Source organism: Lelliottia sp. RD5 (genome assembly GCF_056032945.1).
Genome location: NZ_JBVYHQ010000002.1, coordinates 573,732 through 629,908 on the forward strand (window position 1 = coordinate 573,732; position 56,177 = coordinate 629,908).

Below are 56,177 nucleotides of genomic sequence, written 5' to 3' on the forward strand. Positions count from 1 at the left end.
CATCAGGGCGGATAAAATACTGGCCGCATGATCGACCAGCGTCACGTATTTACCCGCCCGGCAAAAATCCATTGCCAGTTCGGTACCAATCAGACCCCCACCAACAATCATCACCCGCCGGGCATCGCGAAGCGTGGTTTCGCACGCCTGGTATTCCTGCTGACTATTGAGCGTCAGCATCAGCTCGCGGCCTTCAATCGGTGGCACAAAAGCCGATGCACCCGTTGCCAGCACCAGTTTGTCGTAGTGCCATTGCTTATCCTTGGCCTTCACGCAGTGCGCGGCGGCGTCGATATCGGTTACCCAGGTATACGGGAAAAGACGCAGGTTGAACTGTTCAGCAAATTCCCCGGCCGTCTGGCGGGTGAGGTCGTTGGCGCGCTGGCTCAGGCTGATGACGTGGCTGAGATCCGGTTTGGTGTACTCGTCCATACTGTCAGCGGCAATGAGCGTCAGCGGCACAGTCGCGTCCTGTTTGCGGATATTTTTCACCAGCTGACGGGCGGCAAAGCCCGAGCCGATGATCACGATTCCGTGGCTCATTTTGCCTCCGTTGCCAGGACGTCGAAAACGTCTTTGCCGAGTGAACATTCAGGGCACAGGAAATTATCCGGCACGTCACTCCACGGCGTGCCTGGCGCAACGTCCTGAAGCGGTTCGCCCAATGCAGGGTCGTAGACCCACTGGCAAACGCTGCACTGCATGCACGGGCCCAGTTCTGCTGCCGCAGCGGCGGCGCAGGCGCAATTTTCCTGCTGTTGCGTCGGTTTTACTGTGGCTTCTGGCAGCGGAGCGAGCGCCCACTGACGTGCAATCTCACGGCCGTGCTGGCGGCAAATTTCCAGCGCGTCGACGTCCGGACGCCATTTCGCTTTCAGGCTCATCGACATTTCAAAACCGGCATCTTGTAAGCGCGTGGACAGACGATCAACCGCGCCGCCGCTCCAGCCGTGGGAGCCAAAAGCGCTGGCTCGCTTGTTACGAAAACGCAGGCCCGTCATCTCTTCAACCAGACCGGCGATCTTCGGCATCATCACGTTGTTCATGGTGGACGTTCCCACCAGCACGCCTTTCGAGCGGAAAACGTTGGTCAGAATCTCGTTTTTATCACTGCGCGCCACGTTGAAGATTTTCACCGCCACGTTCGGGTCGACTTCGTTAATGCCCTGAGCAATCGCGTCCGCCATCATGCGGGTATTGTTGGACATGGTGTCGTAGAACAGAGTGATGCGGTCTTCCTGATAATCCGCCGCCCATTTCAGATACAGCTCTACGATTTGCGTTGGGTTTTCACGCCACACCACACCGTGGGAAGTGGCAATCATGTCCACGGGCAAATTGAAGCCGAGAATCTCAGTGATTTTTGGCGTCACCAGACGGCTGAACGGGGTCAGGATATTGGCGTAGTAGCGTTGGCACTGCTCGAACAGCTCGGTCTGATCCACTTCGTCGTTGAACAGGCGCTCATCGCAGTAGTGCTGACCAAAGGCGTCGTTACTGAACAACACTGCGTCGCCCGTCATGTAAGTCATCATGCTGTCAGGCCAGTGAAGCATCGGAGTTTCAACGAAGATGAGCTGTTTGCCGTTGCCAATATCCAGCGAGTCACCGGTTTTGACCGTGTGGAAGTTCCACTCCGGATGGTGATGATGACCGTTGATAGAATCAATGGCGTTGGTGGTGCAGTAAATTGGGGTGTTCGGAATGTATGACATCAGCTCGGTCAGCGCACCGGCATGGTCTTCTTCCGCATGGTTAATGATGATGTAGTCGATAGCGTCCAGATCGATTTCGCTGCGCAGGTTCTGCACGAACTCGCGGCTGAATTTGTGATCGACAGTATCGATCAGGACATTTTTACCTTCACGAATCAGATAGCTGTTGTAGCTGCTGCCGCGGAGGGTTTTATATTCGGTACCATGAAAATCACGCACTTCCCAGTCACGTTGACCCACCCAATGAATATTATTTTTAACCAGAATAGACATAGCAACCTCAAATTAATACGGTGTTTTTAAGTAAGATGATTTGCTTATATCAAGTTGCGTGCCAACTATTTATGATATTGATTTGTATGAATTTTAAAAATAATGACTCATAATGAGTAGTCAAAATGACTATCTTGTTGGCTGTCAATATGACAACATGCATTGTCAAAATGACAGCGAGGTAAAAATGAGTTTTTCCGTAGAGGTGCTGGCGAAAATCGCCATTGAACTGCAAACCGGGATTGGCCATCAGGATCGCTTTCAGCGGCTGATCTCCACGCTGCGCCACGTGCTGGATTGCGATGCGTCGGCACTGCTGCGCTACGAAGGACGACAGTTTATTCCGCTGGCGATCGACGGGCTGGCGCACGATGTACTGGGGCGTCGTTTTACGCTGGAAGGTCATCCGCGCCTGGAGACCATCGCCCGTGCGGGCGACGTGGTGCGATTCCCGGCGGACAGCGATTTACCCGATCCCTACGACGGATTAATCCCTGGGCAAGAGAGCCTGAAGGTGCACGCCTGTATCGGCCTGCCGCTGTTTGCCGGACAGAATCTGATTGGCGCGTTAACGCTCGATGGTCTGGAGCCGGACCAGTTCGATACGTTTAGCGATGAAGAGCTGCGCCTGATTGCCGCGCTGGCGTCTGGCGCGCTCAGTAATGCTCTGCTGATCGAACAGCTGGAAAGCCAGAACATTATGCCGGGCAGTCCGGTCGCGTTTGAGCACGTCGCGCATACGGAAATGATCGGTCTGTCGCCGGGGATGATGCAGCTGAAAAAGGAGATCGAGATCGTTGCGGCGTCCGATCTCAACGTGCTGATCGGCGGTGAAACGGGCACCGGGAAAGAGCTGGTGGCGAAGTCGATTCACGAAGGTTCGCCGCGCGCGGTCAATCCATTGGTATATCTGAACTGCGCCGCGCTGCCCGAAAGCGTGGCGGAAAGTGAGCTGTTCGGGCACGTTAAAGGGGCGTTTACCGGCGCAATCAGCAACCGTAGCGGCAAGTTTGAAATGGCCGATAACGGCACGCTGTTCCTTGACGAAATTGGCGAGCTGTCGCTGGCGCTCCAGGCCAAGCTGCTGCGCGTGTTGCAGTACGGTGATATTCAGCGCGTCGGCGACGATCGCAGTTTGCGCGTCGACGTGCGTGTTCTGGCGGCCACCAACCGTGACCTGCGCGAAGAGGTGCTGGCCGGGAATTTTCGTGCCGATCTGTTCCATCGTTTGAGCGTGTTTCCGCTGTCGGTGCCGCCGCTGCGCGAGCGTGGCGAAGACGTGGTGCTTCTGGCGGGGTTTTTCTGCGAGCAGTGCCGGTTAAAAATGGGCTTATCACGCGTGGTGTTAAGCCCCGGCGCGCGCAGCCATTTGTTACGTTACGGTTGGCCGGGCAACGTGCGTGAGCTGGAGCATGCCATTCATCGTGCGGTGGTCCTGGCACGTGCCGCACGTTTGGGCGATGAGGTGGTGATCCACGCGCGACATTTTGCTATATACGATGAGACCGCGCCTGCCGTGGCGCAGGAAACGCCTGTCATAGCCAATGAAAATCTGCGTGAAGCGACGGACGCGTTTCAGCGCCAGATGATTACCCGCGCGCTGGATCAAAATGGACGTAGCTGGGCGGCTTGCGCGCGCGCACTTGAGATGGACGTCGCCAACCTGCATCGGCTGGCGAAACGCCTTGGGCTAAAGGGTTAAATAATCCCGGCTTGATAGAAATCCTGCAGGTTGATGGCGCCGCAAAGCTTGCCGGTGTCGTCAACGACAGGTGCCGCCGTGATTTTACGTTTCATCAATATCTCTTTGGCTTCGATGGCGCGGCTTTCAGCGTTTAACGTCAGCCCGCCTGCGGTCATCGCATCACTCACGATAGCGTCCAGACTGCCGCCGCCGACCAGCCAGCGGCGAAGGTCACCGTCGGTGAAGACACCCTTAACCAGACCGGTTTCGTCGCAGACGGCGACCAGGCCCAGCCCGGTGCGGCTCAATTCCAGCATCGCGTCCATGACGCTGGTGCTGAGTTTGACCTGCGGGACCGCCTCTTCAGTACGCATTAAATGGTGAACTTTGTTGAGCAGACGCGCACCCAGCGCACCTGCTGGATGAGAGCGCGCAAAATCTTCTTCATTAAAACCGCGCGCCTGCATGACGGCCATCGCCAGCGCGTCGCCCATCATCAGGGTATTAACGGTGCTGGACGTTGGTGCGAGGTGCATCGGGCAGGCTTCGCGTTCAACGGAAATATCCAGCGTCGCTTTCGCGGCCAGCGCCAGCGGTGAGCGGGACTTTCCGGTCATCGCCAGCAGTGCAACGGATTTTTCCTGCAAACGAGGAATGATCAAATCCAGCTCTTTTGCCGAGCCGGAATAGGAGATAAACAGCATCACGTCGCGACTTTCGATCATCCCCAGATCGCCATGCAGGGCTTCTGCCGGATGGACAAAAAAGGCCGGCGTGCCGGTGCTGGCGAGCGTCGCGGCAATTTTCTTGCCGATATGCCCGGATTTACCAATGCCTGCGACGATCACTTTGCCTTCGCATTGAATAATGGTGTTGGCTGCGCGGACAAAATCATCGCCCAGTCTTTCTGGCAGGCGGCTGGCTTCCTGTAGCTCCAGCATTAATGTCTGACGGCCTGTGTTTAGCAGAAAATCACTCATTTTTATCTCCGGTTAAAATCCCTTGCGCCTCTCGTCAGAGAAGCCGACAGAAATGTGGCTGCGCCCATGATAGTGCATTCTCCTGGTGGGGACCCTGCCCAATACCGAAAGATTTTGCTTAGCGCCACAGAACTCCTTCCTTGAGGTGTCGCGGATGCTTTACCATACTTGCCACTTATCGAATTCTTTCAATGGATGTCTCATGGTCAAGCGTCGTTACGCAGCGCTCATTCCCGCGCTGATTATGCTTGCTGCCTGTAGCAGCAAACCGAAAACAGAGGAAGTTCAACAGACGGCTGGCGCGCCCTCCGGCGGTTTTCTGCTGGAGCCGCAGCACAATGTCATGCAGATGGGCGGTGATTTCGCCAATAACCCTGCGGCCGAACAGTTCATCGATAAGATGGTGAGCAAGCACGGTTTTAACAGACAACAATTGCACGAGATTTTGTCCCAGGCTAAACGTCTGGATTACGTGCTGCGCCTGATGGACAGACAAGCGCCAACCGCGCAGGCTCCGACAGGACCGAACGGTGCGTGGCTGCGCTATCGTAAACAGTTCATTACCCCGGACAACGTGCAAAACGGCGTGGCATTCTGGAATCAATATGAAGATGCGCTGAACCGCGCATGGCAGGTCTACGGCGTTCCGCCTGAAATCATCGTCGGTATTATTGGTGTGGAAACCCGCTGGGGCCGCGTGATGGGCAAAACGCGCATTCTCGATGCGCTGGCGACGCTTTCCTTTAACTATCCGCGCCGCGCAGACTATTTCTCGTCCGAGCTGGAAACCTTCTTACTGATGGCGCGCAACGAGCAGGACGATCCGCTGGATCTTAAAGGCTCATTTGCGGGCGCAATGGGTTATGGCCAGTTTATGCCGTCGTCCTATAAAGAATACGCGGTGGACTTTAACGGTGACGGGCATATCAACCTGTGGGATCCGGTGGATGCCATCGGCAGCGTGGCGAACTACTTCAAAGCGCACGGCTGGGTGAAAGGCGAGCCGGTTGCCGTGCAGGCCAACGGACAGGCGCCAGGGCTGGAAAATGGTTTCAAAACCAAATATAGCGTGGCACAACTGGCGTCAGCCGGGTTAACGCCAATGCAGCCGCTGAACAATAACCAGCAGGTGAGCTTACTGCGTCTGGATATTGGTACGGGTTATCAATACTGGTATGGCCTGCCGAATTTCTACGCGATTACCCGCTACAACCACAGCACGCACTACGCAATGGCGGTGTGGCAGTTGGGCCAGGCGGTTGCGCTGGCGCGTGTGCCTGCGGCATCTCCGTTTAGTCAGTAAGTTTTCCCACCGCTGCATGGTTTGCCGGAGCAGGGTCTCATCTCCGGCAGACCATCAGGTCGCTATTTGATACGTCGCGCTTTATCTTTACCGCCACGGTAAGAAGGGCAACGGTAACATTTCGCCACACTCCATTATCATCTTCTGCATTTACATCTGCATCGCAATTTAATAATGTTATGTTATAACATTATTTGTGGTGTCACTATGTCTATCTCGCTTCTCTCTCTTTCCGCGCTGGCGCGACTCCTTATGGCTTTTGGGCTGATATCGATTATTGCGTTGGCGGTGCGCTGGGCGGTGATTCTCCCATGATTGAGCTACAGAATCTGGTGGCCGGATATGACGGCCAGCCGGTTACTCAGGCGCTCAATGGCGTCATTGAGCGCGGCAGTATGACGGCAATTATCGGCGCGAATGGCTGCGGTAAATCGACGCTGCTAAAAACGCTCGCGGCATTTATTCCTCCGGTGAGCGGGGGTTTTCGCTGGCAGGAAAAACGTCCGGTCATCGGCTGGCTGGCCCAGCGCCACTCGCTGGAAGCGCAATTTCCCCTGACCGTCCAGGATGTGGTGAGTATGGGTTGTTGGCCCGGCATCTCTTTATTGTCGGGATTGCAGCGCAAAACGCGTTTGCGTATCGCCAGCGCGCTTGAGCGGGTTGGGTTGCAGGCGCTGGCAACGTCGACGATTGATGAACTCTCCGGGGGGCAATTCCAGCGCATGCTTTTCGCCAGAGTGCTGGTGCAGAACGCGCCGTTGGTGATGCTGGATGAACCTTTTACGGGTGTCGATGAAGCCACCTGTAACGTGCTGATGGAATTGATGCTGGATATGTATTTGCAAGGGCAAACCGTTCTGGCGGTGTTGCATGACAGCGAGCGCGTGGCACGTCATTTCCCTCAGACACTGCGTTTAGATACCGGCACACCTTGTTGGGCAACAGTACGCGCGAGGGTGACATGATCTGGCATCTCTTTTTCCAGTCATTTATTGAATACGGATTTATGCGTCGTGCGCTGGTGGTGTGTCTGGCCCTTTCTGTGAGTACCACGATGCTGGGCGTTTTTTTACTGCTCCGCCGAATGAGTCTGATGGGTGATGCTTTGTCGCACGCTATTTTACCCGGTGTCGCGGTGGGTTATTTGCTCAGCGGTATGTCACTGCTGGCGATGAGTGTGGGCGGATTTATTGCCGGAATTTTCGTTGCGCTGATTGCCGGTTTGGTCAGTCGGCGTACGCCGCTCAAAGAAGACGCCAGCTTTGCGGGGCTTTACCTTGGCTCCCTGGCGCTGGGCGTCACGCTGGTTTCACTTCGCGGTTCCAGTGTCGATCTTCTGCATCTGCTTTTTGGCTCCATTCTGGCGGTTGATAACGCTGCGGCACTGTTTGTGGCGGGCGTCTGCATATTCACCTTATTGATGCTGGCCATTTTCTATCGTGGCCTGGTCACCGAAGCATTCGATACCGCCTGGTTACAGGTCAATTCACGCGCGTTGCCCGGATTGTTACATGGGCTGTTTCTTGCCTTGCTGGTGCTTAACCTCGTCGCCGGATTTCAGGTGCTGGGCACGCTGATGGCGGTGGGCTTAATGATGCTGCCTGCCGTCGCTGCACGCTGCTGGATGCGAACATTGCCAGGACTGTTACTTATGGCGGGCATCAGCGGGATTTTTTGCGCCTGGCTTGGATTGAGCCTGTCATGGGCGGCAAGTTTGCCTGCCGGGCCGTCTATCGTACTAACCGCGAGCGCGTTATTTATTTTTTCCGTTTTATTTGGCTCGCGCAGCAATCTGCGTGCGCTTTTTCAACGCAAGGGGACGTGAAGATGAAACGAACAGGGGTAATGATTGCGCTGGTGCTGGGGTTCATGACGCAGAGCGCGCTGGCTAAAACGCTGAACGTGGTGACGAGTTTTTCCATTCTCGGTGACATCACGCAGGAAGTGGGGGGCAAGCATGTGAGCGTGACGACGCTGGTTGGCCCGGATGGCGATCCGCATACCTTTGAGCCCTCACCAAAAGACAGTGCAGCGCTCAGTAAAGCTGATGTGGTGGTGGTGAACGGTTTAGGGCTGGAAGGTTGGCTCGACCGGCTGGTAAAAGCGTCAGGGTTTAAAGGCACGCTAGTAGTGGCTTCTTCTGGAGTTAAAACCCACACTTTGGAAGAAGAGGGCAAAAGCGTAACTGATCCTCACGCCTGGAACAGCGCTGCGAACGGGGCGTTGTATGCACAAAATATTCTTACAGGTCTGGTGCAAGCCGATCCGCAAGATAAAGCGGCGCTGGAGGCTTCTGGTCAGGCGTATATCGCTCAGCTCACGCAGCTGGATAGTTGGGCGAAAACGCAGTTTAGCCAGATTCCCCAGCAAAAACGTAACGTGCTGACCAGCCATGATGCGTTCGGCTATTTTAGTCGTGCTTATGGGGTGAATTTTATCGCTCCTCAGGGGCTTTCTTCCGAGAGTGAGGCGAACGCTGCACAGGTGGCGGCGATCATTGATCAGATTAAGGCTGACGGCGTGCAGACCTGGTTTATGGAAAACCAGCTCGATCCGCGTCTGGTGAAACAAATTGCCACTGCAACGGGCGCCCAGCCCGGCGGGGAACTTTATCCTGAGGCGCTGTCGGCCAAAGGTGGCGTGGCGGATACTTACGTAAAAGCCTTTCGTCATAACGTCAAAACGATTGCGGATAGCATGAAGTAATTCTTTTTTTAAGCCGATGCCGTCGCATCGGCTTTTTCTGAAGCCTCCTCGTTAAACCTGAACCTCATCTCCCTATCTCACAAGAAAGTGCTACATTGTGCTCCATGTTTTTCAGGAGCCGAAAGCGATGATGACTGACCATGAATTGATGCAGCTGAGCGAAGTGGTAGGGCTGGCGTTGAAGCAGCGTGGCGCTACGCTGACGACGGCGGAATCCTGTACGGGCGGATGGGTGGCAAAAGTGATTACGGATATCGCGGGTAGCTCCGCGTGGTTCGAACGTGGCTTTGTAACCTACAGCAACGAAGCTAAAGCCCAGATGATTGGGGTTCGCGAACCGACGCTTGAACAGCACGGCGCGGTGAGCGAGCCGGTGGTGGTTGAAATGGCCATCGGTGCACTTAAAGCCGCGCAGGCAGATTTTGCGATTTCTGTCAGCGGTATCGCCGGACCCGATGGCGGTAGCGACGTGAAACCCGTTGGTACCGTCTGGTTTGGTTTCGCCACGGCACAAGGCCAGGGAATCACCCGTCGGGAGTGCTTCAGCGGGGATCGCGAAAGCGTGCGCCGTCAGGCAACGGAATACGCGTTAAAAACGCTCTGGCAACAATTTCTACAAAACACTTGATACTGTATGACTATACAGTATAATTGCTTCAACAGAACAGTTTTCACCTCCCGGGAATACGTAAGCGGATTTCCGGCATGACAGGAGTAATAATGGCTATCGACGAAAACAAACAGAAAGCGTTGGCGGCAGCGCTGGGCCAGATCGAAAAGCAATTCGGTAAAGGCTCCATCATGCGCCTGGGTGAAGACCGTTCCATGGATGTGGAAACGATCTCCACGGGTTCGCTTTCTCTGGACATCGCGCTGGGTGCGGGTGGCCTGCCAATGGGTCGTGTCGTAGAAATCTACGGACCGGAATCCTCTGGTAAAACGACGCTGACTTTGCAGGTTATTGCATCAGCACAACGCGAAGGCAAAACCTGTGCGTTTATCGATGCAGAGCACGCGCTGGATCCAGTCTATGCCCGTAAACTCGGTGTAGATATCGATAATCTTCTGTGTTCTCAGCCGGATACCGGTGAGCAGGCATTGGAAATCTGTGATGCGCTGGCACGTTCTGGCGCAGTTGACGTTATCGTTGTCGACTCCGTTGCGGCACTGACACCGAAAGCGGAAATTGAAGGCGAAATCGGCGACTCTCACATGGGCCTCGCGGCACGTATGATGAGCCAGGCAATGCGTAAACTGGCCGGTAACCTTAAGCAGTCTAATACGCTGCTGATCTTCATCAACCAGATCCGTATGAAAATTGGTGTGATGTTTGGTAACCCGGAAACCACTACCGGGGGTAACGCACTGAAGTTCTATGCGTCCGTTCGTCTGGATATCCGTCGTATCGGCGCAGTGAAAGATGGCGATAACGTGATCGGCAGCGAAACCCGCGTGAAAGTTGTGAAGAATAAAATCGCCGCTCCGTTCAAGCAGGCTGAATTCCAGATCCTTTACGGTGAAGGTATCAACTTCTTTGGCGAGTTGGTTGATCTCGGCGTGAAAGAGAAGCTGATTGAAAAAGCAGGCGCCTGGTACAGCTACAACGGTGACAAAATTGGTCAGGGTAAAGCGAATGCTATCTCCTGGTTGAAAGAGAACCCAGCAGCAGCGAAAGAAATTGAGAAGAAAGTGCGCGAACTCCTTCTCAGTAACCAGGATTCTAAACCTGACTTCGTTGTTGATGCCGCAGATGCTGAAGAAACCAACCCAGATTTCTAATGATCTGGTGTAAAAACAAGGGCTGCGATTGCGGCCCTTTTTGCATTTGTCATACAGCAGGTTTTATATGAGTGAATCAAAACCGCGTCGTCCTGCCTACGCCCGTTTATTAGACCGTGCCGTGCGGATTCTTGGTGTACGCGATCACAGTGAACAGGAACTGCGGCGCAAATTAGCCGCTCCCGTTATAGGCAAAAATGGACCGGAAGCGATCGATGCGACTGAGGAAGACTATGATCGCGTGATCGCCTGGTGTTATGAGCACAGCTACCTGGATGACACGCGTTTTGTGACGCGTTTTATCGCCAGCCGGAGCCGTAAAGGTTACGGGCCTGCGCGAATTCGTCAGGAACTTAATCAGAAAGGGATCGCTCGCGAAGCAACAGAACAGGCGATGCGTGAATGCGATATAGACTGGGGTGAACTGGCGCGAGATCAGGCCGTTCGTAAGTACGGTGAACCTCTGCCGCATGAATTTTCAGAAAAAGTAAAAATCCAGCGTTTCTTACTCTACCGTGGCTACCTGATGGAAGATATTCAGGCTATATGGCGTAATTTTACCGATTGAACGCATGCTGCATTTTACTTCCCTCCAAAGAAAACTTATCTTATTCCCACTTTTTCCAGTAGCTGGCCCGTCCAATCGTCAACAGGTACAGGCTGGCTGCGACATTTCGTTAGCTTGATTTCAGGATAATTATGAGCAAGAGCACCGCTGAGATCCGTCAGGCGTTTCTCGATTTTTTCCATAGTAAGGGACACCAGGTAGTTGCCAGCAGCTCCCTGGTACCGAACAATGACCCGACTCTGCTGTTTACCAACGCCGGGATGAACCAGTTCAAGGATGTATTCCTTGGTCTCGATAAGCGTAATTATTCCCGTGCGACAACCTCACAGCGTTGCGTACGTGCGGGCGGTAAACATAACGATCTGGAAAACGTCGGCTACACCGCACGTCACCACACTTTCTTCGAGATGCTGGGTAACTTCAGCTTCGGCGACTATTTCAAACACGACGCTATCCAGTACGCATGGGAATTGCTGACCGGTGAAAACTGGTTCAACCTGCCGAAAGAGCGTCTGTGGGTTACCGTTTACGAAACCGACGACGAAGCTTACGAAATCTGGGAGAAAGAAGTTGGTATCCCGCGTGAGCGTATTATTCGTATCGGGGATAACAAAGGCGCGCCATATGCGTCTGACAACTTCTGGCAGATGGGCGATACCGGTCCTTGCGGTCCGTGCACCGAGATCTTCTACGATCACGGTGACCACATCTGGGGTGGACCTCCAGGGACAGCAGAAGAAGACGGCGATCGTTATATTGAGATCTGGAATATCGTCTTTATGCAGTTCAACCGTCAGATTGACGGCACGATGGAGCCACTGCCAAAACCGTCCGTTGATACGGGTATGGGGCTTGAACGTATTGCTGCCGTTCTGCAACACGTCAACTCCAACTACGATATCGATCTGTTCAGCACACTGATTAAGTCTGTTGCTGAAGTGACCGGTGCCACCGATCTGAGCAATAAATCTCTGCGCGTTATCGCAGACCACATTCGTTCTTGTGCGTTCCTGATTGCTGATGGCGTGATTCCGTCGAATGAAAACCGTGGTTACGTGCTGCGTCGCATCATTCGTCGTGCTGTTCGTCATGGCAACATGTTGGGCGCGAAAGAGACCTTCTTCTACAAACTCGTCGGTCCGCTGGTGGGCGTCATGGGCGATGCAGGCGAAGAGCTGAAACGCCAACAGTCGCAGGTTGAGCAGGTCCTGAAAACAGAAGAAGAGCAGTTTGCTCGTACCCTGGAGCGCGGTCTGGCGCTGCTGGACGAAGAACTGTCTCAGCTGACCGGCGATACGCTGGATGGCGAAACTGCCTTCCGTCTGTACGACACCTACGGCTTCCCGGTTGACCTGACGGCAGACGTTTGCCGCGAGCGCAACATCAAAGTGGACGAAGCCGGTTTTGAAGCCGCCATGGAAGAACAGCGCCGCCGTGCGCGTGAATCCAGCGGTTTTGGCGCGGATTACAATGCGATGATCCGTGTGGACAGCGCATCTGAATTCCAGGGTTACGATCGCCTGGAATTGAACGCCAAAGTCACCGCTCTGTTTGTCGACGGCAAAGCCGTAGACAGCATTAGCGCTGGTCAGGATGCGGTTGTCGTTCTCGATAAAACCCCATTCTATGCGGAATCCGGTGGTCAGGTCGGCGATAAAGGCGAACTGAAAGGCAACGGCTTTAGCTTCTCTGTCAGCGATACTCAGAAATACGGTCAGGCAATTGGCCATATCGGCAAACTTGCTTCCGGTTCTCTGAAAGTCGGTGAGGGCGTTCAGGCAGAAGTCGATGAAGCACGTCGCCAACGTATTCGTCTGAATCACTCGGCAACGCACCTGATGCACGCCGCATTGCGTGATGTTCTGGGCACTCATGTTGCGCAGAAAGGTTCTCTGGTCAACGACAAAATCCTGCGTTTCGACTTCTCGCATTTTGAAGCGATGAAACCGTCTGAAATCCGCGCGGTTGAAGATATGGTCAACGCGCAGATCCGTCGTAACCTGCCTATCGAAACCAACATCATGGATCTCGAAGCAGCCAGAGCTAAAGGCGCGATGGCGCTGTTTGGCGAGAAATATGATGAGCGCGTTCGCGTGCTGAGCATGGGTGATTTCTCTACCGAACTCTGCGGCGGGACTCACGCTTCCCGTACCGGTGATATCGGCCTGTTCCGTATCGTATCCGAATCGGGTACCGCGGCGGGTGTGCGTCGTATCGAAGCGGTAACAGGTGAAGGTGCTATCGCCAGCCTGCACGCTGAAAGCGATCAGTTGCACGATATTGCTCAACTGTTGAAAGGTGACAGCCACAATCTGGGTGAGAAAGTGCGTAGCGCACTGGAACGTAGTCGCCAGCTCGAAAAAGAACTGCAGCAATTGAAAGAGCAGGCTGCGGCCCAGGAGAGTGCAAATCTCTCCAGCAAAGCGGTTGATATTAAAGGTGTCAAACTGCTGGTCAGTGAACTGGCAGGTGTTGAACCTAAGATGCTTCGTACCATGGTTGATGATCTGAAGAACCAGCTCGGTTCGACAATTATCGTTCTGGCGACAGCGGTCGAAGGTAAGGTTTCTCTGATTGCGGGCGTCTCTAAGGATGTGACTGACCGCGTGAAAGCAGGGGAATTGATTGGTATGGTCGCTCATCAGGTGGGTGGCAAAGGTGGCGGTCGTCCGGATATGGCGCAAGCCGGCGGTACGGATGCAGCGGCACTTCCAGCAGCGTTGGCCAGCGTTGAAAGCTGGGTAAGTGCTAAACTGTAATAATTACAAAGCGTAAACAGACGCCATAACCTTGCAGTTATGGCGTATTAGTTACTACGCTATCGACAATGATAAAGTCAGGTTGAGTTTGTGTATATCGGCTAAACTTACGTTTAACAGAATGTGATGCCGTGACTGCTTACACTTTACGTGTTTGTCATCGCTTACTTTTTGGCGTTATATGATGGATAATGCCGGGATACAAGAGACCCGACTCTTTTAATCTTTCAAGGAGCAAAGAATGCTGATTCTGACTCGTCGAGTTGGTGAGACCCTCATGATTGGGGATGAGGTCACCGTGACAGTTCTAGGGGTAAAGGGTAACCAGGTTCGTATTGGTGTGAACGCCCCTAAAGAAGTCTCTGTCCATCGTGAAGAGATCTACCAGCGTATCCAGGCTGAAAAATCCCAGCAGTCCAGTTACTGATATTATCGCGTCTCGCTTTCCGGCGAGACGCAACCCTCTCGCCATTGTTCCTGCATAAAGTTACCGTTCTATTTCATTCGCTCGATTTTTCACACTCTCCAGAATCTTATCTCATCCAAAATCTGTCTCTTCACCTGCAGAAAGCTGCTTTAACGTGTGTAAAATCCGCTTATAAAACACCCTCTTTGTGGTTTTTGCATGCGAATTGCCTGTGATTTGTGCAAACGATAAATGTCTGTGGAAAATTGTTTGACTTATAAGTCCCAGAAAGTAATATATGCGCCACGCAGCGACGAAGAGCTCTTAACAAGTTCTCCGAAGCACTCGCAAGAGGCGTTGTGTGGTGAGGTGGCCGAGAGGCTGAAGGCGCTCCCCTGCTAAGGGAGTATGCGGTCAAAAGCTGCATCCGGGGTTCGAATCCCCGCCTCACCGCCATTTTGCATCCGTAGCTCAGCTGGATAGAGTACTCGGCTACGAACCGAGCGGTCGGAGGTTCGAATCCTCCCGGATGCACCATCTTCTTAGAGATAACAGCGGCACTGTTATTTCACGGTCCGCGAAATTATCGTGAGCACCAGGGAAGATAACGTTGCTTCAGCAACGGCCCGAAGGGTGAGGCGCAGCCGAGTAATCCTCCCGGATGCACCATCTATTACTTCATATTGCTTTCGAAGTGATATGACGTATCAAGCAGCACCATAGTAAATCCCGATGCATCCGTAGCTCAGCTGGATAGAGTACTCGGCTACGAACCGAGCGGTCGGAGGTTCGAATCCTCCCGGATGCACCATTTACTATTTCTGAAGGCAGTACCCTGATGCATCCGTAGCTCAGCTGGATAGAGTACTCGGCTACGAACCGAGCGGTCGGAGGTTCGAATCCTCCCGGATGCACCATCTTCTCCAAATTAACAGTGAATCTGTTAGTTCATGGTCTGCGAGTTTATCGCGAGCACCAGGAAGGATAACGTTACTTCAGCAACGGCCTGAAGGGCGAGGTAGTACCAAGTCATCCTACCGGATGCACATTTATCATTTCTGAAGGCAGTACCCTGATGCATCCGTAGCTCAGCTGGATAGAGTACTCGGCTACGAACCGAGCGGTCGGAGGTTCGAATCCTCCCGGATGCACCATCTTCTCCAAATTAACCTCAACTCTCTTAGTTTATGGTCTGCGAATTTATCGCGAGCACCAGGAAAGATAACGTTGCTTCAGCAATGGCGACGCAGGGTGAGGCAATACCCAGTCATCCTCCCGGATGCACCCTCTCTTTCTTCTTCGATTTACCCCCTGAATTTTTCATCAGCTATCACTCTTACTGTCAGCGACAAAAATCCTTGTTTACGTTAAAGTAATGCTTTGTTAATCGTTGGGCGAGAGCACGATGTACGCACAGTATGACGGTCTGATCTTCGATATGGATGGCACTATCCTGGACACCGAACCCACTCATCGTAAGGCGTGGGATGATGTTCTGAGTCGTTACGGAATGCGTTTCGATTTACAGGCAATGGTGGCGCTCAATGGCTCGCCAACCTGGCGTATCGCTCAGGCGGTGATTGAACTTAATCAAGCCGATCTGGACCCCCACCTGCTCGCTCGCGAAAAAACCGACGCCGTCAAAGCGATGCTTTTAGACACGGTTCGTCCGCTTCCGCTGATTGATGTTGTTAAAGAGTGGCACGGCCGTCGCCCGATGTCAGTAGGGACGGGCAGTGAAAGCGCGGTAGCCGAAGCCTTGCTCAATCATCTTGGACTGCGTCACTATTTTTCGGCAGTGGTCGCCGCCGATCATGTTAAAAATCATAAACCCGCGCCGGATACCTTTCTGCTGTGTGCTGAATTAATGGGTGTCGCGGCGACTCGGTGCGTGGTTTTTGAGGATGCAGATTTTGGTATTCAGGCCGCGCATGCCGCCGGAATGGATGCTGTGGATGTTCGCTTACTGTGAGTGACTTGCTGTCACTTGCTTCGTTATTTGCCAGCAGTTTTTTAAGTGCCACACTCTTACCGGGTAACTCCGAAGTTGTGCTGGTCGCGATGCTGTTGTCAGGCGTGAGTCAGCCCTGGTTGTTGGTCTTAATAGCAACAATGGGTAATAGCCTTGGAGGGCTGACTAACGTTATTCTTGGTCGTTTCTTTCCGCTGCGTAAAAAATCACGCTGGCAGGAAAAGGCAGCAGGCTGGCTTAAACGCTATGGTGCTGCCACGCTTTTATTAAGCTGGATGCCTGTAATAGGGGATTTGCTGTGTCTGCTGGCAGGGTGGATGCGCATCTCATGGGGACCAGTGCTCTTTTTTTTATGCCTTGGTAAGGCGTTGCGCTATGTCCTCGTGGCACTGGCAACACTACAAGGCATGACGTGGTGGCACTAATTGGTGGAATGAATAAACGACCTTCAATCGTCAACCATTACAATTATGCTGGATAACTATTATTGACAGGCGGGAGGTCAATTTGATCCCGGACGTATCACAGGCGCTAGCCTGGCTGGAAAAGCACCCTCAGGCCCTGAAGGGTATACAGCGCGGCCTTGAGCGCGAAACACTGCGCGTAAACGCGGATGGTAGTTTGGCAACAACCGGCCATCCGGCGTCGTTAGGCTCTGCGTTGACACATAAATGGATCACGACCGATTTTGCCGAAGCGCTGCTGGAATTCATCACTCCGGTTGATGGCGATATCGATCATATGCTGACGCTAATGCGTGATGTCCACCGCTACACCGCCCGTCAGTTGGGTGATGAGCGCATGTGGCCACTCAGCATGCCTTGCTACATTGAGCAGGGCCAGGATATTGAGCTGGCGCAATACGGCACGTCGAATATTGGTCGACTGAAAACGCTGTACCGCGAAGGTTTAAAAAACCGCTACGGCGCGTTGATGCAAACCATCTCCGGCGTGCATTACAACTTCTCGTTGCCGATGGCCTTCTGGCAAGCAAAATGCGGTGAAACGGATAAAGAAGCGATCTCAGCGGGCTATTTCCGCCTGATTCGTAACTACTACCGTTTTGGCTGGGTGATCCCGTATCTGTTCGGTGCCTCCCCGGCGATTTGCTCCTCATTCTTGCAGGGCAAACCGACGACGCTACCGTTCGAAAAGACCGACTGCGGCATGTACTATCTGCCGTACGCCACCTCATTACGCCTCAGCGATCTGGGTTATACCAATAAGTCGCAAAGCAATCTCGGTATTACGTTTAACGATTTGCACGAGTATGTGGCAGGATTGAAGCGGGCGATCAAAACGCCGTCGGAAGAGTACGAAACGATCGGGCTCGAAAAAGACGGTAAACGCCTGCAAATTAACAGTAACGTTTTGCAGATTGAAAACGAACTGTATGCGCCGATTCGCCCGAAACGCGTCACGCGCAGCGGCGAAGCACCGTCAGATGCGCTGGAGCGCGGCGGCATCGAGTATATCGAAGTCCGTTCCCTGGACATCAACCCGTTCTCGCCCATTGGCGTTGACGAGCAGCAGATCCGTTTCCTCGATCTGTTTATGGTCTGGTGTGTTCTGGCGGATGCGCCGGAAATGAGTGCTGACGAGTTATTGTGTACGCGCACCAACTGGAATCGCGTAATACTGGAAGGACGCAAACCTGGCCTGACATTAGGCATTGGTTGTGAAACGGCACAGTTCCCGCTGGCAAAAGTGGGCAAAGATCTGTTCCGCGATCTCAAACGCGTCGCGCAGACGATGGACAGCCTTTACGGTGGTGAGGAATATCAAAAAGTGTGCGACCAACTGGTCGAGAGCTTTGATAACCCTGAACTGACGTTCTCGGCACGCATTCTGCGTTCTATGATTGATCAAGGTATCGGTGGCACAGGCCGTACGCTCGCTGCGCAGTACCGTGACATGTTGCAGCAGGAGCCGCTGGAAGTGTTGAGCGAAGAAGATTTCGTGGCGGAACGCGAGGCATCCATTGCACGCCAGCGTGAAGTCGAAGCGGCGGACACGGAATCGTTCGATGCGTTTTTGGCGAAACACGCCTGACAGAAAAGAAAATGGCCACATCGCTGTGGCCAAAATAACATCTCTGAAATCAGGGATGATGATAACAAATGCGCGTCTTTCATAGAGTCAGACGCGCGGTTGAACAAAGAGTTCATTTTATTTTAAAAATAATCACTATCGGAGGTGACGTATGCCGTTATTAGATAGCTTCACAGTCGACCATACCCGTATGGAAGCACCTGCTGTACGTGTGGCAAAAACCATGCATACCCCGAGCGGCGACGCGATCACCGTGTTTGACCTGCGTTTTTGCGTGCCAAATAAAGAAGTGATGCCCGAAAAAGGCATTCACACGCTGGAGCACCTGTTCGCAGGCTTCATGCGCGATCACCTGAACGGTAACGGTGTTGAAATCATCGACATCTCTCCGATGGGCTGCCGTACCGGTTTCTATATGAGCCTGATCGGCACCCCTGAAGAAACGCGCGTGGCGGATGCCTGGAAAGCGGCGATGGCCGACGTGCTGAAAGTCAAAGAGCAGAACCAGATCCCTGAGCTGAACGTCTACCAGTGCGGTACGTATCATATGCACTCGCTGGAAGAAGCGCAGGAGATCGCGCGTCATATTCTCGATCGTGATGTTCGCGTGAACAGTAACGAAGAGCTGGCGCTGCCGAAAGAAACGCTGAAAGAGCTGCACATTTAGTGCGCCATTCCCCTCTCCTCAGGGAGAGGGAAGCCTAACCCATGACCACCACCACAACCTTCTCTTTTACCCATCGCCCTTTGGTTCCTTACGCTCATGATTATCGTCATGGTGACAGCGAGCCGTACCATCAGCACGATTGCGCCCAGCTACTGCATAGCCTGAGCGGAGTTGTTCGCGTTGATACGATTGCAGGATGTTGGGTCGTTCCACCTGGACGAGGCGTCTGGTTGCCAGCGGGTACGCAGCATGCGATTCGCATTACCGGCAACGTGGCGGCGCGCACGCTTTTTATCGATCCGCTTGCCCGCGCCGATCTGCCGGCGTCCTGCCAGATCGTGCAGATCTCGCCGTTACTGCGTGAGCTTATTGTCGCCTCGCTCGATCTCCCCGAATTTTATTCTCCCGGCAGCCGCGATGAGCGCGTCTACGAACTGATTCTGGATGAAATCCGCACCCTGCCTGTCCTACCGTTTCATCTCCCGGAACCGCAAAGCCAGTCATTGCGGCAGCTTTGTCAGCAGATCCGCCAGGACCCCGGATTAGCCTGGAGCAGCGCACAGGCCGCAAGCCTGACCAGCATGAGTGAGCGCACCCTTAACCGCCATTTTCAGCAGCAAACCGGCTTAAGCTACGGGGAGTGGACGAGAAGGGCGCGTCTGGTTGAAGCCCTGCTGCGACTGGCGCAAGGCCAGCCGGTATTACGCGTTGCGCTGGACCTCGGTTACGGCAGCCACAGCGCTTTCACGGCCATGTTTCGCCGGGTGATGGGCATTTCGCCCAGCGATTATTTCAAAGATGCCTAACCAACGGCGTTAAACAGCGCCTGAATTGACGCGCGCGCCACGTCGCTATCAATCCCCACACCCCATCGGCTGGTACCATCCTGGAAAAGACAGCGGATGTACGCCACCGAGCGGCTGTCGCTGCGCTCCCCCAGCGAATGCTCATGATAATCCTTAATCACAAACGGCTTATCCATCCAACGGCTGATGCCATTGGCGGCGGCCGACAGCAAACCGTTTCCCTGGCCCTCAAGCTGCCGCGTCCCACCATCGGTGACCACCGAGGCGGCCAGGCGCAACTGTCCGTCCTGCAGGCTCTCACTGCGATACGTTTCCAGGGTAAAGTATCCAGAGGGCATCAGTCCATAACGGCTGCGGAAAAGCTGCCAGAGCGCGTTTTGCGTCATCTCTTTCCCCTGGCTGTCGGCCTCCTGCTGCACATGCTGGCTAAAATCTTGCTGCAGCGCACGCGGTAATTTCAGACCGTGATTCTGCTCAATCAGCCATGCGCTGCCGCTTTTCCCCGACTGGCTGTTCACGCGGATCACCGCTTCGTAGGAGCAGCCAATATCCTGCGGATCGACCGGCAGATAGGGCATCTCCCAGCGATCGTCCGGCTGACGCGCATCAAAGCCTTTTTTAATCGCATCCTGATGCGAGCCTGAAAATGCCGTATAAGCCAAACGCCCCGCCCACGGATGACGTGGATGCACCGGGAGCTGATTACAGCTTTCCACCACCTCAACGACCTGATTCATATCGCTGAAATCCAGATCCGGGCTGACGCCCTGGGAGTATAAATTCATCGCCAGCGTCACCAGACACACATTGCCCGTGCGCTCGCCGTTGCCAAACAGACAGCCTTCCACGCGATCCGCCCCGGCCATTATCGCCAGTTCGGCACAGGCGACGCCCGTACCGCGATCGTTATGCGGATGAACGCTAATACACACCTCGCTGCGACGGCTAAAGTGGCGGCAGAAATATTCAATCTGATCGGCATACACATTGGGCGTATTCACTTCAACGGTCGCGGGCAGGTTGATAATCATCGGGCGCTCGGGGCACGGCTGCCAGATTTCGGCCACGGCCTCACAAATTTCCAGCGCAAATTCTGGCTCGGTAAAGCAGAACGTTTCCGGGGAGTACTCGTACTGCCAGCACGTTTGTGGATTTTCTTCGCAAAGCTGTCGGATCAGCCGCGTGGACCGGGTTGCCAGCGTAATAATTTGCGCCTTGTCCATGCCAAAAACCAGGCGGCGAAACAGCGGGGCGGTGGCGTTATACAGATGAAGGGTCGCCTTTTTCGCACCGCGCAACGATTCAAAGGTGCGAAGAATCAACTCGTCCCGCGCCTGAGTTAAGACCTGAATCGTGACGTCATCGGGAATGCGATTTTCGTCGATCAGTTGGCGAACAAAATCAAAGTCAGTTTGCGATGCGGATGGGAACGCGACTTCAATTTCTTTAAAACCGCAGCCAAGGAGTAACTCCCAGAAGTGCAGTTTGCGTGCGCTGTCCATCGGTTCGGCGAGCGCCTGATTGCCATCGCGCAAATCGGTGGAAAGCCAGCGTGGCGCATGGGTGATACGTTGCTCGGGCCAGCGACGGTCGGGCAGGGAGATTGGGGGGAAAGGCTGATATTTTTGTGCGGGTTGTTTCAGCATGATGCGCTCCTGTTGTCTTTTCACTATCGTGAAGCGATTTCAGGAGCGCTGCTTTATCAGAACTGACAGAAGCTAGAGAGAAACGGACAACTTTCTCGTCTACGGAACCGGTTAGTGCGCACCGCCGCCGCCACCACCCGCGCCGAATGGCGGTTTGGCAAACCATATCAAGCTCAGGAGCAGGATAAATATCCCCGCCGAAATCCAGAAAATCTCGTTCGCGGAGATAATCAGACCCTGATTGGTGATCTGCTGGGCGATCCAGCCGGAGGCCTGCTGCTGCGTCATGCCCATTCCTTCGAGCTGGCTGTACATCTGCTGCGCGTTCGGGTTGTAGACGTTAACCGATTCCGTCAGCTGGGCGTGGTGCAATGATTCCCGGCTGGTCCACAAGGTGGTGGTAATCGACGTCCCGATTGAGCCTGCCAGCGTTCGGGTAAAGTTCGATAAGCTCGAGGCCGCCGCCATACGCTCAGGCGGCAAGCCGGACAGCGTGATGGTGGTCAGTGGCATAAAGAAGCACGCCACGGCAAAGCCCTGGATAAACTGCGGCCACGCGGACGCGCCAAAATCCATCCCCGGTTCGAACGTGTAGGCACGCCAGTAGAAACAGACGGCATACATAATAAAGCTGAATGTCACCAGCCTGCGCATGTCGAGTTTATGCGCGAAACGACCGATAATCGGCGACAGGAGTACCGGAATCAATCCCACCGGCGCTGACGCCAGGCCCGCCCAGGTTGCCGTATAGCCGTATACCTCCTGCAACAGCTGCGGAAGCAGCACAATCGCACCAAAGTAGAGCATGTAGGCGAGACTGATACACAGACAGCCGATGGTAAAGTTTCGTGACTTAAACAACGACAAATCGACTATCGGGTTATCGTCCGTGAGCTCCCAGACAATCAGGAAACTTATCGCGACCACCGCCACGATGGTCAGGACGATAATCTCTTGCGAGGCAAACCAGTCCAGCTCTTTACCGCGGTCCAGCATAATCTGCAGGCTACCGATGCCCACCACCAGCAGTGCAAGACCCACGCCGTCAATGCGTCGTTGCTCGGTCTTCGTCTCGCGTCCACGCAGCGTTTGCAGCGTGAGCAGCACGACGACTGCGCCAATCGGCACGTTGATAAAGAAGATCCAGCCCCAGTGATAGTTATCACTGATAAATCCGCCGAGAATCGGTCCGCAAATCGGCGCGACGATAACGGTCATCGACCATAGCGCCAGCGCGATAGAGCGTTTAGCGGGCGGATAGTTGTTCAGCAGCAAACTTTGCGACAGCGGAATCAACGGCCCCGCCACAATCCCTTGAATGACGCGGAAGAAGATCAGCATCGTCAGGCTATTGGACATCCCACACGCCCATGAGGCGAGGACGAACAGTACCGTCGACCACATGAACAATCTGACTTCGCCGACGCGTTTTGCCAGCCAGCCCGTGATCGGAATCGAGATCGCATTCGCGACCCCGAACGAGGTGATCACCCAGGTCCCCTGGCTCAGTGACGAGCCAAGGTTACCGGCAATCGTCGGGATCGCCACGTTTGCGATGGTGGAGTCCAGCACCTGCATGAAGGTCGCCAGCGACAGCGCAATGGTCATAATGACCAGTGGCGCGCCTTCCAATGGTTTTTGCGATTTTTGCGGTTGCATAACGCTCACCTTCGGATTAACCGGCGTTCGCTTTCACGATGTCATCGATCAGCTTATTGACGGGATCAAGGCTGATTTCACGGGCATTACTTTCGTAAGCCGGATTAGTACGCACCTGGTTCGCCAGCATTTGACCATCACGATTGGTGGTATCGACGGTTACCAGCGTGGACAACCCGATACGCAGCGGATGATCCGTCAGCTGTTTTTGATCCAGTTCGATACGCACCGGTAGACGCTGGACCACTTTGATCCAGTTGCCGGTCGCGTTTTGCGCTGGCAGCAGCGAGAACGCGCTCCCTGTCCCCATGTCCAGACCGACCACTTTCCCGGTGTATTCCACGTCATCGCCGTAAATATCACTGACGATAGTTGCCGTTTGGCCGATACGCATATGCGCGAGCTGCGTCTCTTTAAAGTTTGCATCTACCCACAGATTAGTGGCCGGAACCACCGCCATCAGCGGAGTGGTTGGGCTAATCTGCGCGCCAGGCTGCACGGAACGTCGTGAGACATAGCCGGTCATTGGGCTGACGATTTTGGTACGCTGCAGGGCAAGCCAGGCGTTACGCACTTCGGTCGCAGCCTGTTTTACCGCCGGCTGGTCTTCCAGGCTGGTGCCCAGAATCATCGCCTGATTCGCGTTGTACTGTTGGATTGCTACATCAAGCTGTGCCTGCGCGCTGGCCACGGCGTCACGCGCGTGTTGCAGCTCCTCGCGACCAATCAGGTTCGCCGTGCCAAGCGGTACGCGACGATTCAAATCGCTTTGCGCCTGAGCCAGCGCGGTTTTCTGCACATCGATGCTGGCCTGCAATTGCTTGCTGTTAATCATCGACTGGCGTGTCTGACGCACGCTGGAAGCCAGCTCGGTCTGCGCCTTTTCAAACGCCTGTTGAGCATCGGTCGGATCGAGCGTAACCAGTACATCCCCTTTTTGCACAAAGTCGGTATTGTCAGCCCAGACTTTCGTCACGCTGCCCGACACCTGGGCCATAATCTGAACCTGGTTCCCTGCCACGTATGCATCATCAGTTTCCTGAATATGACGCAACACTAAAAACCAATAGATACCATATGCCACAGCAATAATAATAAAGAGCAAGGTCAGCAGCAGAAGGGCACTCTTACGTTTGCCTTTCTTGTTAGCTGGTTGCTGCGGGGGAATATTCTCCGCATTTGCGCTCATTGTTGTTCTCCACGATCTTCTTATTTTCACATCGGCTGAGCCGACCTGTTGTCAGAAAGGCCAGCAGTGTGATGTGCTGGCCTGTCAGTTATTGTTAAATCTGGATGTTTGAGCGTGTCGTCGTGTTAGCTCAGCGCCTCAAGAATGACGCCATCTTCATCCATCTGATCCAGACGGGTGAGGAGCTTACGGGTGATTTGCTCTAGCTGATCGCGCTCGGTAGTGCTCAGCGCCGACCAGAGTTGGTGCAGACAGTTGTGCTGAGGTGGCAGCACACCGCGCAGGAATTCGTGACCTTTATCGGTCAATTGTAGATGCAAACAACGGCGGTCGTTGTCGCTTTCACGGCGCTCAATCCAGCCGCGTTTTTCCAGCTCATCGGCGATGCGAGTAGCATTGGTGCGCGATGAACCCAGCGCACAGCTCAGTTCGGACGGCTGAATGCTGTGATCTTCCTGAGACTCCAGGGTAATCAACGCCATAAATAACGTCTCGTTAATCCCTTGAGCTTTCAGCATTTTATTGCGGTTATCCAGCAGTTTACCTTGCATGTGCATGCACAGGCGGGTCAGCAGAATTTCCTGATACGGGAAGTCCTCATGACGACTGGCGCGAAATTTAAGCATTTGTTCAATGGGCGTAAACGAACTATCCATTTGGGCATGACCTCATTAATTACAGTCGATATAGTAACGACAGTGACAAATAATGTAAATGAATTATTTGTGCGGTTATATCCGCCAAACTTATATCACTGTCAGCAAGTGCCGGGTGAATCCGTGACCCGGTGAGCACAGAAAAGGAAGGGCAAACGCCCACGAAAGACGGGGTCGGGCGATGAGAAACAGCATGAGGTTTCAAACGGAGAGGATGTAATGTCAACCTGGTGAAACTGGGAGCAGCCTGTAAGTATGAACTGTTCATGCGGCAATCTAATATGTCACCCACATTAAAATTTCTGGGATAAATGATTACCTTTAACCTTAACAGACTGCAGGGCTCCTTAACACCCTAAGAAGCCCCAAACCGATGTAAAGCTTAGTTAATTGCTTCCTGCAGGTGATATCCGCGCCACCAGATGATGACGTTGATGACAGCGACGAGTGTTCCGGCCAGACAAACCCCCGCCCAGCCAGCGTGTTGCCACGCCGAGGCGGAAATCAGTGACCCCGCAGCCCCACCGATAAAGTAGCTGGTCATGTAACCGGCCGTCAGGCGGTTACGCGCCTCGGGTTTCAGGCGATAGATAACCGTCTGGTTGGTGATATGCACGCCCTGAACCGTCAGGTCGAGAACCAGAATCCCAACAATCAAGGCCATCACGGAAATATGCCCATACCAGATAGCCGCCCAGGAGAGCAGCAGCAGAATCAGCCCTGCGGTGGTGGTCAGGTGCGATTTGCCCTTATCCGCCAGTCCACCTGCAGGACGTGCGCCTAACGCGCCTGCTGCGCCGGCCAGACCAAACAGGCCAATCATGCCTTCGGAATAGTTAAACGGCGGTGAGGCTAGCAGAAACGCCATCGACGTCCACAAAATGCTGAAGTTGGCGAAGGTAAAACAGCCAAGCAACGCGCGGGTACGCAGCAGTTTATCTTGTGTGAACAAGCTGAAAACGGACCCAAGCAGCTGCGGATAATTCAGGTGATTTTCCTGCTTCACTTTTGGCAATCCGCGCCACAGCGCCAGGGCCATGATCACCATGAGGACCGACGCCACCCAGTAAACCGTGCGCCAGCCGCCGAGGCTTGCCAGCAATCCCGCCACCGTTCGCGCCAGTAAAATCCCGAGCAATAAACCGCTCATGATGGTCCCGACCACTTTGCCGCGTTTATCAGGCGCAGCCAGCGTTGCCGCCAGAGGCACCAGAATTTGTGCGACGACCGAGAATAACCCCGTGAGCGCGGTGCCGATAATCATCATGGTAAGCGACTGGCTGGATGCGGTGATCAGCATGCCCCCGGCCGCCAGCAGCGTCATGGAGACAATCAGCCTGCGGCGTTCAAACATATCGCCTAACGGCACCAGGAACAGTAAACCGGCAGCGTAACCCAGCTGTGCAGCGGTCACAATAAACCCCGCCGAGCTGGCTGAGAGGGAAAAGGCGCGCGCAATGGTGTCCAGCAGCGGCTGCGCGTAATAGTTACTGGCGACCGCCAGGCCCGTTGCCACAGACATTAAAAGGATGAGTGCAGGGCTAAGCCCTTGAGATGTTTTCGTCATTAGATTCAGGAATCGTGAGTTAAGTAATGATTTTTCCAGAAACCAATCATAACGGATGATGATGAATGTTGGGGAATTGTTGCGTGGTGGTTTGTGCGGTTTTGATCTATTGCCAGACTAGGGACTTTTATTATGGGGTGAGGGCCGTTGAGCCTGTATTTATCAGGAGAAAATGTATTTGAGGTAATACAGAAATAAAAGGCGATGGCCTGGTCCGGCTGTAAATCGCCGAGTCGTTGACTGTAGGCCGGAACGAAACGCAGAGCCGCCTGTTCCCCCTCACCCCAGCCCTCACCCAAGAGGAGAGGGCGTTGCCCATGCGGGCATCTCAGGAGCGAGTGGAAAATGAAAGGACTATTTCTGCGCGGCCAGCGCTTCTTTCACCCAGCCATCAAACTGCTGCTGGTGGGCTTTGATCCAGCCGTCAACGTGACCCTGAATATTCGCTTCGGACGATTTGCCTTCATGCATCATCGCGTTCTGCGCGTTGATATCCGCCAGGGGCAGTTTCATCACGGAGAACAGTTTCGCCGCCGCTGGGTTCTTCTCAGCCCAGGCTTTGTTCGCCACGATATGCATCGTATTCACCGGGAAGCCATAGTTCATGCCGTTCGGCAGCTTGGTGTCGATATCTTTCTGCTCGCCTGGCAGAGAGGAGAATGGCACCTGCAGCCACACCACATCTTTACCCGGCTTCAGCACATCGCTCACCCAATATGGGGTCCAGGTGTAATAGATAACCGGTTTACCCTCTTTAAAGCGCGCGATGGTATCTGCCATCATTGCCGAGTAGTTCCCGTGGCTCACGTCAACGGTCTTCTCGAGATCGAACGCTTTGTTCTGATGGTTAATCACCGCTTCACAACCCCAGCCCGGGGAGCAGCCCATCATGTCGGCTTTGCCGTCACCGTTGGTGTCGAACAGTTTGGCGATCTTCGGATCTTTCAGCTGTTCGATATTGGTAATGTGGTATTTCTCGGCGGTTTTCTTGTCGACTAAATAACCCTGCGCCGCACCGGTCACAAACGTCCCTTCGCGATAGAATTTTTTACTCCCGCCCGCAGCAGCGTACATATCATCATGCAGCGGCTTCCAGTTAACGGCGGTGAACGTGGCGTCGCCAGAGGCTATCGAGGTATAGCCCACGTTGTAATCCACTTCACTTGGCTTATTGACCGTATAGCCCAGTTTTTCCAGCGCGCGGCTGACGATCATGGTCTGGAACGTCTCTTCGGAAATGGTGCTCTGAACCGGTTGAACGGTAATGCCTTTGCCCGGGAGATCAGCCGCAAACGTGCTGGTTGAGACAAGGGTGGCAAACGCTGTGGCAAAAAGTACGTTATGTCGCATCGTTATTCCTTATTACATTACACTTCATCATTCCGGCCGCCTCGTCGTTGGCTGCACGCATTCACCCTAGTTAAGTACCCTCGGTACGCGCTCGGGGAATCATTCGTTTGCCGCCGCGATGGAACCTGAATAATTTTGTGTAAAGTTCATGAGTTGAAGACCCGACGGCAATGTGTCGTCGGGCGCTTACAGGATTACTTCGTGAATGGGCGGCTCAGCAGGCCGACAGGACCGGTTTGATACCAGCGACGGTTACCGCGACTGCGTGAATCGCGACCCACAGCCTGGGTCAGACGGTCAAGAATGATGGCGAGGATCACAATCCCCACGCCGCCCACGGTGGCAAGACCCATATCAAGACGGCCAATACCGCGCAGTACCATCTGGCCAAGCCCGCCAACGGCGATCATCGAGGCGATCACTACCATGGAGAGGGCGAGCATCAGCGTCTGATTAACTCCCGCCATAATGGTGGGCATGGCCAGCGGTAGCTGGACTTTGAACAGCATCTGTCGCGGGCTTGCGCCAAACGAGCGTGAAGCTTCAATCAAATCGGCCGGTACCTGGTTAATCCCCAGAATGGTCAGGCGAATAATCGGCGGCAGGGCGAAGATAATGGTCACCACAACACCCGGCACGTTGCCGATACCAAACAGCATCACAATCGGCACCAGATAGACAAACGCCGGTGTGGTCTGCATCGCATCAAGCAGTGGCCGGATGATTTTGGCCGCCCTTGGACTGCGCGCCAGCCAAATGCCCATCGGTAAACCGATAATGATGCAGAAGAACAGGGCAGTGAGCACCAGCGCCAGCGTGACCATGGCCTGCGACCACGCGCCGATAGCGCCAATCGCAATCAGTGAGATCAGCGTGGCAATCCCCATTCCAGCGCTGCCGAACTGCCAGGCGATCATGGCGAACAGGATGATTGCCACTGGCGCAGGCATGCCCAACAACATTTGCTGGAAGCCGTTCAGAATGTAATCTACCGGCACGCGAATGCCCTGGAACACGGGACGGAAATGCGTGACAACCCAGTCGATGCCTTCGGTCACCCAACTGTCCAGCGGGATCAGCGTTTTATGGAACGGGTCCATAATATTGAAATGTTCCGGTGCAGGCGCAGGGGCACTGTTTAGCCAGTCCGCTGCACCGCCGCCATCGGTAGGGGCAGGTGTCGAAGAACCCCACGCATCTGCCGATTGTGCCGCACTATCCGCAGCTTCTGTGGTTCCCCACGGGTTTGATTGATCAGCCATTGTTTGCCCCCTCGCGATCTAAAGCCTGCAGCAACATCCGTTTTGAGATGATGCCGACGTATTGTTGTTCTTCTCCGATAACCGGTACGGCGCACGGCGCCTGACCCACATGAGAGAGCAACTCGCTGAGCGGCGTTTCGGCGTCCACGGCAAGCGGAGCGTCAATTAACGCCGCATCAATTCCCAGATTTTCGCTTAACGCGTTTTTCAGTGAATCGATGGAGACAATGCCAACATATTTATTACCGCGTTCAATCACATAACCGTATTCACGGTCTTCATCCTGCAGCAGCTTCAGCGCCGAGCGCGGGCCAAAACCTGGCGTACGACGAATAATGCCGTTCAGCGCGCGACGGGCAATATCTTTGGCGCTAAATACCTGGCTAATATCCACGCCACGGAAGAAGGTGCGCACATAATCATTTGCCGGATTATTCAGGATTTCGTCCGGGGTGCCGACCTGAACCACTTCACCATTTTGCATAATGGCAATACGGTCGCCAATTCGCATGGCTTCATCAAGGTCATGGGAAATAAATACCACGGTGCGCTGATGTTTTGCCTGAAGTTTTACCAGCTCATCCTGCATCTCGGTACGAATTAAGGGATCGAGCGCCGAGAAGGCTTCATCCATTAATAAAATATCGGGATTAATGGCCAATGCGCGGGCCAAACCCACACGCTGGCGCATACCGCCCGAGAGTTCATCCGGATAACCGTGAGCGTAATTTTCAAGCCCAACCTGACGCAATGCATCCAGCGCTTTTTCCTGGCGCTCAGCCGCAGGGATTCCCGCTAATTCCATACCGAAGGCGGTATTATCCAATACCGTCATATGTGGCATTAGCGCGAATGACTGGAAGACCATTGCAATCTTTTTCCTGCGCACGTCGCGCAGCTCAGCATCGGATATTTTTGCGATATCTACGCCGTCAATTAGCACCTGTCCACGAGTGGGTTCAATCAGGCGATTGAGAAGGCGTACCATGGTGGATTTACCCGATCCGGATAATCCCATGATGACGAAAATCTCGCCTTCTTCAATGGCCAGACTGGCGTCTTTAACGCCAAGCGAAAGCCCTGTTTTCTCCAGGATTAATTCTTTTGAAAGTCCTTTTTCAATATATTTGAAGGCTCGCTGCGGATTATCGCCAAATACTTTATACAGATTTTTAACTTCTAATTTAATTGCCATGCAATAGAGTCAGTCCTGTTATTTATCTATGTCGATATCATTACCAGTGGAAATAATTAGCCGGCATTACCCTAACATACTCAGAATCTGAGACAACCCTTGCCAGGCTTGAAGCCTGAATTTTGCAACAAGCGAAACGGCTGAATTTCCCATGAGGTAAGGGCTGAGCGCTGGTCGAATTTTTCTGATATTTTTGTCAATGCACAGGAGAATTTCACCTGAATCGCAATGATTCAGGTGAATATGAAGTCAGGATGACAGTGTAGATCACGCGGAAATATATGTCGGAGATTTTAGGATTTATATTAAATTAATGAACGCTATATTTTGCCTCAGAAATCCCAATCCGCATCTTCGGTTTCCACCGCTTTACCCATTACATAAGACGAGCCCGAGCCGGAGAAGAAATCATGATTTTCGTCGGCATTCGGGGAGAGGGCCGCCAGAATCGCCGGATTCACTTCCGCCATTTCGGGAGGGAACAGCGCTTCATATCCCAGGTTCATCAGCGCTTTATTGGCGTTGTAGCACAGGAACGCTTTCACGTCGGTTTCCCAGCCTGTTCCGGCGTACAATTCTTCGGTATAACTCAGCTCGTTATCGTACAAATCCATCAGCAAATCGAGCGCAAACCCTTTCAGTTCTTCCCGTTTTTCTTCACTGATTTTCTCCAGCCCTTTCTGGTATTTATAGCCGATGTAATAGCCATGTACCGCTTCATCACGAATGATCAGACGAATCAGATCGGCGGTATTGGTCAGTTTGCCGCGACTGGACCAGTACATCGGCAGCCAAAAACCAGAATAGAAGAGGAAAGATTCCAGGAACACGCTGGCGATTTTCTTCTTTAAGGGGTCATCGGCGTGATAATACTCCAGCACCAGCTGAGCCTTACGCTGCAGCGAGGCCGATGCTTCGCTCCAGGAATAGGCGGCATCCACGTCTTTGGTCTGGCACAGCGTCGAGAAAATCGAGCTGTACGACCGGGCATGCACCGCTTCCATAAAGCTGATATTCGACATCACCGCTTCTTCATGTGGCGTGAGCGAATCGCCCATTAGCGCAGGCGCACCCACGCTATTTTGAATGGTGTCCAGCAGCGTCAGGCCAGTGAACACGCGGATCGTCAGCTGTTGCTCGGCGTGGCTAAGCGTTTGCCAGGCCGGGATATCGTTCGATAGCGGCACTTTTTCCGGTAGCCAAAAGTTGCTGGTCAGGCGGTTCCAGACCTCCAGGTCTTTATCATCCTGAATCTTGTTCCAGTTGATGGCGCTCACGCGTGACAGTTTCATCCTTTCTCCTTACAGCGCGCAGGACACGCAGCCTTCGATTTCAGTGCCTTCCAGCGCAAGCTGGCGCAGGCGAATGTAGTACAGCGTCTTAATGCCCTTTTTCCAGGCATAAATCTGCGCCTTGTTGATGTCGCGCGTGGTGGCGGTGTCTGGGAAAAAGAGGGTTAACGACAACCCCTGATCGACATGTTTCGTGGCTTCGGCATAGGTATCGATAATCTTCTCCGGCCCGATCTCATAGGCATCCTGATACAGCGCCAGGTTTTCGTTGGTCATAAAGGGCGCGGGATAGTAAACGCGCCCGGTTTTGCCTTCTTTGCGGATCTCAATTTTCGAGACGATCGGGTGAATACTCGACGTCGCGTGGTTGATATACGAGATCGATCCGGTCGGCGGCACCGCCTGCAGATTCTGGTTATAGATGCCGTACCTCATCACGTCGTCACGTAGCTGCTGCCACATCTGGCGCGTGGGTAGCGTGACGCCGGCCCGGGCAAACAGCGCACGCACTTTCTCGGTTTTCGGTTGCCAGCTGTTTTCCAGATACGGATTAAAATACTCACCGCTGGCATATCGCGACTCTTCAAATCCGGCGAAACGCTGATTGCGCTCGCGCGCCAGCCTCATTGAGGTATTCAGCGCATGCCAGGTGATGGTGTAGAAATAGAGATTGGTGAAATCCAGCCCCTCCGGGCTACCGTAGGCGATCCCCTCGCGAGCCAGATAGCCGTGCAGATTCATCTGCCCAAGCCCAATAGCGTGCGAAGCGGCATTTCCCGTTTCAATCGACGGCACGCTGCGGATATGGCTCATGTCTGACACCGCCGTCAGCCCGCGGATTGCCGTTTCGACGGTGCGGCCAAAATCGGGTGAATCCATGGTGTGAGCAATATTCAGCGAGCCCAAATTGCAGGAAATATCTTTGCCGATGTGCGCGTAATCCAGATTCTCGTCATAGGTCGATGCGCTGTTAACCTGCAAAATCTCGGAGCACAGGTTGCTCATATTGATGCGCCCGGCGATTGGGTTGGCGCGATTCACCGTGTCTTCATACATGATGTACGGATAGCCAGACTCAAACTGGATCTCGGCAAGCGTCTGGAAGAAATCACGGGCGTTAATGAATTTTTTACGCACGCGATCGTCGGCGAGCAGTTCGTCGTAGAGCTCGCTGATCGCCACATCACCAAAGGGTTTGCCGTAAATTCTTTCGATATCGTAGGGGGAAAACAACGCCATCTCGGCGTTTTCTTTCGCTAACTGGAAGGTGATATCCGGGATCACTACGCCCAGGGAAAGGGTTTTGATACGAATTTTTTCATCGGCGTTTTCACGCTTAGTATCCAGGAAACGCAGAATATCCGGGTGATGCGCATGCAGATAGACCGCTCCAGCGCCCTGACGTGCTCCCAGCTGATTAGCATAGGAAAACGCATCTTCCAGCATTTTCATCACCGGGATAACGCCCGACGACTGATTCTCTATGCGCTTAATCGGCGCGCCGGATTCGCGCAAATTGGAGAGCAGAAACGCAACGCCGCCACCGCGTTTTGATAATTGCAGGGCAGAGTTCACCGCGCGGCCAATCGACTCCATATTGTCTTCGATTCGCAACAGGAAACAGGACACTAGCTCGCCGCGCTGCGCTTTGCCGCAATTCAGGAACGTGGGCGTGGCGGGCTGAAAACGCGCGGAGAGCATTTCGTCCATCAGCTGCTGCGCCAGATTTTCATCTCCTTGCGCGAGCGTTAGCGCCACCATGCACACGCGGTCTTCAAAACTTTCGAGATAGCGCTTGCCGTCAAAGGTTTTGAGCGTATAGCTGGTGTAATACTTCCACGCCCCCAGGAAGGTCTGGAAACGAAAACCGCTGGCGTGGGCGCGTTCAAACAGATTCAGCACAAAGTGACGATCGTAGCGAGTGAGCACCCGCTCTTCGTAATAACCTTCGTCCACCAGATAGTCGAGCCGCGCGTCCTGGCTGGCAAACGGCACGCTGTTGGGGCGCACGTGGGCGGCAAAAAAAGCATCCACCGCCTCTGCATCTTTCCCGAACTGAATGTGCCCCTCACGATCGTAGAGGTTAAGCATGGCATTCAGCGCGTGGTAATCCGTTGATCCCTGCATTACGCGTTCTGCGGTTGTCGTTGCCAAAATTCGTTCACTCCTTTACGCACGTTTTCTACGTCCTGCTGTGTCCCCATCAGTTCAAAGCGATAGAGATACGGCACGCCGCATTTTTGAGAAATCAGGTCCCCGGCGCGGCAGAAGGCTTCGCCGAAGTTGCGATTGCCTGCCGCGATAACGCCGCGAATCAACGCCCGGTTATGGGGATCGTTGAGAAAGCGGATTGCCTGACGCGGCACTGCGCCCGCGGTTCCGCCACCGCCATAGCTGGGAACCACCAGGATATAAGGTTCGTCTACCTGAATGCGTTCGCGTTCGTTCAGCGGAATGCGCACGGCGGGCAGTCCGACACGCTCAATGAAGCGGAGCGTATTTTCGGAGCTGCTGGAGAAGTAGACGAGAATACTCATGCGCTGGCGGCTTGAGTTTGCAGACGGTTAATCATGTCCGGGCGAAAGCCTGACCAGCTGGTTTCGCCCGCAATAACCACCGGCAGTTGGCGGAAACCTTGCTCGCGAAGCACGTCGGCGGCCTCAGGGACTAAATCGACATTCACCATCTCAAACTCTACGCCGCGGCTTTCCATCGCCCGCTTTGTGGCGTGGCACTGAACACAGTCGTTACGAGTGTAAATAGTAATGCTCATGATTCGTATTTCCATCTATGATGAGAGAACGGCGCGATTGAACGCTTCAGGCTATGGGTGTCTTGCTAAATGGAATACTAGATGTAGTTGATGTAAGTTTCAACCACACAAGATATGGGAAATTTGAATTGATTGCGGCGTCACGATGAGCGCAGCGGCGCAGGGCAGGTGAGATGCGTGTTGTGGCGATTTTGTCGCCATAAAAATAAAAACCCCCGTTCGCGAGGGCGAACGAGGGGTCATTAATAATTCCAGCGCGGAATTATTTACGTAACGTCAGCAGCGCGCCGATAAAAATCCCGACGGCGGCGACAGTACCAATCGCACACACCGGTTTTTCACGAACGAACGTACTTGCGCATCCGATGGCATCGCACGCCGCTTGCGAAGTACGCGAGCGACCATTCATGCGCGCGCGGGTTTCACGTAGCAAAGACTGAGCCTTACGTCTGGCGACATCCGCCTCGTCCTTTGCATCTGAGCCCCAGGATTTTAAAACATCTTCCAGCGTGTCAGCTAATTGGCTGACATCATTACGAATATCCTGAGCGTCGTCATTAATATCGTTTCGGTTCGGTCTGTTAAACATACGATCCTCCATAATTTTGCGTTCACATTCAGTTTAGCCCATGATTTTAATATCTGAAGCGAGTCGTGATGAATCTCGCCCTTTATGGATTTATCTGAAAGCGTTACGAATGCTGATTAATGTAAGGTTGCTCGGCAGTAAAAGATAACGAGGATAAAATATGTATTTACGACCCGATGAGGTGGCACGCGTTCTTGAAAAAGCGGGTTTCATCATGGATGCAGTCACACAAAAAACATACGGTTATCGCCGTGGCGATAATTATGTCTATGTTAATCGCGAGGCTCGAATGGGTCGCATGGCGCTGATTATTCACCCGACCTTGAAAGACAGAAGTTTGTCATTTGCTGAGCCCGCCTCGGATATCAAAACCTGCGATCATTATCAGGAATTCCCCCTGTATTTAGCCGGGGAAAGACATGAGCATTACGGTATTCCGCACGGTTTTAGCTCCCGCATGGCGCTGGAGCGATTTCTGCAAGGATTGTTTGGCGAAGCGCCATAAGCACGCGACTGGCAGTAGCCAGTCGCAGTCGATCACGCTTTGGACGTTGTGTACTGACTCACCTTGAACAGACGGCGACAGTAGTCAAGGAAGTAGCCGTATGCCGCGCCCATCATCATTGACACCACAATATTCGAACTGACGGCAGCGGCAATTTGATGCCAGTCAGCGCCGACTGTAAGCAAAATCGCGACATAAACCGGTGACTGAAATGTCACATAGGCCAGCACATCTGCCAGGTTTTTCATCCAGCCTGATGGACTGAATCTGCGCGCCATACGCATTATCGCATCACGGTAAAAACCATACGGCCATGCAATAAGGATATTGACCGGAATAGCCACCAGCCTGGAAGAAAGCGACTGCTCAAAAGACATTCCGGAGAGGAATATCTCGATCAGCATGTTCACTACGGAACAGTAGACAACCATCGCGAAAGTGTCCGCTACTGCATGGCGCAGGCGAGACTGCGGTGAGAACATGTCTGAACTCCTTGAGAGCAACACAGTATAGTGACAATACCCGCGGCATAAGGTGCTTTAGGTTGCTTTTTTTGATGCGTATAGAGTATATCTCTGCCTGTTAACTCACAATGAGTGAATAATTTTTATTAAATGCCTTTTTTCCTATAAAATTCTCTAAAGAAGCCTGCTTTTTTATCGTGCTGGTGATTTCTGTTTGTTGTCATAAGATAACCATATTTATCAATGTGTTAAATTTATTTTTGTTGATGTGAAATCACACTCAAAGCTTCTATCAGCAGGCTATCCTTTCTTAAGTTCAAAACACACGCCATTTGTGATTAATGTTCTTTATGCATGTAAAAAGCAGTCGAAAATTCTGTAATTGCAGCAGGTTTTTTATGCGGGTGAGGTGACTGACTATTCAGTTATCAGGATTGTGAAGCAGGAAGGTTGCTCAAAATAGCAAAACGTTGAATTTAAAATTGTGTGATGAATAAAATGAAAAAAGGCATTAAATGACGAAAATAAAAAGTAACAATATCTAAATAACTATTTTTGAATAGCCTTAATAATTGTCAGGAAGGAATGCAACTGGATATTCAAAGTAAAGTGGATTACCATGTTGTCCTATTGCTCATTGAATCAACTCATAAAAGGTCTTCAGTAATATGTCTTCAATGTTACAAAATCTTAATAATATCCGTACCCTTCGCGCAATGGCGCGTGACTTCTCAATTGACGTGCTCGAAGAAATGCTGGAGAAATTCCGCATCGTTACGGAAGAAAAACGTAATGAGCAAAACGAAATGCAGCAGCAGCAGGCGGAACAGCAGCAGAAAATTAATGCACTGCTGGAGCGGATGAAAGCGGACGGTATTTCTCCAGAAGATTTACTGGGTAAAGACGTGTTAAAAGGCGCAAGCCAGTCGCAGAAACGTCAGGTACGTGAAGCGAAATATCGTTTTACTGATGTGAATGGTGAAGAAAAAACCTGGACCGGTCAGGGTCGTACACCGAAAGCGATTGCAACTGCACTGGCAAACGGTAAATCACTGGAAGATTTCTTAATCTAATTGTGATGTATTGCAGGGCGGTTTTTCACCGCCCTGAGTATTAGCAAACGCCGAAATCGCCGTCTTCTTTATAAAGCGTCACATCCGCCGCCTTCAACGTGTACTTCTCACCCTGCTCCTGACTCGCCTGAACAGCAATTATTTGATCGCCATGCACTTCAACGACTTTCAGCTTCGGGCCGCCCATACGCGGTTGCACAAGATCGCCAACAGAAAACATAACATCCTCCTCATTTAGTGACCTTTACCTTAGCCCACGCCTCAGTCCTGGTACAGGGGTAACGCGGGTTTACCCCTTAATCGCCAGTCTCTATCAGTGTAAAGAGGGTAAAGGAGGGTAAAAGCGCAGCTGCGAGGTGGCGGAACACGCTAAACTCGCTACGCTTAGAGATAAATCTCTTTTTTTACAATTACCTGCTTAGTGTGTATGGAGAATGTATGGGTTTCTGGCGTGTTGTTTTTACGATTATTTTACCGCCCCTTGGCGTGCTGCTTGGCAAAGGTTTCGGTTGGGCATTTCTGCTTAACATCGTCCTGACCCTGTTGGGGTATATCCCAGGATTGATTCACGCCTTCTGGGTGCAAACCCGCAATTAGATTTTACGTTCGCCAGAGTAAATCGCTATAAATCCCGGTCAGCACTCCCTGCGGGGCAAACTGCTGTTTGATCCAGCGGGTGACCTGACCGGTCGCCGCATGTTGCGTTGCGAGCAACATACGCGAATCCTGACGCGGATTATTAATTCGACGCGTAATCAGCAGCCCATCTTCCATCGCTTCTCGCGCCATATGTTCCGGTAAAAAACCAATTCCATCACCCAGGATCTGACACTGGCATTTGGTGTTAAAGTCCGGGACCAGAATCGCCTCCTGCCCGTGTAACAACCAGCCCACTTTTTTATTGATGGTATGCGCCGTATCTTCGACCATGATATTCGGATAAAGCCGGAGCTGGCTTTCGGCGATGGGTTCGGGCGCAAACGCGAGCGGATGCTGGGGTGAAATCGCAAACACCCAACGAATCGCCCCAATTTCGGTGTAATCAATGCCTCCGCCATCCAGCAGCGTGTCCGGCGCACCAATCGCAATATTGGCCTGATTATTAATAATGGAATCCCAGACGCCGTTATAAACCTCAGTGGTCACCGTAATCTGACAGGTGGGAAACTGCTTTTTTAACACCTGGAGCAGCCTGGCCGTATGGCGCGGGGTATATAAAAGCTGGTTGATACAAATACGCACCCGCGCTTCAATGCCCTGGGAAATGGTATCTATCCCGCGCTTAATCGCGTGAAAGTCATTCAGCAGATCGGTCGCTTTGCGATAAAAGTAAAAGCCGGATTCGGTCAGTTCGATGCTGCGCGTATTGCGCACAAACAGCACCACATCCAGCCCTGTCTCCATACGCTTGATGGTGTAGCTTATCGCCGATGTGGTCACGCCCAACTCTCCAGCCGCTTTGCTGAAACTGCCAAAACGGGCTGCGGTGGTAAACGCCAGCAGGTTTTCTTCCGTAAATATCGAATTCATCGCCGCGCGCTCCGCGTAATGGTCAAATGGGATTATTGAATCTATTTGTAATCCGCGCTAACGGCAATCAGTATTGAACAATATTTAACACTGCTGTTACAACTGATTTGAACAGAATCACACTTCTACGATTTTGTTTCAGCCCACGGCTGACAAGGGGTTTCGAGCCATAAGCAGAATGCCATTTTGCAGGTGAAAAGCGGGCCAGCGATAAGAAAAACATTGCACCGACGCACGTTTTGACTGGATTGTTAATTTTAATTCAACAATCCACGACCTTACGATGAATGATATTTAAGCGGATTCTTTTATGCATGCGCTGTTGCTATTCTCAGGTTATCAGAAATGAAAACATCGGAGTCTTAATATGTCTGCACATGAACTCGTTACTGAATTTCTGCTGGCCGCAGAACAGGGCAATGCCAATGCGCTACAGGCCTGTCTGGATAAAGGCGTGGATATCAACGCCACCAATCGTCAGAAAAGAACCGCCGTTATTATTGCCAGTCTGCATAAACATTATTCTTGCGTTGAACTGCTTATTTCCGCCGGGGCGGATATCGATAAGCAGGATCAAACCTGTTTTAACCCGTTCCTGATTAGCTGCCTGACTAATGACGTAACCCTGCTGCGCATTGTGCTGCCAGCCAACCCGGATCTCGACCGCCTGACGCGTTTCGGCGGTGTGGGCATCACGCCTGCTAGCGAAAAAGGGCACGTTGATATCGTGCGCGAACTGCTGACCCACACCGATATTAACGTCAACCACACCAATTTTGTCGGCTGGACGCCGCTGCTGGAGGCCATCGTATTAAACGACGGCGGCGCAAAACAGCAGGAGATAGTCAAGCTGCTGCTCGACCACGGCGCGAATCCGCATATGACGGATAAATACGGTAAATCACCGCTCGAACTGGCGCGCGAAAAAGGCTATCACCCGATTGCCGAACTGCTGTTAGCCGCCGGCGCGTAATTCATTCGGCAAGTCTTACCGGGCTTGCCTGCACTAAAAAATATCACTTTTCACATCATGCCTTAAACATGATGACGGCCCCCTTTTGCCCGAATTCGGGAGGAAATAATGCCTACCAAAATCGTTATAAAAAAGAATACCTATTTTGATTCTGTCTCGCTGATGTCGGTCTCGACCAAAGCCAATAAATTTCCCGGCGTTGAACAGGCATTTATCGCGATGGCGACCGAAATGAATAAAGGCGTCTTAAAAAATCTCGGATTATTAACGCCGGAATTGCAGGACGCCAAAAACGGCGACCTGATGATTGTCATTAAAGGTGACGCTGCGGATGACGAAACGCTGGCCGCCATAGAGGGATTATTTACCCGCAAAGAGAGTTCGGGCTCACACGAATCGCGCTACGCCACGTTGGCTAGCGCCAAAACGCATCGCCCGGACAGTAATCTGGCGGTGATATCCGTCAATGGACTCTTTGCCGCCCGCGAAGCGCGTCAGGCGCTGGAAAACGGTCTCAACGTGATGCTCTTTTCCGATAACGTCAGTCTGGAAGACGAGCTGGCGCTCAAGCAACTGGCGCATGAAAAAGGATTGCTGATGATGGGACCGGACTGCGGCACCGCCATCATCAACGGCGCGGCGTTGTGCTTTGGCAACGCGGTGCGCCGTGGTCCGATTGGCATCGTGGGTGCGTCGGGCACCGGCAGCCAGGAATTGAGCGCGCGCATTCATGAATTTGGCGGTGGGATTTCTCAGCTGATTGGCACAGGCGGACGCGATCTCAGCGAGAAGATTGGCGGTCTGATGATGCTCGACGCCATCGACATGCTTGAAGCCGACGACGCGACCCAGGTGATTACGCTTATCTCCAAACCGCCAGCGCCCTCGGTTGCTGAAAAAGTGCTGGCCCGTGCGCGCGCCTGCCGCAAACCGGTGGTGGTCTGTTTCCTTGGTCGCAACGAACCTCCCGCCGATGAAGACGGCTTGCAGTTTGCTCGCGGCACAAAAGAGGCGGCCCTGAAAGCCGTCCTGCTGACCGGCATCAAAAAAGAGTCTCTGGATCTGCACCCGCTCAACTGGCCGCTGATCGAAGAGGTTCGCGCGCGCCTGACGCCGCAGCAAAAGTACATTCGCGGGCTGTTCTGCGGCGGCACGCTGTGCGACGAGGCGATGTTCGCCGCGCTGGAGAAATTCGACGACGTTTACAGCAATATTCAGCCCGATCCGACCAAACGCTTAGCCGATGTGAACGTCAGCAAAGCCCACACGTTTCTCGATTTTGGTGATGATGATTTCACCAACGGCAAACCGCATCCAATGATCGACCCGACCAACCGCATCAGCCGCCTGTTACAGGAAGCGCGCGACCCGGAAGTGGGCGTCATCGTGATGGATTTCGTGCTCGGTTTCGGCTCTCACGACGATCCGGTCGGAGTGATGCTCGACGCAATTAAAGAGGCGCAGGCGATTGCCAAAGCCGACAACCGTCCGCTGGAAATCCTGGGCTACGTGCTGGGCACCGATCTCGATACGCCAGCGCTTTCGCAGCAGTGTCAGTTGCTCATCGACGCTGGCGTTATCTGGGCGAGCAGCAGCACCAATACGGGATTACTGGCGCGTGAATTTGTCTGCAAAGGGAAGAAAGCCTAATGAAAACCTTATTTAACCAGCCGTTGAACGTCATTAACGTCGGCATCGCCATGTTCAGCGACGATCTGAAAAAGCAACACGTTCCGGTCACTCAGCTCGACTGGACCCCGCCGGGGCAGGGCAATATGCAGGTGGTGGAAGCCCTGGATCAGCTGGCGAACACGCCGCTGGCCGACAAAATCGCTGCCGCCAACAAAATCGCGCTGGAGCGCATTATTCAGTCCCATCCGGTGCTGGTGGGCTTTGACCAGGCCATCAACGTCGTCCCTGGCATGACGCGTACCACCATTCTGCACGCGGGTCCGCCGGTAGCGTGGGAAAACATGTGCGGCGCGATGAAAGGCGCGGTGACGGGCGCGCTGGTGTTTGAAGGGCTGGCGAATGATTTGAATGAAGCCAACACGCTGGCGGCATCGGGAAAAATCACCTTCTCGCCGTGCCACGAGCACGACTGCGTGGGCTCGATGGCGGGCGTTACGTCCGCGTCGATGTTTATGCATATCGTCGAAAACAAAACCTACGGCAACCGCGCGTTCACCAATCTCAGCGAGCAAATGGCGAAAATCCTGCGCATGGGGGCTAACGATCAGAGCGTGATCGACCGTCTGATCTGGATGCGTGACGTGCTCGGCCCGATGCTGCGCGATGCGATGAAGGTCATCGGCGAAATCGATCTGCGGCTGATGCTGGCGCAGGCGCTGCACATGGGCGACGAGTGCCATAACCGCAATAACGCAGGCACCACGCTGCTGATTCAGGCGCTGACGCCGGGGCTGATTCAGGCGGGCTATCCGGTTGAGCAGCAGCGCCAGGTGTTTGAGTTTGTCGCCAGCAGCGACTACTTCTCCGGTCCAACGTGGATGGCGATGTGCAAAGCCGCGCTGGATGCCGCCCACGGTATTGAATACAGCACCGTGGTGACCACCATGGCGCGCAACGGGTACGAATTTGGCCTGCGCATTTCCGGCCTGCCGGGTCAATGGTTTACCGGTCCGGCGCAGCAGGTGATCGGCCCGATGTTTGCGGGCTATAAGCCGGAAGATTCCGGCCTGGACATTGGCGACAGCGCCATCACCGAAACCTACGGCATTGGCGGTTTTGCAATGGCGACGGCACCCGCCATCGTCGCGCTGGTGGGCGGCACGGTTGATGAAGCCGTCGATTTCTCGCGTCAGATGCGCGAAATCACGCTCGGTGAAAACCCGAACGTCACCATTCCGCTGCTCTCGTTTATGGGTATTCCGACGGCGATTGATATCACCAAAGTGGCGGGCAGCGGCATTTTGCCGGTGATCAACACCGCCATCGCCCACAAAGACGCCGGCATTGGCATGATTGGGGCGGGCATCGTTCACCCGCCGTTTAGCTGTTTTGAAAAGGCGCTGTTGACCTTCCGCGATCGCTACTTCCTATAAGGTAAGCATCCATGAAAAGCATGAAACTGGAGTGGAAAAGAGGTGACTGGGCGGCATATTTCGGGTTGATGACCAACAACCTGACCAATTTGCTCACCATGATGGGGCTGCTCATTTTTGTCGTCGGCATCCCGAAAGAGATTGTTTATGGACGTATCGCGCCGGCCTTCGGGCTGGCGGTACTGGTGGCGAGCGTGTGTTACACCTGGTTTGGCCTGCAAATGGCGCGTCAAACCGGACGTAACGACGTCACCGCGCTGCCGTCGGGGCCCAGCGCACCGTCGATTTTTACCGTTACGTTTCTGGTGCTGATGCCCGTTTATCAGCAAACCGGTGACGCAGACTTTGCCATCCAGATTGGGCTGGTGTGGTGTTTTGTTGAAGCGATGATTCTGGCGGGCGGTTCGTTCCTCGGTGAAACCATTCGCAAGATGATTCCACGCACCGTGCTGCTGTCGTGCTTGTCTGGCCTGGGCCTGCTGCTGCTGGCGATGAACCCAATGCTGCAGGCGTTCGAAGCGCCGACCGTGTCGTTCATCGTGCTGCTGCTGATCTTCATCAACTGGTTTGGTAAAAAGCCGATCTTTGCCCGCATTCCGACCGGTTTACTGCTGCTGATCGCCGGTACAGCGCTGGCCTGGATCTCCGGTCTGCAAAGCCCGGACGCGATTAAGGCGTCCATGTCCTCTTTCGGCTTTAACCCGCCGTCAGTCCACGTTGACAGCTTTATGCAGGGTCTGCCACACGCGCTGCCGTATCTGGCGTCGGCAGTGCCTTTGGGACTCGCGAACTACATCTTTGACCTCGAAAACATCGAAAGCGCCCACGCGGCGGGGGACGAATACCCGACGCGTAAAGTGATGCTGGCAAACGGTTTGGCGTCGATGCTTGGCTGTCTGATGGGGAACCCGTTCCCGGTAACGGTTTACGTCGGCCACGCGGGCTGGAAAGCGATGGGCGCGAGCATCGGCTATACGCTGGCGTCTGGCGTCACCATGTTCATCGTACCGTTGTTCGGGCTGGGGGCGTTTATGCTCGCCATCATTCCGATGACCGCCATTGTGCCAATTCTGGTGTTTATCGGCGTGGTGACCGCCAACCAGGTGGTGAGGGAAACGCCCAAAGTGGAGGTGCCCGTCATCTTTATCTGTCTGTTCCCGTGGATCGCCAACTGGGCGCTCACCATGATGAACAGCGTGATGGGGGCGGCGGGAACCAACGCGGCGAAAATCGGCACCGACGTGCTGCACAGCAAAGGAATTTACTACGAAGGACTGATGCACCTCGGCAACGGCGCTCCGCTCGCCAGCATGCTCTGGGGCTGTATCGCCATTTTCGCCATCATTAATAAACCGCTGCGCGGGGCGATTGCCGCTGCGGTCGGTGCGCTGTTAGCGCTGTTTGGGGTGATCCATGCGCCGGTGGTGGGGTTCGCCGAAGGCAGCTCGCTGACGTTCGTCACGGCCTACCTGATGATGAGCGGCATGTTCGTAGTGAAACATTTCCTCGAGAGCCGTGAAGCGGCGCGTGCGGGAGCACCGGTTTCAGAGTCCTGATAATGCCTGATGCCCTCACCCTAACCCTCTCCCACGGGGAGAGGGAACACTCCGGAGCAGCATTTCCCCCTTTGCCACGGGGAGAGGGAACAGTCCAGAGCGGCCTTTTCCTTTTTCTCACGGGGAGTAGGAACAGTCCGGGCGGCATTTTCCCCTTTCTCACGGGGGAGTGGGAACAGTCCGGAGCGGCATTTCCCTCTTTCTCACGGGGGAGTGGGAACAGTCCGGAGCGGCATTTCCCTCTTTCTCATCGGGAGAGGGGATTGCCCGAAGCAATTTTTCCCCTCTCGGCCACAGAGTGAGGGGGCTTTACTCCCTCTCCCTGTGGGAGAGGGCCGGGGTGAGGGCACCAGACCGCACTTTTTCAAAGGAAAAAAGATGAAAGAACTCATGGTCGTCGCCATTGGCGGCAACAGCATTATCAAAGACAACGCCAGCCAGTCGATTGAACATCAGGCGGAGGCGGTCAAAGCGGTCGCAGATTCTGTGCTGGAAATGCTGGCCTCCGATTACGACATCGTCCTGACGCACGGCAACGGCCCGCAGGTGGGGTTAGATCTGCGTCGTGCAGAGATCGCGCACGAGCGCGAAGGGCTGCCGCTCACCCCGCTCGCCAACTGCGTGGCAGACACCCAGGGCGGGATCGGCTATCTGATTCAGCAGGCGCTCAACAATCGACTGGCCGCCCGCGGAGAGCAAAAAGCAGTCACGGTCGTCACACAGGTTGAAGTCGACAAAAACGATCCCGGTTTTGCCCATCCGACCAAACCGATCGGCGCGTTCTTCAGCGAAGCCCAGCGCGATGAGCTACAACTCGCCCATCCCGACTGGCATTTCGTTGAGGATTCCGGGCGCGGCTACCGCCGTGTGGTGGCTTCTCCACAACCCATACGGATCGTGGAAGCGGACGCCATCAAAACGTTGACGCAAAAAGGCTTCGTGGTGATCGGCGCGGGCGGCGGCGGGATCCCGGTGATTCGTTCGGAAACGGGAGAATATCAAAGCGTGGATGCCGTCATCGATAAAGATCTCTCCACCGCGCTGCTGGCGCGTGAGATCCGCGCCGACGTGCTGGTGATCACCACCGGCGTCGAGAAAGTGTGCGTCAACTTTGGCAAGCCGAATCAGCAGGCGCTGGACACGGTGAACGTCGCGCAGATGACGCGCTATAGGGAAGAGGGCCATTTCCCGGCGGGCAGCATGTTACCCAAAATCATTGCCAGCCTGGCATTCCTGCACCACGGCGGAAAACGGGTCATCATCACCTCACCAGACTGCCTGCCCGCGGCGCTGCGCGGTGAAACGGGCACCCATATTGTGAACGCATAAGAATAAGGAAGATAAGATGAATGAGAATAAAAGCCGCCGGGAGTTTATCAGCCAGAGCGGCAAAATGGTCACCGCCTGCGCGCTGTTTGGTGCGACCGGTTCCGTCGCGTATGCTGCTGATTCTGCGAAACAGACCTGCGAGACCGGCAAACCGATGAACATCACCGCGAAACACTATTATCTGGATAACGTGCTGCTGGAGGCGGGTTTTCACTTTGAAGGCTCAGTGCCCGTCAGCACGCGCACTGAGCTAAAAACGCTGGAGATCAAAGACGGTAAAATCGTCGCGCTTAGTGATAACAAAAGTCATGCCGACGCCACGTTGCCGCACTACGACGCAGGCGGCAAGCTGATGCTGCCGACGATGCGCGATATGCATATCCATCTGGACAAAACGTTTTACGGTGGCCCGTGGCGCTCGCTCAATCGCCCGGCGGGAACCACCATTCAGGATATGATCCGTCTGGAGCACAAGCTGCTGCCCGAGTTGCAGCCCTACACTCAGGAACGCGCGGAAAAACTTATCGACCTGATTCAGTCGAAGGGCTCCACCATTGCCCGCAGCCACTGCAATATCGAACCCACTTCCGGCCTGAAAAATCTGGAAAATTTACAGGCGGTACTGGCGCGTCGCAGCGGCGGTTTTGAGTGTGAAATCGTCGCCTTCCCGCAGCACGGTTTGCTGCTTTCAAAATCAGAGCCGCTGATGCGCGAGGCGATGCAGGCCGGTGCGCACTACGTCGGCGGGCTGGATCCAACCAACGTTGACGGCGCGATGGAAAAGTCCCTCGACACCATGTTCCAGATTGCGCTGGACTACGACAAGGGCGTGGATATCCACCTGCACGAAACCAGCCCGGCAGGCGTGGCGGCGGTGAATTACATGGTCGACACCGTCGAAAAAACGCCGGAACTGAAAGGCAAACTGACGATCAGCCACGGCTTTGCGCTGGCGATGCTCAACGAACAGCAGGTCGACGCGCTGGCAACCCGTATGGCCGCGCAGCAGATCGCTATCGCTTCCACCGTGCCGATTGGCACGATGCACATGCCGCTCAAACAGCTGCGTGATAAAGGCGTATTTGTGATGACGGGGACCGACAGCGTGATCGACCACTGGTCGCCGTACGGCCTGGGCGACATGCTCGAAAAAGCCAATTTGTACGCGCAGCTGTATATCCGTCCGAACGAGCAAACCCTCTCGCGTGCGCTGGGGATCGCCACGGGTGATGTGCTGCCGCTCAACGACAAAGGCGAGCGCGTATGGCCGAAGGCGCAAGATGACGCCAGCTTCGTGCTGGTGGACGCTTCCTGTTCTGCCGAAGCCGTGGCGCGCATTTCACCGCGAACCGCCACCTTCCATAAAGGAAATATCGTGTGGGGTTCGGTGGGCTGAAGCGGTGTTTCCACCCTGGCGGGATCCTCACAAATTGACAATGTGCACAACGTACTCCCTCTCCATTTAGGGAGAGGGTAGGGTGAGGGATATACTCTTAAGCACATTCTTACAGAGGGATCTCACATGGCACAGAATATCTACGACAATCCGGCATTTTTCGAAGGCTACGCGCAGCTTCCGCGCTCGGTCCAGGGGCTGGACGGCGCGCCCGAGTGGCCCGCGCTGAAAACGATGCTGCCGGACTTGCGCGATAAATCCGTAGTCGACCTCGGCTGCGGTTACGGCTGGTTCTGCCGTGTGGCGCGGGAAATGGGTGCGGCGCAGGTCACGGGCATTGATATCTCGGAAAAAATGCTCGCGCGTGCTGCGGAGCTGACCAGCGACGCGGCGATTCACTATCAACGCAGCAGTCTGGAATCGCTGTCGCTTGCAGAAAACAGTCTCGATTTGGTTTACAGCTCGTTGGCATTGCATTATCTGCCGGAACTCGACACCCTGTTTGCCAAAATTCAGCGTGCACTGAAGCCCGGCGGCAGTCTGGTGTTTTCGATGGAACACCCGATCTACACCTGCGCGTCGCGTCAGGGTTGGCTCACTGATGATAACGGTGTGCGCTATTGGGGCGTGAATCAGTATCAGCAGGAGGGCGAGCGCGTCAGCAACTGGCTGGCGGACGGTGTTATCAAATATCACCGCACGCTTGGCACGACGCTCAATGCGCTGATCGCGGCAGGGCTGACGATTCGTGAAGTCAACGAATGGGGCCCAACGCAGGCGCAGACGGATGCCTGGCCTGCGCTGGCTGAAGAAGCGGAACGCCCGATGCTGGTGCTAATCGCGGCTGAAAAAACTCAGTAACCGACTTTGTACACCCGCCCGCTCTGGACGCCCTCGACGCTGCGGCGATAAGCCTGCGCGACGGTGGCGGCGGGTACGCTTTCAAAGCCCGGGAAAAATCCGTCGTAAGCGTCGGCTGATTCGCTCAACACCGTCGGGCTGACCAGGTTGATACGAATTCCACGTGGCAGTTCGCAGGCGGCGGCGCGGACAAAACCTTCCAGTGCAGCATTTACCGTGGTGGCGTTGACGCCCTGGGCAATAGGCTCGTCTGCCACAATGCCGCTTATCAAGGTGATCGAACCGCCTTCATTCAGGTAGTGCTGGCCCGTCAGCGCCAGCCGCACCTGGCCCAGCAGTTTGTCCTGCAATCCCTGATTAAAATCACTGTCTTTCATGGTCGCCAGAGGGCCAAAATGCAGGCCACCGCTGGCGGAGACAATCGCATCCACTGGACCTATCTTCTCGAACAGCGCCTGGACGCTCTCCTGCGAGGTAATATCCACCTGCTCATCACCGTTTGTACGGCCCACACGAATCACCTCATGGCGACGGCTCAATGCTTCCGTTACCGCACGACCTACCGTACCGCTGGCACCAATAATGACGATTTTCATAGCTGACTCCTTATGTTGTGTGCCTCCATTCTTTAATAAATAAAATCTGAGATAAACTGGGTTAAAGTTAGATGATTGCTAACCAGGAGTTTGTAATATGGATAAGCTTCGCGGCATGGAGACGTTTATCGCGGTGGTAGAGAGCGGCAGTTTTACCGGTGCGGCGTCGCGCTTAGCGATGTCGGCGGTGATGGTGGGGAAATACATCGCGCTGCTGGAAACTCAGCTGGGCACGCGCCTGCTGGAGCGCAATACCCGTCGTCAGAGCCTGACCGATGCCGGGCGCGTCTATTTTGACGAGGCCAAACGCGTGCTGGAGCAAGTGTCGATTGCGGAAAGCGCCGTCGAGCGATTGCGCACTGCACCTGCCGGAACGCTGCGCGTGAGCGCGCCAACGTCATTTGGTGGCTGCGTAATTGCGCCGCTCACCGCCACGTTTTTGCAGCACTGGCCGGATGTGCGGGTTGAGCTGGATCTGACGAACCGAATGGTGGATCTGGTCGATGAAGGCATCGATCTGGCGATTCGGATCGGCGATATTCATCACGAGGATCTGGTGGCGAAATATCTCTGTCCCTACCGGATGATCATCTGCGCGGCCCCGGCGTATCTGGCGCGACACGGTACCCCACAAACGCCCGCCGATCTGGTCGATCATTTGTGCCTGTCGCATACGGTGTGGACGGCGCGAAACGAGTGGCGACTGCCGGGTGTAGAAGGGGAAGTGCGCTGGAAGCGCGACGCGATTTTGCGCTGTAACGATGGCTACGGTTTACGCATGGCAGCGATTGCCGGAGCGGGTTTGCTGTTGCAGCCTGAAGTGCTGGTCGCGGAAGCGTTGGCGCAAGGCAGATTGATACGCGTACTGGAGAATTTCACCCCTGAGCCAAGACCGGTGCATCTATTGTGGCGTCAGGATTTGCGTCCGTTGCCAAAACTCACGCACTTTATTGCGCATATTTTAGCGGGAGCACAAACGCTGACCTCCCCCTGACAGGGAGAGGTCAATTCAACAGACTAGAAGCGGTAACCTACGCCCAGGTTCCAGCCATTGATAGAGTAGCTGTCGCCCTGGAGATCGGCGTTGGTTCCTTCGTAACCCACGTTAATTGCCAGATCGGCGGTTGGGTTAAACTGCACGCCCGCGCCGTACGCGAAAGAGGTCGATTTTTCAGAAATGCTGTCTTTCTGAGTGTAGCCATCGCCCGCGTTGACCCATTTGGTGTCGCCATCCGCTTTGGTACGTGCGACGCCGCCCAGAGCATACAGAGAAACGTATTCGTTAATACGGTACGCTGGACCGGCCATCAGTGAGTAATATTTCACATCAATGTGATTTTTCACGGAGTCAGAATCGACAAAATAATTCTGATCTTCATCGCCGCTCATATAGGTGAAAGAACCCACCACGCTCAACGGGGAATCCCATTCATAACGGTACTGTGCGTTCACGCCGCGAATATTTTTAAAGTTCTCAACTTTGCTCTGCGCATAACCCAGAGAAACAGTATGATTATCCGCAAGAGCCGCGCCGCTGATCAGGCTCGCAGCCACGAATACCGCCAGAGATATGTGTTTCATTTTCCGTAATCCTTTATGCCGTTTTTTTGTCGATAATGCCGAATAATATCGGCAAAGATGTCATGGATATTCCATGGCAAAGAGAGCGGTTAAAATTGTTGGTTTTTTTAGCAGGTGATGAAATGGGGAATAATCCTAAAGGACAGATTAATCCTGGTATTTGCATCCCAGATATTGGTAGGGATTACGATATTCAGTGTGAGGGCTGTTGGGATTTAGCTTAAGGCAGGAAATATTGCGCAGGGCAAAGCGAACGGTTATCTCTCTTTCTGCTTTGCGCTGCGCAGGCGCATCAACGGCTATTTTTGAATATGGTCGACTCGCACGACCGGCGGGGTCATTTTCTTATCCAGACTACCGTTTATGCTGATCGTATTATCGGGTTCAACCGTCCTGCCATCAAAAACTGATTTTGGAATAATAGTGGCAATTTCACCGGTCTTATCGCGGAAGGTGTATTTATCACCCCCCGACCCGTCAATTAAATTACCGCGCAGTGAAATGGTCGCGCCATCGTGCATCTCTTTGGCCTGTTCCACGGTCATGGTGCGCGCATTTTCTGTGCCGCGATATCCATCATCAATCGCGTGCGGCGGCGGTGGCGCGTCCCCTTTTTGAAGCCCACCGGTATCATCCGCCCATGCCGTGGGGATGAGCAAACAACAGAAAAGCGGCGCAAGGGATAATTTCATACTGACCTCCAAAAAAGCGAAACCTGACTTAATATTAAGTCTGGTAGTGGATTCATTATCTGGCAAACGGGATGAGTCCTAAAAGATATTTGCTTTAAGAATCATCTCGCTACAGAGCAATAATCGAAGCGGCTGAGGGGATAAATGACATCGTCACATCATCACCATGACAAATTGCCAGGCGTCGAAGAGAACCGCTTTGCGCTCAATTTTGAGTCCGGGTTTCAGTCGGTGGGTTTTGCGGTTTTGCTGTGCATCATTCTGGCGGCTGTGCTGGGGTTGTTTTCCAATGGCTATTTCAGCTCCGCGCAACAAGACAATAAGTCACAAACGCTAAGCGTGAATTATGAACGCTTTGGACGATTGCAAACCGAATTCAAACTTCATTTCACCGTTCATCCCCAGAACACGGATAAGTATGTCGTAAGCCTCGGCGGTAAATTTAATGAGGATTTTCACCCCGGGAGTATATCTCCTCAGCCCGACAGCATGTACAGCCGAGGGAAAACGCTCTATCTGATCTATAACGATGTGAACAATAAAAGTGATTTCAGCGTCTGGATGTATATCACTCCCACTGTTCCCGGAAAATCAGTGAGTTCCATTAGCGTTAACGGCCAGCCAGGTATCACATTCTGGCAGTTTATTTATCCTTAGGAGAGCGATATGGAGATGGTATTCCGTGCGATCGCCATTTACCTTATTTTACTGGTGGTGTTTAAAATAGCCGGCCGCCGCGCGTTGTTGCAGATGACCAGCTTTGATTTAATTCTGCTGCTGATCATCAGTGAAGCCACACAGCAGGCATTGCTGGGCAACGATTTCTCGGTAACCGGGGCGATGCTGACGATTGTCACGCTGGTGACGGTGGATATTCTTTTCGGATTGATGAAGAAGTACATTTCCGGCGCGGAGTCTCTTCTTGATGGATCACCCGTTATTTTGCTCGAAAATGGCCTGCCTTTGTCTGACAAGCTCAAAAAAGTAGATGTCTCCTGTGATGATATTTTAGTCGCTGCGCGGCAGAATCACGGAATTACAGAATTCAGTAAAATCAAATACGCGATTCTTGAACGTAACGGTCATATTTCCATTATTCCTGTAGACAGTGAGTAGGGAGCCTTGATGAGTACCAGCGTTTATAACGAAGCGAAAACAACGGGCGAGTTGACAAAGCGGGTTGCGAATGTCCTCACCGAGCAAGAATTAATGTTAACCACGGCGGAGTCCTGTACCGGCGGCAATCTTGCCGCGGCGTTGTGCGCTGAGGAAAACACCGCCGCTTTTTATGACGTCGGGTTAATTACTTTTAGCGATGAAGCGAAGCAAAAAATGTTGGGCGTCCAGGCGAACACGCTTGAGAAATATACTGCCGTCAGTGAACAGACCGTCAGAGAGATGTCTGCGGGGGCGCTAGCGCGGGCAGGCGCTGATACCAGTATTGCCATAAGTGGATACGCGGGGCCCGATGGCGGTGATGACGGCACCCCGGCGGGCACCGTCTGGTTTGCGTGGAATTTTCGCGGGGAGATTTCGACGGACAGAGTGCTCTTTACCGGTGACTGTCAGGACGTCATCGAGAAAGCGGTGCGGTATGCGCTGTCGGCGTTCCTCGCGAAACTGTCCGTCTGGAAAAAGCATAAGAAGTAGCACGCGGGGCGTGCTACTTTCCGCCATTATTTTTTCGCTTCAACGCCTGAGGCGGCCGAGCGCAGTAGAAATTGCTCGGTTGTCGTTGGGATATGCTGAATCAGCCAGTCAGCCATCGCCTGTTCTTCGGCAAGAATGGACTCAATCGCTGGGATCGAGGCGGTATCTCCCGCTCTTTTTGCTGCCGCCAGCAGCGAGGTATAACAGGCAATTTCGAACTGCTCGAAAACGTACCCGCTGATCGACCCTTTCACGATCTCATCGGATGGGAACATACCGCCGATAGACTGCCCCAGTGCGGCTATTTTGCTCACGGAGTCTTTTATCACCGAGCGGGAAATATCATTTCGGTCGAGGATCTCTTCCAGAACGGTGATTTGGCGTTTTGTCTCACTAAGGTGTTGTTCAATGCGTGCGCGGACGTCAGGATAATTATCGATACGGCTGACCATCGATTCCAGCATGGATTCGGCTTGCTTTTCCATCGCATGGGCATCGCGTAGCCAGTCATGGTAATGTTCTACGTGATTCATTATTATCGTCCTCTGGTTGTGTCGAATTATGCCTGGGCTTTTTGATTGATATTACTAACGGCTAAATCGGTTAATTTCAGGTCGGTGGATTTTTCTTCTTCCAGCGTTTCGGTTAACAGTTTCACCGCTTTTTTATAGCCTAATTGCGCTGCAAGGGTGGCGAGCGTTCCGTAACTGGCAATTTCGTAGTGTTCAACTTTTTGCGCCGCGGCAATTAATGCGGCGTCCCGAACTTCATTTTTTTCAGTGCTTTCGATAACTTCATTGGCTTCTTCAATTAACCCTTCCATCGCCACACATTTCATGCGTTTAATTTTAAGATTTGGTTCCTGCTCAACGATCTGATCGATACGTTCAATTTGTCCGTGCGTCTCTTCAAGGTGAGCTTTAAACGCAACGCTTAATTTTTCGCTTGAGGCTTCACGAGCTAATTTAGCCAAGCCACGCGTAAGCTGTTTCTCTGCGCTGTACGTATCTGATAGCAGGTGAATAAAAACATCTTCCAGGGTTTTCATATTCATAGGGTTTCCTCACTTACACAGCAAAATACTGCGAGTCCGCAGACTCGCAGAGATAGCGTTTTAACGTCATGACAAAGTTAAGAAATATAAAGCTCAGGACTTGTCAGATTTACGACCGCCGCCGTGACTGTTCTGACCGCCTTTCTTACCGGCTTCGGAGGCGCGTTGCGGATCGTTTTTGAAGTTCCCACCGCTTTGCTGACCGCCTTTTTTCCCTGCATCAGATGCTTTTTCACGGTCTGCAGCGAAATTACCGGAACCACCACGATGCTCTGCCATAATATCAACCCTCTTGATGCGTTTATGTCAGGAGGATACATAATAAAATCGTATCCGTTGTCGTTCAGTACTTAAATCTAGCCGCTATTTAAAACGTGTCAAACTCCGTAATTGTTAATTAATAGCCTGATTTTCACTGAATGCACAATATATCGCTTCGCTTGTCGCCAGGATATTAGACGCATAAGCTGATAGTTATTAAGGAAACTTAAGCGGATTGCAGTGAGGTAGGTTTGTGCCGCTTCGAAACAAGGGGCGACTCCAGGCGTGGTGGGGATGTTTACAAGGATTTACAAACGTTTTTTTCGCATAGAACACGCTTTTGAATCGCGCTTGCAGGATAAGTCTTAAATTTTATTGTTTTATTAAATTTCAGATTTTGTAACGAACTTTTCCTATATGAAGGGGTGATTTAAAAATAGCTGTTATCACATTATTGAATACGGCGGTAAACGGCTGTTAATAACTAAAATGCTATTCTAAAGATTGAGTGTCATTAATTAAATACAGAGGGTGTTCTGCATAATATATCTTTTCAAGGATTGTGCTTCTATTTCTTTCTGCCCATCCCTTCACGCTCAGGGGACCGTCAGCGTGAGACCTTTTACGCGGACAGGCACAAAAATGATTATCAAAGCGCAAAACATGTGTTACTAAGTTGTAATCATCATAAAAACAGATAATACAGGTATTAATAGCGTGACAACTCATAAACTCGCCACCAGTGTGCAGGCACTGCAATCCTCCGCCATTCGTGAACTCTTAAAGCACAGTAAAATGCCCGGCGTCATCTCGCTTGGCGGAGGCATCCCTAACCCTGAACTCTTTGATCATGAAGGGTTAAAGATGGCGGCTGAGGCCGTGCTTTCTCACCATTTTGGCGAAGCGTTTCAGTACGGTTTGAGCGAAGGTTTTCCGGAGTTACGTGAGGCCATTCAGCAGATTTCTGCCGAACGCGGTATTCAGTGCAAGGCCGATGATGTGGTGGTGACCTCGGGGTCACAGCAGTCTCTGGATATTCTGGCGCGCGCGTTAATTAATCCTGGTGATACCGTTGTGGTCGAACGCCCAACGTATTTGGCTGCGTTGCAGGTCTTTAGTCTGGCGCAGGCGAATATTGAATCGGTTGGAACCGACGGCGACGGAATGAAAGTCGACGAACTTGAAGCGCTGGTCGCGAATAAAACGATCAAAGCGGTTTATATCGTTCCCACGTTCGGCAACCCTGGCGGTGTAACGCTTTCTGAAAGCCGCCGGAAACAGCTGGTGGAGCTGTCTAAGCGTTATGATTTCGTCATTATCGAAGACGATCCGTACAGCGAAATTAATTATACCGACGATGTTTTCCGCCCACTGATGGCGCACGCCAAAGCTATCGGTAACGAACACAACGTCGTTTACACCTCGACCTTCTCCAAAATCCTGTCGCCGGGCACCCGCGTGGGTTGGGTGATTGTTCCCGAGTGGCTGAAAAGGGCTGTCGTCAACCTGAAGCAAACCACCGATCTGCACACCAGTACGCTGTCGCAGTTAATGACCAGCGAATACCTCAAAACCGGCCGTTTGCCAGCGCAGATTAAGATGATCCGCGAAGTGTACCGTCAGAAATATCAGACGTTCTCGCAGGAACTTGAAGCTGAGCTGGGCGATATTATGACGTTCCATAAACCGAAGGGCGGCATGTTCCTGTGGGCAAAAATGAGTAACGGGATGAACACCACCGCCTGGCTTGAGAAAACGCTCAGCAACGGCGTCGTGTATGTGCCAGGTGAGTTCTTCTATTGCAGCGAACCGGATCATTCCACGCTGCGGATGTCGTTTGTGACGGCGACGGAAGAGCAACTGAAAGAAGCGGTGAGACGCCTCAAAATTTCGTTGTAATACCAATGCCTACGCATGATGGCGTTTAGGCCATCATGCGTAATAATGACCGGGTGTATCGACGCGACGACGGTAAAACCTATGATGGAAACGCTCCCTCAAATTCTGACCCACACACCTGTCTGGGTATGGATTTTATTTGTCTTTCTGATCACCCGGGGCATTAAAGCCCGCCAACCCGCTACCGTGACGCTGGAAAAACTCGCCATCATCCCGGCGATTTTCCTGATCTGGGATATTTACGATCTGGTGATGCACCGTCAGTTGACCCTCAGTACGTTTGCGCTGTGGATTGCCGGGATTCTGGCTGGCGCAGCGCTGGGCTATGTGCTGAGTAAGCACGTTTCGGCCACGCGCGCGGTAGCGCCCCGCAGCATTCATCGTCAGGCCGACTACTCGGCGTTGCCGTTTATGATGCTGGCGTTTCTGGTGAAGTACGCTCTGGGTGTCATGACGGCGATGTCCCCCGAGACGCTGCAACAGCCTGGCATGAGCGCGTTTGCGATTATTTCTGGAGGCGTGTTTGCAGGCGTCTTTTTAGGCAAGTTTATCCGCTACCTGGGCGTCTATTTTTCCGGGGCGCCGCAGCAGGCGGGGTAGTGCAAACCGGGGCAGTCGTGCGCTACAGCAACCCTTTCTGCGTAAACGTGAGGCGCGTCGCGTCGTTCAAATCCAGCGCGTTCAGTGATTCCGGGGTCACCCATGCGATGTCCTGAAACTCTTCGTTAAACGTGACGTCGCGGTTAGCGCTGATGCAATCGAAAATCAGGTAGATCATGTAAATCTGTTCTGTGGTGCCGTCAGCGTAGGTTTTGACGCGGATGTCATCACGAAACGCCCAGGG

At 53.4% G+C, this 56,177-nt stretch carries 58 protein-coding genes and 5 tRNA genes (2 of these 63 cut by a window edge); 37 read left to right on the plus strand and 26 right to left on the minus strand.

What is annotated here, in order from left to right; genetic code table 11:
- Positions 1-543, minus strand: partial view of an NADH:flavorubredoxin reductase NorW gene (norW, locus tag AC0LWE_RS10460; protein ID WP_219347444.1) — the beginning only. It extends 591 nt beyond the left edge of the window; 543 of the gene's 1,134 nt are visible here — the first part of the coding sequence; its start codon is at positions 541-543; its stop codon lies off the left edge, out of view.
- Complete coding sequence (gene norV, locus AC0LWE_RS10465) at positions 540-1,988, minus strand: anaerobic nitric oxide reductase flavorubredoxin (RefSeq protein ID WP_059177711.1); 1,449 nt, start codon at positions 1,986-1,988, stop codon at positions 540-542. The genes norW and norV overlap by 4 nt, the downstream gene beginning before the upstream one ends.
- 187 nt (positions 1,989-2,175) lie before the next feature.
- On the opposite strand from norV, the gene norR reads away from it, so the two are divergent.
- Positions 2,176-3,690, plus strand: a complete 1,515-nt coding sequence (norR, locus tag AC0LWE_RS10470; RefSeq protein WP_219347445.1) for a nitric oxide reductase transcriptional regulator NorR — start codon at positions 2,176-2,178, stop codon at positions 3,688-3,690.
- Here norR and gutQ read toward each other — a convergent pair.
- Complete coding sequence (gutQ, locus tag AC0LWE_RS10475; RefSeq protein ID WP_219347446.1) at positions 3,687-4,652, minus strand: arabinose-5-phosphate isomerase GutQ; 966 nt, start codon at positions 4,650-4,652, stop codon at positions 3,687-3,689. The two genes, norR and gutQ, sit on opposite strands and share 4 nt — an antisense overlap.
- A 202-nt stretch (positions 4,653-4,854) precedes the next feature.
- On the opposite strand from gutQ, the gene mltB reads away from it, so the two are divergent.
- From mltB to AC0LWE_RS10570, 19 genes are all read left to right on the plus strand, one after another.
- On the plus strand, positions 4,855-5,955 hold the full coding sequence (gene mltB, locus AC0LWE_RS10480; RefSeq protein ID WP_059177714.1) for a lytic murein transglycosylase B: 1,101 nt from the start codon (positions 4,855-4,857) through the stop codon (positions 5,953-5,955).
- A 311-nt stretch (positions 5,956-6,266) separates the two neighbouring features.
- On the plus strand, positions 6,267-6,920 hold the full coding sequence (locus tag AC0LWE_RS10485; protein WP_219347447.1) for a metal ABC transporter ATP-binding protein: 654 nt from the start codon (positions 6,267-6,269) through the stop codon (positions 6,918-6,920).
- Positions 6,917-7,780, plus strand: coding sequence for a metal ABC transporter permease (locus tag AC0LWE_RS10490; RefSeq protein WP_219347448.1), 864 nt, complete (start codon positions 6,917-6,919; stop codon positions 7,778-7,780). Before AC0LWE_RS10485 ends, AC0LWE_RS10490 begins: the two co-directional genes overlap by 4 nt.
- 2 nt (positions 7,781-7,782) lie before the next feature.
- The gene (locus AC0LWE_RS10495; protein WP_202665756.1) at positions 7,783-8,661 is read left to right on the plus strand and encodes a metal ABC transporter substrate-binding protein; all 879 of its coding nucleotides are present in this window, start codon (positions 7,783-7,785) and stop codon (positions 8,659-8,661) included.
- Positions 8,662-8,791: 130 nt separating this feature from the next.
- On the plus strand, positions 8,792-9,289 hold the full coding sequence (gene pncC, locus AC0LWE_RS10500; protein WP_041689711.1) for a nicotinamide-nucleotide amidase: 498 nt from the start codon (positions 8,792-8,794) through the stop codon (positions 9,287-9,289).
- 92 nt (positions 9,290-9,381) lie between these two features.
- On the plus strand, positions 9,382-10,440 hold the full coding sequence (recA, locus tag AC0LWE_RS10505) for a recombinase RecA (RefSeq protein ID WP_059177718.1): 1,059 nt from the start codon (positions 9,382-9,384) through the stop codon (positions 10,438-10,440).
- Between the two features lie 67 nt (positions 10,441-10,507).
- On the plus strand, positions 10,508-11,008 hold the full coding sequence (gene recX, locus AC0LWE_RS10510; RefSeq protein WP_216981014.1) for a recombination regulator RecX: 501 nt from the start codon (positions 10,508-10,510) through the stop codon (positions 11,006-11,008).
- 131 nt (positions 11,009-11,139) lie between these two features.
- The gene (alaS, locus tag AC0LWE_RS10515) at positions 11,140-13,767 is read left to right on the plus strand and encodes an alanine--tRNA ligase (RefSeq protein ID WP_219347449.1); all 2,628 of its coding nucleotides are present in this window, start codon (positions 11,140-11,142) and stop codon (positions 13,765-13,767) included.
- Between the two features lie 241 nt (positions 13,768-14,008).
- A complete protein-coding gene (csrA, locus tag AC0LWE_RS10520; protein WP_000906486.1) occupies positions 14,009-14,194 on the plus strand; it encodes a carbon storage regulator CsrA in 186 nt (61 codons plus the stop codon).
- Between the two features lie 342 nt (positions 14,195-14,536).
- A tRNA-Ser gene (locus AC0LWE_RS10525) sits at positions 14,537-14,629 on the plus strand.
- A gap of 4 nt (positions 14,630-14,633) precedes the next feature.
- A tRNA-Arg gene (locus AC0LWE_RS10530) sits at positions 14,634-14,710 on the plus strand.
- Between the two features lie 197 nt (positions 14,711-14,907).
- A tRNA-Arg gene (locus AC0LWE_RS10535) sits at positions 14,908-14,984 on the plus strand.
- 29 nt (positions 14,985-15,013) lie between these two features.
- Positions 15,014-15,090: transfer RNA gene (locus AC0LWE_RS10540), tRNA-Arg, on the plus strand.
- A 160-nt stretch (positions 15,091-15,250) separates the two neighbouring features.
- Positions 15,251-15,327: transfer RNA gene (locus AC0LWE_RS10545), tRNA-Arg, on the plus strand.
- A 251-nt stretch (positions 15,328-15,578) separates the two neighbouring features.
- Entirely contained in the window at positions 15,579-16,145 is a 567-nt protein-coding gene (yqaB, locus tag AC0LWE_RS10550; protein WP_219347450.1) for a fructose-1-phosphate/6-phosphogluconate phosphatase, read from the plus strand.
- Positions 16,142-16,570 (plus strand): YqaA family protein, encoded by a 429-nt coding sequence (locus AC0LWE_RS10555; protein ID WP_059177722.1) that lies wholly within the window; start codon positions 16,142-16,144, stop codon positions 16,568-16,570. Before yqaB ends, AC0LWE_RS10555 begins: the two co-directional genes overlap by 4 nt.
- Before the next feature lie 82 nt (positions 16,571-16,652).
- A complete protein-coding gene (gshA, locus tag AC0LWE_RS10560) occupies positions 16,653-18,197 on the plus strand; it encodes a glutamate--cysteine ligase (RefSeq protein WP_174343032.1) in 1,545 nt (514 codons plus the stop codon).
- 151 nt (positions 18,198-18,348) lie between these two features.
- Positions 18,349-18,864, plus strand: a complete 516-nt coding sequence (gene luxS / locus AC0LWE_RS10565; RefSeq protein ID WP_015960161.1) for an S-ribosylhomocysteine lyase — start codon at positions 18,349-18,351, stop codon at positions 18,862-18,864.
- A gap of 41 nt (positions 18,865-18,905) precedes the next feature.
- The gene (locus AC0LWE_RS10570) at positions 18,906-19,670 is read left to right on the plus strand and encodes an AraC family transcriptional regulator (protein WP_219347451.1); all 765 of its coding nucleotides are present in this window, start codon (positions 18,906-18,908) and stop codon (positions 19,668-19,670) included.
- On the opposite strand, the gene leuA is transcribed toward AC0LWE_RS10570, so the two are convergent.
- The 13 genes from leuA to AC0LWE_RS10635 all read right to left on the minus strand — a co-directional run bounded on the left by leuA (position 19,667) and on the right by AC0LWE_RS10635 (position 34,848).
- Positions 19,667-21,316, minus strand: a complete 1,650-nt coding sequence (gene leuA / locus AC0LWE_RS10575; RefSeq protein WP_219347452.1) for a 2-isopropylmalate synthase — start codon at positions 21,314-21,316, stop codon at positions 19,667-19,669. The genes AC0LWE_RS10570 and leuA overlap by 4 nt on opposite strands.
- A 111-nt stretch (positions 21,317-21,427) precedes the next feature.
- A complete protein-coding gene (gene emrB, locus AC0LWE_RS10580; RefSeq protein ID WP_219347453.1) occupies positions 21,428-22,975 on the minus strand; it encodes a multidrug efflux MFS transporter permease subunit EmrB in 1,548 nt (515 codons plus the stop codon).
- 16 nt (positions 22,976-22,991) lie between these two features.
- A complete protein-coding gene (gene emrA / locus AC0LWE_RS10585; protein WP_059177727.1) occupies positions 22,992-24,164 on the minus strand; it encodes a multidrug efflux MFS transporter periplasmic adaptor subunit EmrA in 1,173 nt (390 codons plus the stop codon).
- A gap of 125 nt (positions 24,165-24,289) precedes the next feature.
- Entirely contained in the window at positions 24,290-24,820 is a 531-nt protein-coding gene (mprA, locus tag AC0LWE_RS10590; protein WP_059177728.1) for a transcriptional repressor MprA, read from the minus strand.
- 382 nt (positions 24,821-25,202) lie between these two features.
- A complete protein-coding gene (locus tag AC0LWE_RS10595) occupies positions 25,203-26,387 on the minus strand; it encodes an MFS transporter (RefSeq protein ID WP_131489540.1) in 1,185 nt (394 codons plus the stop codon).
- Positions 26,388-26,741: 354 nt separating this feature from the next.
- On the minus strand, positions 26,742-27,737 hold the full coding sequence (proX, locus tag AC0LWE_RS10600; protein ID WP_059177731.1) for a glycine betaine/L-proline ABC transporter substrate-binding protein ProX: 996 nt from the start codon (positions 27,735-27,737) through the stop codon (positions 26,742-26,744).
- A gap of 194 nt (positions 27,738-27,931) precedes the next feature.
- On the minus strand, positions 27,932-28,999 hold the full coding sequence (proW, locus tag AC0LWE_RS10605) for a glycine betaine/L-proline ABC transporter permease ProW (RefSeq protein ID WP_174343662.1): 1,068 nt from the start codon (positions 28,997-28,999) through the stop codon (positions 27,932-27,934).
- A complete protein-coding gene (gene proV / locus AC0LWE_RS10610) occupies positions 28,992-30,194 on the minus strand; it encodes a glycine betaine/L-proline ABC transporter ATP-binding protein ProV (protein WP_219347454.1) in 1,203 nt (400 codons plus the stop codon). Before proV ends, proW begins: the two co-directional genes overlap by 8 nt.
- Before the next feature lie 332 nt (positions 30,195-30,526).
- Positions 30,527-31,486: a class 1b ribonucleoside-diphosphate reductase subunit beta gene (gene nrdF / locus AC0LWE_RS10615; RefSeq protein ID WP_059177734.1), complete on the minus strand. Its 960-nt coding sequence runs from the start codon at positions 31,484-31,486 to the stop codon at positions 30,527-30,529.
- A 9-nt stretch (positions 31,487-31,495) separates the two neighbouring features.
- On the minus strand, positions 31,496-33,640 hold the full coding sequence (nrdE, locus tag AC0LWE_RS10620) for a class 1b ribonucleoside-diphosphate reductase subunit alpha (RefSeq protein ID WP_234592891.1): 2,145 nt from the start codon (positions 33,638-33,640) through the stop codon (positions 31,496-31,498).
- Complete coding sequence (gene nrdI / locus AC0LWE_RS10625) at positions 33,613-34,023, minus strand: class Ib ribonucleoside-diphosphate reductase assembly flavoprotein NrdI (RefSeq protein ID WP_131489177.1); 411 nt, start codon at positions 34,021-34,023, stop codon at positions 33,613-33,615. Before nrdI ends, nrdE begins: the two co-directional genes overlap by 28 nt.
- Positions 34,020-34,274, minus strand: a complete 255-nt coding sequence (gene nrdH, locus AC0LWE_RS10630) for a glutaredoxin-like protein NrdH (RefSeq protein WP_202693800.1) — start codon at positions 34,272-34,274, stop codon at positions 34,020-34,022. The genes nrdI and nrdH overlap by 4 nt, the downstream gene beginning before the upstream one ends.
- Before the next feature lie 247 nt (positions 34,275-34,521).
- Positions 34,522-34,848: an ElaB/YgaM/YqjD family protein gene (locus tag AC0LWE_RS10635; RefSeq protein WP_015960146.1), complete on the minus strand. Its 327-nt coding sequence runs from the start codon at positions 34,846-34,848 to the stop codon at positions 34,522-34,524.
- 160 nt (positions 34,849-35,008) lie between these two features.
- Between AC0LWE_RS10635 and AC0LWE_RS10640 the strand changes: the two genes are divergently transcribed.
- The gene (locus AC0LWE_RS10640) at positions 35,009-35,353 is read left to right on the plus strand and encodes a DUF2002 family protein (RefSeq protein WP_059177738.1); all 345 of its coding nucleotides are present in this window, start codon (positions 35,009-35,011) and stop codon (positions 35,351-35,353) included.
- A gap of 32 nt (positions 35,354-35,385) precedes the next feature.
- Here AC0LWE_RS10640 and alaE read toward each other — a convergent pair whose 3' ends face one another.
- A complete protein-coding gene (alaE, locus tag AC0LWE_RS10645; RefSeq protein WP_059177739.1) occupies positions 35,386-35,835 on the minus strand; it encodes an L-alanine exporter AlaE in 450 nt (149 codons plus the stop codon).
- Between the two features lie 650 nt (positions 35,836-36,485).
- Between alaE and stpA the strand changes: the two genes are divergently transcribed.
- Positions 36,486-36,890 carry a DNA-binding protein StpA gene (stpA, locus tag AC0LWE_RS10650; RefSeq protein WP_059177740.1) on the plus strand — a complete coding sequence of 135 codons (405 nt, stop codon included), beginning with the start codon at positions 36,486-36,488 and terminating at the stop codon, positions 36,888-36,890.
- A gap of 40 nt (positions 36,891-36,930) precedes the next feature.
- On the opposite strand, the gene AC0LWE_RS10655 is transcribed toward stpA, so the two are convergent.
- Positions 36,931-37,110: a hypothetical protein gene (locus AC0LWE_RS10655; protein WP_059177741.1), complete on the minus strand. Its 180-nt coding sequence runs from the start codon at positions 37,108-37,110 to the stop codon at positions 36,931-36,933.
- Between the two features lie 218 nt (positions 37,111-37,328).
- On the opposite strand from AC0LWE_RS10655, the gene AC0LWE_RS10660 reads away from it, so the two are divergent.
- Positions 37,329-37,487, plus strand: coding sequence for a YqaE/Pmp3 family membrane protein (locus AC0LWE_RS10660; RefSeq protein ID WP_072241742.1), 159 nt, complete (start codon positions 37,329-37,331; stop codon positions 37,485-37,487).
- A 3-nt stretch (positions 37,488-37,490) separates the two neighbouring features.
- Here the strand turns inward: AC0LWE_RS10660 and AC0LWE_RS10665 are convergent, their stop codons facing one another.
- Complete coding sequence (locus AC0LWE_RS10665) at positions 37,491-38,420, minus strand: LysR substrate-binding domain-containing protein (protein ID WP_059177742.1); 930 nt, start codon at positions 38,418-38,420, stop codon at positions 37,491-37,493.
- A gap of 367 nt (positions 38,421-38,787) precedes the next feature.
- Between AC0LWE_RS10665 and AC0LWE_RS10670 the strand changes: the two genes are divergently transcribed.
- From AC0LWE_RS10670 to AC0LWE_RS10700, 7 genes are all read left to right on the plus strand, one after another.
- Complete coding sequence (locus tag AC0LWE_RS10670) at positions 38,788-39,393, plus strand: ankyrin repeat domain-containing protein (RefSeq protein WP_131489171.1); 606 nt, start codon at positions 38,788-38,790, stop codon at positions 39,391-39,393.
- A gap of 108 nt (positions 39,394-39,501) precedes the next feature.
- On the plus strand, positions 39,502-41,043 hold the full coding sequence (fdrA, locus tag AC0LWE_RS10675) for an acyl-CoA synthetase FdrA (protein WP_234592880.1): 1,542 nt from the start codon (positions 39,502-39,504) through the stop codon (positions 41,041-41,043).
- On the plus strand, positions 41,043-42,458 hold the full coding sequence (locus AC0LWE_RS10680) for a YlbE family protein (protein WP_219347457.1): 1,416 nt from the start codon (positions 41,043-41,045) through the stop codon (positions 42,456-42,458). Before fdrA ends, AC0LWE_RS10680 begins: the two co-directional genes overlap by 1 nt.
- Positions 42,459-42,469: 11 nt before the next feature.
- Positions 42,470-44,014, plus strand: a complete 1,545-nt coding sequence (locus AC0LWE_RS10685; RefSeq protein ID WP_202666561.1) for a xanthine permease — start codon at positions 42,470-42,472, stop codon at positions 44,012-44,014.
- 378 nt (positions 44,015-44,392) lie between these two features.
- Positions 44,393-45,343 carry a carbamate kinase family protein gene (locus AC0LWE_RS10690; protein WP_219347458.1) on the plus strand — a complete coding sequence of 317 codons (951 nt, stop codon included), beginning with the start codon at positions 44,393-44,395 and terminating at the stop codon, positions 45,341-45,343.
- Between the two features lie 16 nt (positions 45,344-45,359).
- Positions 45,360-46,739: an amidohydrolase family protein gene (locus AC0LWE_RS10695; RefSeq protein WP_219347459.1), complete on the plus strand. Its 1,380-nt coding sequence runs from the start codon at positions 45,360-45,362 to the stop codon at positions 46,737-46,739.
- Positions 46,740-46,865: 126 nt separating this feature from the next.
- Positions 46,866-47,600 carry a class I SAM-dependent methyltransferase gene (locus AC0LWE_RS10700; protein WP_219347460.1) on the plus strand — a complete coding sequence of 245 codons (735 nt, stop codon included), beginning with the start codon at positions 46,866-46,868 and terminating at the stop codon, positions 47,598-47,600.
- Here the strand turns inward: AC0LWE_RS10700 and AC0LWE_RS10705 are convergent.
- Entirely contained in the window at positions 47,594-48,196 is a 603-nt protein-coding gene (locus AC0LWE_RS10705) for a short chain dehydrogenase (RefSeq protein WP_131489156.1), read from the minus strand. The two genes, AC0LWE_RS10700 and AC0LWE_RS10705, sit on opposite strands and share 7 nt — an antisense overlap.
- 97 nt (positions 48,197-48,293) lie before the next feature.
- Between AC0LWE_RS10705 and AC0LWE_RS10710 the strand changes: the two genes are divergently transcribed.
- Complete coding sequence (locus AC0LWE_RS10710; protein WP_219347461.1) at positions 48,294-49,190, plus strand: LysR family transcriptional regulator; 897 nt, start codon at positions 48,294-48,296, stop codon at positions 49,188-49,190.
- Between the two features lie 23 nt (positions 49,191-49,213).
- On the opposite strand, the gene AC0LWE_RS10715 is transcribed toward AC0LWE_RS10710, so the two are convergent.
- Positions 49,214-49,777, minus strand: coding sequence for an Ail/Lom family outer membrane beta-barrel protein (locus AC0LWE_RS10715; protein ID WP_202668553.1), 564 nt, complete (start codon positions 49,775-49,777; stop codon positions 49,214-49,216).
- A gap of 62 nt (positions 49,778-49,839) precedes the next feature.
- Between AC0LWE_RS10715 and AC0LWE_RS10720 the strand changes: the two genes are divergently transcribed.
- A complete protein-coding gene (locus tag AC0LWE_RS10720; RefSeq protein ID WP_202666565.1) occupies positions 49,840-50,001 on the plus strand; it encodes a hypothetical protein in 162 nt (53 codons plus the stop codon).
- A 75-nt stretch (positions 50,002-50,076) separates the two neighbouring features.
- Here the strand turns inward: AC0LWE_RS10720 and AC0LWE_RS10725 are convergent, their stop codons facing one another.
- Entirely contained in the window at positions 50,077-50,469 is a 393-nt protein-coding gene (locus AC0LWE_RS10725) for a YdeI family stress tolerance OB fold protein (protein WP_059177754.1), read from the minus strand.
- Between the two features lie 144 nt (positions 50,470-50,613).
- Here AC0LWE_RS10725 and AC0LWE_RS10730 point away from each other — a divergent pair, with 144 nt between their 5' ends.
- Genes AC0LWE_RS10730 through AC0LWE_RS10740 form a run of 3 tightly spaced genes read left to right on the plus strand, consistent with a single transcriptional unit; the run spans position 50,614 to position 52,119 of the window.
- On the plus strand, positions 50,614-51,126 hold the full coding sequence (locus tag AC0LWE_RS10730; RefSeq protein ID WP_202668554.1) for a hypothetical protein: 513 nt from the start codon (positions 50,614-50,616) through the stop codon (positions 51,124-51,126).
- Positions 51,127-51,135: 9 nt separating this feature from the next.
- Complete coding sequence (locus AC0LWE_RS10735) at positions 51,136-51,585, plus strand: DUF421 domain-containing protein (RefSeq protein ID WP_202666568.1); 450 nt, start codon at positions 51,136-51,138, stop codon at positions 51,583-51,585.
- Between the two features lie 9 nt (positions 51,586-51,594).
- Positions 51,595-52,119, plus strand: a complete 525-nt coding sequence (locus tag AC0LWE_RS10740; RefSeq protein ID WP_202668555.1) for a 2-oxo-tetronate isomerase — start codon at positions 51,595-51,597, stop codon at positions 52,117-52,119.
- A gap of 26 nt (positions 52,120-52,145) precedes the next feature.
- On the opposite strand, the gene AC0LWE_RS10745 is transcribed toward AC0LWE_RS10740, so the two are convergent.
- The 3 genes from AC0LWE_RS10745 to AC0LWE_RS10755 form a co-directional block, all read right to left on the minus strand.
- Positions 52,146-52,652, minus strand: a complete 507-nt coding sequence (locus tag AC0LWE_RS10745; RefSeq protein ID WP_202668556.1) for a ferritin-like domain-containing protein — start codon at positions 52,650-52,652, stop codon at positions 52,146-52,148.
- A gap of 26 nt (positions 52,653-52,678) precedes the next feature.
- Positions 52,679-53,173 carry a YciE/YciF ferroxidase family protein gene (locus AC0LWE_RS10750; protein WP_202668557.1) on the minus strand — a complete coding sequence of 165 codons (495 nt, stop codon included), beginning with the start codon at positions 53,171-53,173 and terminating at the stop codon, positions 52,679-52,681.
- Between the two features lie 93 nt (positions 53,174-53,266).
- Positions 53,267-53,452: a con-10 family general stress protein gene (locus AC0LWE_RS10755; protein ID WP_059177760.1), complete on the minus strand. Its 186-nt coding sequence runs from the start codon at positions 53,450-53,452 to the stop codon at positions 53,267-53,269.
- A gap of 699 nt (positions 53,453-54,151) precedes the next feature.
- Here AC0LWE_RS10755 and AC0LWE_RS10760 point away from each other — a divergent pair.
- Positions 54,152-55,333 carry an aminotransferase-like domain-containing protein gene (locus tag AC0LWE_RS10760; protein ID WP_202666571.1) on the plus strand — a complete coding sequence of 394 codons (1,182 nt, stop codon included), beginning with the start codon at positions 54,152-54,154 and terminating at the stop codon, positions 55,331-55,333.
- 81 nt (positions 55,334-55,414) lie between these two features.
- Complete coding sequence (locus AC0LWE_RS10765; protein ID WP_234592876.1) at positions 55,415-55,933, plus strand: DUF6622 family protein; 519 nt, start codon at positions 55,415-55,417, stop codon at positions 55,931-55,933.
- A gap of 22 nt (positions 55,934-55,955) precedes the next feature.
- Here the strand turns inward: AC0LWE_RS10765 and nudI are convergent, their stop codons facing one another.
- A protein-coding gene (gene nudI, locus AC0LWE_RS10770; protein ID WP_202693773.1) for a nucleoside triphosphatase NudI crosses the window boundary here: on the minus strand, positions 55,956-56,177 show its 3' portion. Its footprint extends 204 nt past the window's final position; 222 of the gene's 426 nt are visible here — the last part of the coding sequence; its start codon lies off the right edge, out of view; the stop codon is at positions 55,956-55,958.

Bases quoted from the DNA above. Each gene is read 5' to 3' on its own strand.
- AC0LWE_RS10640 (WP_059177738.1), top strand. From the start codon at position 35,009: ATGTATTTACGACCCGATGAGGTGGCACGCGTTCTTGAAAAAGCGGGT.
- emrB (WP_219347453.1), bottom strand. From the start codon at position 22,975: ATGCAACCGCAAAAATCGCAAAAACCATTGGAAGGCGCGCCACTGGTC.
- norV (WP_059177711.1), bottom strand. From the start codon at position 1,988: ATGTCTATTCTGGTTAAAAATAATATTCATTGGGTGGGTCAACGTGAC.
- AC0LWE_RS10595 (WP_131489540.1), bottom strand. From the start codon at position 26,387: ATGACGAAAACATCTCAAGGGCTTAGCCCTGCACTCATCCTTTTAATG.
- nrdH (WP_202693800.1), bottom strand. From the start codon at position 34,274: ATGGAAATACGAATCATGAGCATTACTATTTACACTCGTAACGACTGT.
- AC0LWE_RS10490 (WP_219347448.1), top strand. From the start codon at position 6,917: ATGATCTGGCATCTCTTTTTCCAGTCATTTATTGAATACGGATTTATG.
- AC0LWE_RS10660 (WP_072241742.1), top strand. From the start codon at position 37,329: ATGGGTTTCTGGCGTGTTGTTTTTACGATTATTTTACCGCCCCTTGGC.
- AC0LWE_RS10700 (WP_219347460.1), top strand. From the start codon at position 46,866: ATGGCACAGAATATCTACGACAATCCGGCATTTTTCGAAGGCTACGCG.
- recX (WP_216981014.1), top strand. From the start codon at position 10,508: ATGAGTGAATCAAAACCGCGTCGTCCTGCCTACGCCCGTTTATTAGAC.
- AC0LWE_RS10765 (WP_234592876.1), top strand. From the start codon at position 55,415: ATGATGGAAACGCTCCCTCAAATTCTGACCCACACACCTGTCTGGGTA.
- AC0LWE_RS10710 (WP_219347461.1), top strand. From the start codon at position 48,294: ATGGATAAGCTTCGCGGCATGGAGACGTTTATCGCGGTGGTAGAGAGC.
- nrdF (WP_059177734.1), bottom strand. From the start codon at position 31,486: ATGAAACTGTCACGCGTGAGCGCCATCAACTGGAACAAGATTCAGGAT.
- gutQ (WP_219347446.1), bottom strand. From the start codon at position 4,652: ATGAGTGATTTTCTGCTAAACACAGGCCGTCAGACATTAATGCTGGAG.
- AC0LWE_RS10750 (WP_202668557.1), bottom strand. From the start codon at position 53,173: ATGAATATGAAAACCCTGGAAGATGTTTTTATTCACCTGCTATCAGAT.
- AC0LWE_RS10655 (WP_059177741.1), bottom strand. From the start codon at position 37,110: ATGTTTTCTGTTGGCGATCTTGTGCAACCGCGTATGGGCGGCCCGAAG.
- AC0LWE_RS10665 (WP_059177742.1), bottom strand. From the start codon at position 38,420: ATGAATTCGATATTTACGGAAGAAAACCTGCTGGCGTTTACCACCGCA.
- yqaB (WP_219347450.1), top strand. From the start codon at position 15,579: ATGTACGCACAGTATGACGGTCTGATCTTCGATATGGATGGCACTATC.
- AC0LWE_RS10730 (WP_202668554.1), top strand. From the start codon at position 50,614: ATGACATCGTCACATCATCACCATGACAAATTGCCAGGCGTCGAAGAG.
- leuA (WP_219347452.1), bottom strand. From the start codon at position 21,316: ATGCTGAAACAACCCGCACAAAAATATCAGCCTTTCCCCCCAATCTCC.
- AC0LWE_RS10495 (WP_202665756.1), top strand. From the start codon at position 7,783: ATGAAACGAACAGGGGTAATGATTGCGCTGGTGCTGGGGTTCATGACG.
- AC0LWE_RS10715 (WP_202668553.1), bottom strand. From the start codon at position 49,777: ATGAAACACATATCTCTGGCGGTATTCGTGGCTGCGAGCCTGATCAGC.
- AC0LWE_RS10720 (WP_202666565.1), top strand. From the start codon at position 49,840: ATGGATATTCCATGGCAAAGAGAGCGGTTAAAATTGTTGGTTTTTTTA.
- AC0LWE_RS10635 (WP_015960146.1), bottom strand. From the start codon at position 34,848: ATGTTTAACAGACCGAACCGAAACGATATTAATGACGACGCTCAGGAT.
- AC0LWE_RS10695 (WP_219347459.1), top strand. From the start codon at position 45,360: ATGAATGAGAATAAAAGCCGCCGGGAGTTTATCAGCCAGAGCGGCAAA.
- AC0LWE_RS10680 (WP_219347457.1), top strand. From the start codon at position 41,043: ATGAAAACCTTATTTAACCAGCCGTTGAACGTCATTAACGTCGGCATC.
- mltB (WP_059177714.1), top strand. From the start codon at position 4,855: ATGGTCAAGCGTCGTTACGCAGCGCTCATTCCCGCGCTGATTATGCTT.
- AC0LWE_RS10485 (WP_219347447.1), top strand. From the start codon at position 6,267: ATGATTGAGCTACAGAATCTGGTGGCCGGATATGACGGCCAGCCGGTT.
- nrdI (WP_131489177.1), bottom strand. From the start codon at position 34,023: ATGAGTATTCTCGTCTACTTCTCCAGCAGCTCCGAAAATACGCTCCGC.
- norR (WP_219347445.1), top strand. From the start codon at position 2,176: ATGAGTTTTTCCGTAGAGGTGCTGGCGAAAATCGCCATTGAACTGCAA.
- AC0LWE_RS10725 (WP_059177754.1), bottom strand. From the start codon at position 50,469: ATGAAATTATCCCTTGCGCCGCTTTTCTGTTGTTTGCTCATCCCCACG.
- emrA (WP_059177727.1), bottom strand. From the start codon at position 24,164: ATGAGCGCAAATGCGGAGAATATTCCCCCGCAGCAACCAGCTAACAAG.
- stpA (WP_059177740.1), top strand. From the start codon at position 36,486: ATGTCTTCAATGTTACAAAATCTTAATAATATCCGTACCCTTCGCGCA.
- AC0LWE_RS10570 (WP_219347451.1), top strand. From the start codon at position 18,906: ATGACCACCACCACAACCTTCTCTTTTACCCATCGCCCTTTGGTTCCT.
- AC0LWE_RS10690 (WP_219347458.1), top strand. From the start codon at position 44,393: ATGAAAGAACTCATGGTCGTCGCCATTGGCGGCAACAGCATTATCAAA.
- csrA (WP_000906486.1), top strand. From the start codon at position 14,009: ATGCTGATTCTGACTCGTCGAGTTGGTGAGACCCTCATGATTGGGGAT.
- proX (WP_059177731.1), bottom strand. From the start codon at position 27,737: ATGCGACATAACGTACTTTTTGCCACAGCGTTTGCCACCCTTGTCTCA.
- luxS (WP_015960161.1), top strand. From the start codon at position 18,349: ATGCCGTTATTAGATAGCTTCACAGTCGACCATACCCGTATGGAAGCA.
- AC0LWE_RS10755 (WP_059177760.1), bottom strand. From the start codon at position 53,452: ATGGCAGAGCATCGTGGTGGTTCCGGTAATTTCGCTGCAGACCGTGAA.
- AC0LWE_RS10685 (WP_202666561.1), top strand. From the start codon at position 42,470: ATGAAAAGCATGAAACTGGAGTGGAAAAGAGGTGACTGGGCGGCATAT.
- pncC (WP_041689711.1), top strand. From the start codon at position 8,792: ATGACTGACCATGAATTGATGCAGCTGAGCGAAGTGGTAGGGCTGGCG.
- AC0LWE_RS10670 (WP_131489171.1), top strand. From the start codon at position 38,788: ATGTCTGCACATGAACTCGTTACTGAATTTCTGCTGGCCGCAGAACAG.
- alaS (WP_219347449.1), top strand. From the start codon at position 11,140: ATGAGCAAGAGCACCGCTGAGATCCGTCAGGCGTTTCTCGATTTTTTC.
- alaE (WP_059177739.1), bottom strand. From the start codon at position 35,835: ATGTTCTCACCGCAGTCTCGCCTGCGCCATGCAGTAGCGGACACTTTC.
- AC0LWE_RS10735 (WP_202666568.1), top strand. From the start codon at position 51,136: ATGGAGATGGTATTCCGTGCGATCGCCATTTACCTTATTTTACTGGTG.
- proW (WP_174343662.1), bottom strand. From the start codon at position 28,999: ATGGCTGATCAATCAAACCCGTGGGGAACCACAGAAGCTGCGGATAGT.
- fdrA (WP_234592880.1), top strand. From the start codon at position 39,502: ATGCCTACCAAAATCGTTATAAAAAAGAATACCTATTTTGATTCTGTC.
- mprA (WP_059177728.1), bottom strand. From the start codon at position 24,820: ATGGATAGTTCGTTTACGCCCATTGAACAAATGCTTAAATTTCGCGCC.
- AC0LWE_RS10740 (WP_202668555.1), top strand. From the start codon at position 51,595: ATGAGTACCAGCGTTTATAACGAAGCGAAAACAACGGGCGAGTTGACA.
- AC0LWE_RS10705 (WP_131489156.1), bottom strand. From the start codon at position 48,196: ATGAAAATCGTCATTATTGGTGCCAGCGGTACGGTAGGTCGTGCGGTA.
- proV (WP_219347454.1), bottom strand. From the start codon at position 30,194: ATGGCAATTAAATTAGAAGTTAAAAATCTGTATAAAGTATTTGGCGAT.
- AC0LWE_RS10745 (WP_202668556.1), bottom strand. From the start codon at position 52,652: ATGAATCACGTAGAACATTACCATGACTGGCTACGCGATGCCCATGCG.
- recA (WP_059177718.1), top strand. From the start codon at position 9,382: ATGGCTATCGACGAAAACAAACAGAAAGCGTTGGCGGCAGCGCTGGGC.